Here is a 55789-nt window from a genome sequence, read left to right as displayed (position 1 = left end):
TCGGCGTCCCCCCACCCGAGCTTAGACCGGATCGTGTCGGTCATCCCCGGGTCGGGGTCGACGTGCGCGACGCCGTCCCTGACCGTGCTGACCATGCCGATCTCGGTGCCGCTGGCGTTCACGACGCGCTTCCCCTCATCGTCGTCCGTGACTGTCGTTCGTTCCATCGCGTCCGGACACACGACCCGTCTCGGCTTTGTTATCGAGTTCGTATCCGAGGCGCACAATTCACAAGACTGCGTTACCTTCGAGTACGTTCGGCCAACCGGGTTCGACGAGTCGCCGTTCGGGCCCGCCGACCGCGAGTCCGCCGACCAGGACTCGATCCGTCCGGTCGATCGACGGTCGACGCCAGCGGGGAAAAAAGCGGAGTGACCGAACGGAGCGGCCGCGGTCGTCCCGGTTCGACCGCGTCGCCGATCGCGTTAGGAACTGGTGTTAGTGCCGTTGTCGTCCGTGCCGTTGCCGTCGGGGACGTCCGTTCCGTTATCCTCGGGAACGTCCGTGCCGTTGTCTTCGGGCATGTCTGTCCCGTTGTCGTCGGGCATGTCCGTGCCGTTGTCGTCGGGCGTGTCCGTCCCGTTACCGTCGGGCGAGTCCATGCCGTCGTCGGGCGCTTCGCCCTCGGGCGCCTCCATGCCGACGACGAAGGGAGCGATGAGCGCCTCGACCTCCGAGCGCGACCGGGCCTCGTCGACCGCGTTCGGGAACCCGGAGTCCCCGTTGAGCGTCCGCAGGAACGAGGCGTGGCGGGCCTCGACACTGTGGATCCCGAGCGCCGGGGCGACCAGGGCCTCGTTCTCGATGTAGGGCGCGGCGCCGGCGTACGCGGACACGCCGACGTCCTCCAGCTGCGCCGCCGTCGCGAGGAACGCCACCGGGTACTGTACCGCGAGCCCGAAGTCGAACTCGGGCTCCTCGACGGGCTCGCCGCCGAGCTCCTCGACCGCCGCGCCGAGGGCCTCCACGTGGGCCTCCTCGTGCGCCAGGACCGTCTGGAGCTCCTCGTAGACCTGCTCGCGGCGCGGGTCGTCCTCCTCGCCAAAAAGCTGACAGTTACAGAGGTCCTCCTCGCCGATGTTCTCTAACCCCTGTGCGTAGAAGCTCGCTTCGAGGAACTCCAGCGTGCGGGCGAAGTTGAGGATGTCGACGTCGTCCTCGAACTCGTTTTCGACCGGCTCTTCGCCGTCTCCGCCGTCTTCCCCGTCCTCGCCGTCCTCGCCGTCCTCGTCGTCGGTCTGTGCGACCGCCGACCCCACGAGCGATCCCCCGAGCGCGGCGCCGCCGAGCGCGCCGGCCGATCCGGCCACGAACTGGCGTCGCGTGTTTGTGCCCCCGTCATCCGTCGACCGTTCGCCGTCGTCTGTGTTCGAATTCACCACACCCACCGTACCGCGGCCGGGTAGTTTGTTATATATCTGGTATAAATGACTTCGCTCAGCTTATTGAGCGGCGGCCGCCGCGGCGGCGCGGCGGCGGACGTGCCGATCGCGGCGACGCCGTCGCCCGGTATGGCCGGCCCGCAGCGAGTAACTCAGCCGTACACAGCTCTCGGGCCCGGACGGCTGTCGGAACGCGACGTCGCCGCGCTCCGGAGGCGACACGGCCTCGCTCCGGGGCGACCCAGCCTCGCTCCGGGGCGACCCAGCCTCGCTCCGGGGCGACAGGGCTGCGATCTGGGGCCGACACGGAGCGCTCCTGAGGGCGGCACGGCGGACGACCGAGAACTCGCTCCAGCGCGTCGTCGGACACCCTCGTGACCTCGATTAGGACGTCTATTACAATACGCGAACGGGTCTCATCCGCGGTTAGCGATGAGATCGACCAAGGACCGAAGCGGTCGCGAAGCGCGGATCAAAGCCACGTTCGCGCGGTACGAGGACCGTCCAGACGAGTGTACGCTCCACCCGGTCCACCCCGACGAGGAGCGGCGGACGACGGAGTGGATGACGGCGAAGCGCGGGGCGTACGTCGCGCTCGGGATGTGGCGGTGAGGGACGGTCGGACCGCGCCCGGACGTCCGAACGGTCGCCGTTTCGAACGCGTCGATGACCGGCCTCCGCCGAGTCGTCCGGCGGCTCGGAACGGCTCGATCACCCTCCCCGAACGAACCGCCACCCACGCGGGACGGTAACGAGCTCCTTCCGAAGAGAACCGCCGTGAGACCGTCGTTTTCGTCGAAACTCTTCTCGGAGTAGTACCATCGTACCAAGGCCCGCCGCGGAGTCGTCGTTGGTTACCGCTCCATAACAAAGGGAATCTCGGCCCGTTGACGCGTATGCGACACAGCAACTCGCAGCGCGGCACGGGAACCGATCACCCCGCGGACGGCCCGTGGGCTCGCTTCTTCGACTCGGCGCGGAACGACGCCCAGCCCTCGGTGAGCGACTGATGTGCGGCATCAGCGCCCGTATCGGCGAGGAGGGCTCGCTCGGACCGCTGTTGACCAGCATCAAAAACCTCGAGTACCGCGGGTACGACTCCGCGGGCGTCGCGATCCGTAACGGGGACGGCGTCGAGATCAAGAAGTGCGGCGGCGAGGTCGCACAGCTGGAGTCGGCCGTTTCGGCGGGTATGACGGACGGTTCGATCGGTATCGGGCACACGCGCTGGAGCACGCACGGGCCGCCGACCGACGAGAACGCCCACCCGCACACGGACTGCCACGGGCGGGTCGCGGTCGTCCACAACGGGATCATCGAGAACCACGCCGCGCTCCGCGAGGGACTGCGGGGGCGCGGCCACGAGTTCACGAGCGACACCGACACCGAGGTGATCCCGCACCTGATCGAAGAGCGGCTCGAAGACGGCCACGACCCGGAGACCGCCTTCCGGAGCGCGGTCGACCAGCTCGAGGGGAGCTACGCGGTCGCGATGGTCCTCGGAGACGAGCCGGCAATCTACGCCGCCCGGAGCGGGTCGCCGCTGGTCGTCGGCGTCGGCGACTCGGAACACTTCCTCGCCAGCGACGTGCCGGCGTTCCTCGAGTTCACCGACCGCGTGGTCTACCTAGAGGACGACGACGTCGTCGTCCTCACGACCGACGGCTACCGGGTGACGGACGGCGCCGGCGACCCGGTCGTCCGCCCGGTCGAGACGGTCGACTGGACCCCCGAGGACGCCAAGAAGGGGAGCTACGACCACTTCATGCTGAAGGAGATCCACGAGCAGCCGATGGCGCTCCGGCAAACGCTCCACGGGCGGATCGACGGCGACGACGTCGTCTTAGAGGACTTCCCGCCGGGCTCTTTCGAGGGGATCTCCCGCGTCCAACTCGTCGCGTGTGGAACGTCGTACCACGCCGGCGCGTACGGGGAGTGGCTCCTCTCGAACGACGGCATTGACGCCAACACGTTCATCGCGAGCGAGTACGCCGCCTACCCCGCGCCGGTCGACGAGGAGACGCTGGTGATCGGCGTCACGCAGAGCGGCGAGACCGCGGACACGCTGGAGGCGCTACAGAGCGCCCGCGACCGCGGCGCGCGCACGCTCGCGCTGACGAACGTCATCGGCTCCACCGCCGCACGGACCTGTGACGACGCGCTCTTCATCCGCGCCGGCCCCGAGATCGGCGTGGCGGCCACCAAGACGTTCTCCTCGCAGGTCGCGACGCTGACCCTGCTCGCGGAGCGGCTCGTCCGCGACGTCACCGGCGAGCCGACCGCCGACCACGAGGCGCGCTTAGACGCGCTGGCCGACCTCCCCGAACACGTCGAGGCCGTGACGACGGACACCCGAGCGGAGGCGATCGCCCAGCAGCGCCTCGGCGACGACGGGCACTTCTTCGTCGGCCGCGGGAACGCCTTCTCGGTCGCGCTTGAGGGGGCGCTGAAGTTCAAGGAGATCACCTACGAGCACGCTGAGGGGTTCGCCGCCGGCGAGCTGAAACACGGCCCGCTCGCCCTCGTCACGTCCGACACGCCCGTCTTCGCGATCGGGACCGGCCAACACGGGAACCGGCTGGAGAGCAACATCAACGAGGTCCGCGCGCGCGGCGCCCCCGTCGTCGCCGTCGCCCCGCGGACCGCCACCGACCTGATGGACGCCGCCGACGAGTTCCTCCCGGTCCCGGCGACCCACCCGGACCTCGTGGCAGTCCTCGCGAACGTCCAGCTCCAGCTGATCGCGTACCACGCAGCCGACGCGATGGACCGGTCCATCGACAAGCCGCGCAACCTCGCGAAGAGCGTCACTGTCGAGTAGCGCGCTCCCCGTCGGGCTCGGCGACGACGACCGCGGCTCGAACGCTATTTAATAAGCCGGGAGCGGCGGCGACGTACATTTATAAATGAATGCGGTGGCGTCGCCGGCGGCTCTGCCGCCGGCTGCAAGAGGCGCGTCGCGCCTCCCTGCGTGCCTGCGAGCGGCCGCCATCGGCGGCCGCGAGTCAGCACGCGCGAGGGAGTCGGGCGCGACGAGGGCGACCGGAGGGAGCCCGAAGACGCGCCCGACGAGGCTGGGGAGGCGTGAGGCTGCGGTTGCTGTGCGGGGCGGGACTCAAAGGGGCAGCCGCGAGGACGGCGCAGGCGTTCACGAGAGCGGAGCTCTCGTGAGCCAATCAGAACGCTTCGCGTTCTGATGACGACGTAAGCACTGGAAGGAGCGAGCGAAGCGAGCGACTGAAGCGCGTGGTTCGAGAGAGCAAAGCTCTCTCGTCATCGCCAGAAATCAGAGATTTCTGGCTAGCAGTCAGAATCCAAAGGATTCTGACGACATCCCGAAAATCTCCGATTTTCGGGCGACAACGAGCGTGCGCCGTCCTCGCGGCTGGGGCTTTGGAGGTGTTCTGCGCCGAGACGCAGTCAATTATTTATAAGTGAGCGGCTGGGGCTTTGGCGGTGTTCACCGCCGAGACGCAGGCAACTATTTATAAGCGAGCGGCTGGGGCTTTGGAGGTGTTCACCGCTGATCCGTCGTCGATTGTTTATAAACGAGCGGCTGGGGCTTTGGCGGTGTTCGTCGTCGATCCGGCGTTGTCTATTTATAAAAGAGCGGCTGCGGCGAAAACGTCCACCGGAGCCGATCCGTAGGTCCCCGGCTAGCGTGGACCGCGGTCCCGCAGGAAGGGACTCGGTGCCTGCCGCCCCAACCGTTATTACTCAATACACGAATTATGTATTGTATGTCGAAGGCCACAGCGGGCCCCGAGCGAGCGGTCAGTGGTCTCCTGTCGGTCGCCCGGCTTCTCGAGGAGCCACGGCTGGCGCGACTGTACTCGTTCGTGCTTCGGGAAGGCGAAGTGACGATCGACGAGATCACCGACGAGTTGGAGATACCACGGACGACCGCGTACTCGGATACGGGCACGCTCGTCGAACTCAGCGTCCTGGCCCGGGACGACGACCAGAAGACGCACACCTACTCGGCGGTCCCGATCACGCTCACGGCGACGCTCGACGGTGACGAGTACACGGTCACCCCGACGCTCGTCGACGCGTTCGGTCGCTCCCCTCACGACCGAGATCTCGATCTCCTTGTCGAGAAGTACGGGCTCGGCAAACTCGCTGCCGCGCTCACCTACGCGGTTCCATACGCGAACGGGAACATGTCGGAGCGCGTTGCCGCTCGTGAACTGGACCTTCAGTACGCGTTCGGCGTCGCCGTACTACAGGCGCTCCGGGACGTAGTTCACGAGATGGAGTCGGTGGACCCGCACTTCGAGGACATTCGGGACGCCCGCGAGTACCCTCCAGCGACAGAGGACTGATGGATGGCCGACGAGGACCTGCCGTTCGACGACGCCGACGGTGCCGTAACGTGGATCGCGGATTCCGGGCTGTTCATCGCGTGCGGCCGCCAACAGAACAACAAGTACACCGCTCTCGAACGATTCGCCCGCGGGAACGACATCACGTTCGTGATCCCACGGCGCGTCTACGACGAACTTGGCGGCGCACCTGACCGCAGTACGCCCGGTCAGACGCCGATCAGGAGCGCGATCGACGCCGGATGGGTGGCGGTTGCCGACGAACCAGATTACACGGACGGCACGGTGTCACGGGTCATGGACGGTGTCCGCTCGTACATCGCTGCCTCCTCGAACCGCGACGAGGACCGAATCGAGAAAGCAGATACCGCGCTCGGGGCCGTCGCCGTTGAACGTCTGAGCGACGGTGACGTGGAGTTCATCGCCGTCGTGACGACGGATACAGATGCGGGGGAGGGCGTCGTCACTGCGCTCACAGCGAACGGCTTCGAAGACCGCGTCCAATTTAAAGACGGATTCGAGCTACTCGACGAGATCGTCTGACTGGTCGAGCGGCCTCGGGACGCTACTCGTTAGACGGGGAGGCATAGCACAGTTCCCAAGGTGGGTGATTTCAGGAACAACCGGACGAGATTTCGGCGGCGGTCACCGCATCGTCGCGGACGCCTGAGACGACGATGTTCGAGCCGGACTTACAGCCCCTCCCGCCTCACTCGTCGCGCTCGTCGACGACGTCGATCCACAGCTGGAGCACCTGGTCCGCGTCCTCGGGGTCGACCTCGGCGTCCGCCGTGTCGCTCCCGTTGGCCGCCGAGCTCCCTTCGCCGTCGGCTCCGTCCGCCCCGTCGGTATAAATCAGGAAGCGCAGGCGGACGCCCTCCCCGGTCGTCTCCGGCGCGATCTGTCGCTCGACGAGTTCGCGCTCGCCGTGGTCCGTGTCGACGTCGAACTCGTCGATCTGCCGCTGCGCCGTTACGGAGCCGTCCGCGTCGACGTCCTGTGCGAGGACGACCACCTCGTAGGTGACCGGCCGGTGTTCGTTGTTCTCGATCGCGACCGTCAGGGGGTGTCCCTCGCCCGCGACGAACGTCGTCGGGTAGTCGGTCGCGACGAGGTCGCCGCTCTCGTTCTCGGCGAGCAGGGTCGCCTCGGTGAACCCCTCGCCCTGCGGCGGGACCGCGCCGGCGACCGCAACGGTCACGACCAAGAGGGCCGCGGCGACGACAAGCGCGACGGTCTGCCGCTTCGTCGCGGCCGACCCGCCGCCGGTCCCGCGAGTGAAGGGACCGCCGCTCGGTCCGCCGGCGGGTCCGCTGCCGCCCTCCCGCACCGTCGCGACGCCTCCGGTCATCGCCCCGACGGGCGCCGCCCGGTCTTCTGGCGCGACGAGGAGGCGACGGCCCGCGGCGACGCCGAGCCCCGCGAGCGTGACGAGGAGGAGGCCGACGACGACGGGGCCGGTGCGGACGGCGGCCACCCGGTTCGCCGCGATCACGACCAGCGCGACCACGACGCCGCTCGACGCGAGCGAGAGCGCGGCCCGTGCCGTCCACCCCGGATTCGCGAGCGCCGCCGCGCGGGACGCGGTCTCCGAATACGTTCCCCCCGAATTTCTCCCCCCGAAATGCGTCCCAGAGGCCGCGGTGCTCTCCTCACTCGGCCGCTCGGGATACAGCGCGGAGACCACCGCGTACCCCGGCCAAACGAGGAGGAACGGGACGCCGAACCCCCACCGGAGCGGCGGCGGTGGAGCCGCGGAGAGGAGGACGGCGGCCGCGGCCACCGTCAGGACCGCCGCGACCGCGAGGTCGCCCCACCCCCCGACGACGCCGGCGGACTCGCCTCGGGAGCCGCGTTTCGGGGGCGTCACGCGTCCGCCCCCGGTCCCGCGGCGGCGGCCGTACACAGCGTGACGTCGCCGTTTGCGTACACGTGGTTCCGGGCGCCGGAACAGACGTGGTCGGCGCCGAACGTCCGGCTCCGGACCGTCCCGGCCGGTTCGGCCGTGGTCTCGAACGTCGCCGGACCGGTCGTCTGGTACTCGCGGAAGACGAACGGCTGGGCGGAATCAGCCCCGGACTCGTCGACCGCGATCCGGTCGCCGCTGTAACCGCCGTACCGTTCGAGGAGGGTGTAGTACGGGTGGTCGCTCCGGATGTCGGCCCGGTCCTCTCCGGGCGGGTACGCCGCGCTGATCGACTCGACCGCGGCGATCTCGGACTCCGTGTACGAGAAGCGCGGGTACTCGTCGTCGAACGCCGGGCTGTCGAGCGTCGCCTTCTCGGCGACGACCATCGTCGCGGGGTAGCCGAGCGCGACCACGACGAACACGACGAGTATCACGCGCCGCGACGCGTGCTGCGAGAGGTGGAACAGCCCGAGCGCGGCGACGATCGCGAACGGCGCGTACATGAACGCGATCCACCGGCCGGGCATGATCGTCCGGACGCCGAAGATCGAGAAGCCGAACACGACGACGAACATCGCGGCCGCGCTCGCGAGGTAGCTGAGCGTGACCGCGGGCGGCGTCTCGGAGCGCGCCATCGCCAGCCCGCCGACGATCGCCGCCCCGAGCAGCACGGCGAAGCCGAACCACTCGACGTACGGCACGACGCCGGCGAGCGGTCCCGCCGCCTCCGCGGCGCCGGCACCGCCCCCGGACCCGCCGGCGAGGTTGAGGAAGCCGGCCTCGCCGACCAGCGTCGCGGCGAGCGTGTCGAGGATCTGCCAGAGGAACGGGTCGTCGCCGTACCACGGCGTGTTCACCCACGAGACGACGGTCACGACGAGCGTGGCGAGGAAGGTCCCGACGACCGTCACCGCGGTCGCGGCCGGGGGACCGTCGAGCGGCCCGCCGAACACCCGAATCGCGAGGACCGACGCGGCCGCGGCGCCGAGCAGCACGAGGACGACCGCCGTCGACACCTGGTGGGTGAACACGGTCGCGAGGCTGAACGCGGCGAGGAGCCCGCCGGCCCGGAGGTCGTCGGTGACGAGCAGCGCCGTGAGCGCGTACAGCGCCCCGAGGAAGAAGACGAGGCCGAGGCTCGTCGGGATGACGTGGAGCCCCCACCTGACGAACTGGTCCGCGAACGCGTACAGCGCGGTCGCGGCCAGCGCCCACCGGACCGGGAGGATCAGGCTCCCGGCGGCGTAGACGAACAGCGCCGACAGCGGCACGAGCAGCCCGACTGTGAGGTACGTCCCCACGCGCGCCGACCCGAGGACGAGCGCCCCGGCGGCGCCGATCGCGTGGTAGAACGGCGCCATGCTGTACTTGCTCTCGGCGATGGCGGACAGCGACTCTGCCTCGACGATGCCCGCGACGAAGTCCGGGACGTGCGTCCAGACGTCGACGCCGATGAACCCGGGTGTCGCGAAAAGCACCGAGAACCGGATCACGACGGCGGCGACGACGATCTGCGTCACCACCAGGCCGGGCGCCAGCTCGTCGTCGGGCGTGAACAGCGCCTGCCCGAGGACGGCCGCCCCGATTGCCCCCGTCAGGAGGTATATCGGGAGCGTGCGGGTCCCCGAGAGGCGGAGCAACACGACGAGGCCAGCCAGCCCCGCGAACACGCCCGCGGGTAGGTAGCCGGCCGCGCTCCGGGGGATCGTCGGGTACTCGAAGGCGGCGGACCGCCGGCGCCGAGCGCCGAGGTAGAGGAGGCAGCCGGCGCCGCCGGCGACCGGGATGATCACGAGCAGCGGCTGTGACGTCAGCAGCCGGAGCCCGAGCAGGAGCAGGCAGGCGACGACGCCGAGCCGCGCGACGGCCACGTCCGGGCGGTCGAGCGAGAGCAAGCCCCTGAAGGCGTGTTCTCCGCTCATCTGTCCCGCCCCGCCGGTCTCGCGCCGGCCGGAGGGCGGTCGAGCGAGGGGCGGTCGGATCGGAGGCGATACACTGCGGCTCGACTGGAGCGTCGTTCGTTCATGGTTCGTCGCAGCGCGTTGTGCTTGCCTCGAGTAGCAACGAACTCGGTATTGTTATGGCCGCCCTAACGGGTCGAACCGGCCGAGAGCTTCTGGCCGGCAGAACTCCCTCGATTCGGTGCCTCACGGGGTCGAAACGCTTCAGATAACCGACTCGTACACGTCACGAATCCGCTCGCCCATACGCTCGAGTCCGAGCGACTCGACGGCGGCCCGGCCGGTCGAGGGCTCGCCGCGTTCGAGGACGTCAATCAGGCCGTCGCGGAGTTCCTCGTCGCTCCGGCAGACGTGCGACGCGTCGACCCCGGCCAGCCGCTCCGCGACGTCGCCGACGTCGGTGGCGACCACCGGGAGGTTACAGGCCATCGCCTCCTTGACCGAGTTCGGCGACCCCTCACTCTTCGAGGTCAGGAGGAGGGCGTCGGCCGCGTTCAGGTACAGCGGCATCCGGGCGTGGGGCACGCCGTGGAGCGTCCGGAGCGCCACCGGCTCGTCGGTCCGGGCGCGGACGGCCTCGACGACGCGCTCCGCCCGCGGGTAGTCCTTCATCTCCCGCTTCGCCGCGTACGGGAACAGCACCTGCCTGCCGTCCCGCTCCCAGCCGACCGCCTCGCGGGCGTCCCGCCGCGGAATCGGCCGGAACAGGTCGAGGTCCACGCCGTGCGGGATCACGTGGCAGTCGGTCCCGACCTCGTCCGCCATCGCTCGGCTCATCACGATGACGGCGTCCGCGCGGCGCGCGCACCACCGGCTGAGTCGCCCGACGTTCCCGAGCAGGTCGGACCCCCAAAAGGAGAGGACGACCGGCCGTCGCGGCTGCGCGAGCGCCATCGGCGCCGTCAGCCCGTAGTTGGCGTGGACGAGGTCGTACGACTCGGTCGCGCGCCGGAGGACGCGCGCGTAGAACCGGCCGTAGTCGAGGACGGATCGGCCGCTCGTCTCCTCGTCGGTGGTGCGGCGGTCGCCGGCGACCGCGACGGTCGTCGTCGACACGCCCCTGTCACATACGGCGGCGACCTGCTGCTCGAAGAACGGGGCCTGCGAGTTCGTGACGAGGTTCAGGACGTGCATGGATGCGGGGCGAAGCGCTCGACCGAGCGAGCGCTCGACGCGTCTGGAGCGACCGGGGCGGCCGGCGGGGTTTGTTATCTCGTCCCTACCGCCGGAATCGGCTCGGAGCCGCGACGCGGAGCGGGGCGGGCGACGCGGGGCTGCGGCGTCGAGCGCGGGTTGGCTCCGCGTAACAAACCGTTCGACGCGCCGACATCGTGACAACAATGTCACAGCCCACGACGAACGCCGAGCGCGCTCGGGCGCCGCCGTTCGGCGGCCGCCTCGCAAGGACTCCCGGCGTCGACCGACTCCCAACGATCGCCGGCGCGCCTCGCTCGGAACCGACCGTCGAGGACACCGATGTCGACTGACTCCCGGAACCTCGTCCTCGTGTCGATCGACAGCCTCCGCGGCGACCACTGCGGGTTCCTCGGGGGCGACCGCGACCTCACGCCCACGCTCGACTCGCTCGCGTCGGAGGGCGTCGCGTACCGGAACGCGATCGCGCCCGGCCCGCAGACGTTCTCGTCGATGCCGGCGGTGTTCACCGGCCGGCGGCGGCGGCCGACCTCGCTCGACGAGTACCCGCAGCGGACCCACTGGGAGCGACGGCTCGCGGCGATAAACGAGCACATGCGGCGGCACGCGTCGCTCGCCGAGCGCCTCAGGGAACGGGGGTACGACACCGGCGCGGTCACGCCGAACCCGTGGACGTCGAGCGCGTCCGGATTCGACCGCGGCTTCGACGAGTTCGTCGACGTCTCGGAGACCGACTCCGGCGGGTGGGTCTCCTCGGTCGCGGACCGGATCCCCGGCGTTGACGCCGGCGCGCGGCCGGTGGAACTCGTCTCGAACCTGGTCTCCGGCAGCGAGTTCTTCGCGCGCTGGGAGTCGCTGTACGACGACATCGAGCGCGTCCGCGAGTCGCTCTCGGAGCCCTACTTCCTGTGGGTGTTCGTCCTCGACACCCACTTCCCGTTCATTCCGGCCCGGAGGCACCGCGAGGAGCAGAGCCTGTTCGGCACGTACTACAGCGCCTACCGCTCGTCGGACCCGATGCGGGGGAAAGGCGGCGAGCTGTCGCCCCGCGTCCGCGAGTCGGTGCTGCGGAGCTACCGCGACACGGTCCGGTCGGCCGACGCCTTCGTCGATACGCTTCGCTCCGACCTCGCCCGCGACGACCCCGCTCTCCTCGTCCACTCCGACCACGGCGAGTCGTTCGGCGACCACGGGAACTACGGCCACCATCACCGGGAGGTGTACGAGGAGAACATCCGCGTCCCGTACCTCGTCCACAACGCCGGTGTGAGCGCGGACGTGACGGAGCCGACCTCGCTGGCGTCCGTCCACGACACCGCGCTCGAAATCGCGCGGACCGGAACGTTTGACCCCGAGGCCGCCACGGCCCCCTACGTCGTCGCGTCCAGCGAGTGCGGGAGCAACCGCGCGATGCGGGGCGTCCCGTTCAAGCGCGTGGAGTTGGGCGACGACGCCAGCCTGTTCGACCTCGCCGTCGATCCCGGCGAACGGAACGACGTCTCCGCGGCGCGGCCGGGCGTGATGACCGAACTCGGTCGCCGGCTCGGTCGGATCGACGCCGACGCGGCCGAGACGGAGCGGATCCACGCGGCGGCGCGGCGGGTCGTCGACCGGAACAGCGTCTGACTCGGCGGGACCTACTCGGCTGTGTCTGACTCGGTGAAACCTAACGCGGCAGTGTCGACGCGACACGGACCCAGCAAAAATAGCAAAACGTCGATTCTCCTCGCCGCCTAGCTCGTGTCGGCCTCGGCGAACGTCAGCAGCCAGTCGTCCGGGTCGGTGAGGGCCGACTCCTCCGTGGCCCGGTCTGCGGGAAGCGCCCGCACGACGTGCGACGTCGGCGACGCGACCCGCGAGAGCGGCGGGACCGAGTCGGCGTGGAATCCGAACGCCCGCAGCACGCCCGCCGGGATCCCCTGCGGCGGCGCCACGAACACATCCGTCGCCGCGTGGTCTGCCACAATCTGCCCGACTGCGGCCGCGAGCGCGTCCTCCGGGGCGCCTTCGAGCGGCGCGACGTCGAGGATCCGTGTCGTCGTCACTCCCGAATCGGTCGCCGTGCCGGCGACGACGGCCGCCGCCGGGTCGCCCTCCCGCTCGGCGACGTAGGCGGTGTACTCCCAGTCGGGGTTCCCGAGCCGCCACCGGTAAAACTCCTCGTCGCGGGCGGCGTGGATCCGGTCCGGCGGCGGGGACGCCGCCAGCTCGGCGAGCGTCGCGGCGGGATCGGACGCCGTCTCGACCACGATTTCGGGCGGATCTGGTGCGGTTCGGTCCCGGATCCCGTAGTACGCGCGGGCGACCGGCGTCGCGGCCGCGCTCGCGAGCCGGACCGCCGCCCCGCCGCCGCGCGAGCGCCCGAGGGCCCGGGGGTTCGAGATCCGGTAGTAGCTCTCGCGCTCCGAGACGACCGCCCAGCCCAGCTTGCGGTACCCGGCGCGGGACCGCTCGTTCGGGAAGTTGAAGAAGAACGGGCGGTCACCGTAGCGCTCCATCGCTCGCTCCGTCATCCGCGTGAACAGCCCCTGCCGCCGGTGGTCCGGGTGGACCATCGTGTCCGCCGGCTGGAGCGCGACCTCGCGCTCGCCGTCGACGCGCATCGGGAGCGCGAGCAGCGGCCTCGCCGCGACGAGCGTTTCGTCGCGCACCGCGACCATCCCCGGGACCTCCTCCGCGTAGGGGTTCTCGGCGTACTTCCACGCGAACCACTCTTGTCCCTTCCGCTCGCCCATTACCGTCGCGTACAGCGAGCGGAACCCGTCGGCGTCGCCGGGCTCGAACGGGCGGATCTCGTAGTCGCTCATCGGGCGCCCTCCGCCGCGGCGACGCCGGAGACGGTGTCGACGCCGATCCCGTACTCGTCGCGGTACGAGGCGATCGTCGACACAATCCGAGCCAGTCGCTCGCGGTCGCGAGCGGTCACGACGTTGTTCGGATGGAGCCAGAGGTGGAAGACGCCCCGGTTCCGATCGCGGAGCCGTTCGAGCCCGAGCCGGACCTGTCGGCCGACGGGGTCCTCGGAGAGGGCCTCGATCGCGTCTCGCGCGGCGCCGTCGAACGCGTACAGGTACAGCGACGCCGGGACGTTCACCAGCCCGTACTCGTCGACGGTCGGTTCGACGATCGGCGGCCCGGCGGCCCCGAGCGCGTACGTCGCGAGCTTTCCGGGCCGCCTCAGCGGTCGCCCGTCGTACCACCGGTTCGGCGCGCGTCCCCGGTAGCAGGAGAACCCGTGATCGCGAAGCAGGGCTCGGTGACCGACCCTGTTCCGCGGGAAGACGATCGATTCGAGCTCGACGCCGCGTTCGGCCGCGGCGGCGACGCTCCGCCGAAGCTCCGCCGCGGCGACCTCCCTCGACGTGTCAGACTTCCCGAACTCGACGTGCGAGAACGTGTGAGACGCGATTTCGTGGTCGACGTCGCCGCCGCGGATCGCGTCGATCAGGTCGCGACCGAACCAGTGCGACCGCGAGTCGGGTTCCCCATTCGGGTCGACCGTCCCGCCCGCGTCGTATCGCGCGCCCGGGTCGCGGGCGAACCACTCCGGGCCGGCCGGGTGGTCTGCGTGGACGCCGTCGCACTCGGCGAGGAAGAGGTGACCGACGACCGCCCAGGTCGCCGGGATCTCGTGTTCCTCGAACAGGTCGACGAGGAAGCGCCACGCGCCGCGGGCCCCGGCGACCCGCTCGGTCGGGAGCGATTCGTGGTCGTGGAACCCCCACCCGAGCTCGGCGTCCAGCGAGATGACGACGGTTCCGCGGCTCATAGGTATCCGAGCGACTCCAGGCGGTCCTGAACGGCCTCGCCGTCGACCGAGTCGTCGCCGACGTCGGCGGGCGCGTCTCCGTCCCGCGGGTCGCCATCGTCGCGCTCGTCGATCTCCCGCAACACCGCCGTCAGGACGAACGCCGCGTACTCGTCGACCGAGTCGAACTCCGTCTCGCCGAGCCGGGACTCGATCTTCTGTCGGAGACCGACGGGGACGCGGACCTGCGCGTTGGTCGGGAGCGCGCCGCCCGCCCCCCCGTCGGCCGCGTCGGGGTCTCGCTCGGTCATGACGGCACCGCCCCTTCGAGGATCACGTCGACCAGCCGCTCGGTGACGTTCGGCTGCTCGTCGACGAGCCGGTCGCGCCGCCGGTGCCACTCGCGCTCGTCGATGCCGGCCTCGACGAGCCGCCGCACCTCGGCGATCGCCTTGTCCTCGTCCGCGAACGAGGAGAGCAGCCCGTATCGGTGCTCCAGCTCGCGGAAGACGTTCTCGTCGTCGTCGCCGACGAGCGTGTTCGTCCGCACCGCCGGCGTGCCGAGGAGCGCCGCCTCCGTCGACATCGTCCCGGAGTCGCCCACGTAGAGGTCGGCGTAGTAGAGTACGTCGTGGACGTACTCGGGCGGCGCCGGAAGGCGGTGCTCGCGGAGGTCGGCGGGGAGCTCCGCCTCCGCCGAGAGGTACACGCTCCCGTGGTCCGAGAGGAACGAGACGAGTTCGCGCACGGCGTCCGGCGAGAGCCCGGTGTGCCCCACGTCGTGGTAGGCGTCCCACCCGGCGAGCCGGACGAAGAAGTACGGCTCCCCGGGGTCGACGCCGGCCTCGGCGAGCCCGACCGGGTCCGGGCGGAAGTACTCCGGGTGGAGGTACGCCAGCTCCTGGAAGTCGAGCGCGCGGCGCTTCCCCTTCGGAACCGGGAGGTCGAAGTCGGCCGGCGCACAGACCGTGTCGACGAACGGCAGCGTCAGTCGCTGGCTGAGCAGCCGCATCACCGGCGAGTCGATGTGCGTGTCGCTGACGACGACGTTCCGGCAGCCGACGAGCCGCGAGACGTGCGCCGCCGCCGGGCTGAGCCGGCTGGCGACCACGTCGGGCTCGAACCGCCGCGCGACGGACAGCAGGCGCCGCTCCCGGCAGGCGAGCTCCCACAGCAGCGCCGGGAAGGAGTCGCCCCGCTTCGTCAGCGGCAGGTGGGCGATTCCGTAGGCGTCGAGGAGGTCGACCGTGACTTCCTTCTCTCGGGAGGCGACGAACGTCTCGTGGCCCGCGCGTTCGAGCACGTCGATCGCGTTCCGGAACAGGTGGACCTGGGCCGGGTGGCCCACGTCGAACAGCACGCGCAGCCCGGTGTCCGACTCGGTCGGCGCCGGTACCTCGCGCCCCGGTCGGTCCGCCGCGGACCTGACGGCGGCGTTCAGGGACATCTCAGGGCCACCGCCCGCCGATGAGGTACACCGGCGCCTCGGTCGACGCGGCGTCGATCGCCCCGCGGCCGTCGAGCACCGGGGCGTCGAACGCCGCCCAGTCGGCGCCCGCGAACTCGTCGTGCGGCGTCACGAGGACGACGGCGTCGGCGGCCGCGTCGTACATGTCGTCGACGGCGCACCGCTCGATACCGGCAAGCTCGTGGTCGGGGGGCGCGTCGCTCCAGTCGTCGAGCATCGGGTCGACCCCGACGACGCTCGCGCCGGCCTCCCGGAGGAACCGCGCGACGGGGAGCGCGGGCGTGTTCCGGAGCTCCTCGATGTTCGCCTTGTACGTCAGCCCGAGGAGGAGGATCCGCAGGTCCGGGCGGTCGACGCCGTGGGCCGAGAGGATCCGTTCGAGCAGCGTCACCGTGTACTCGGCCATCCCGTCGTTGACCTCGCGGGCCGTCGTGAGCAGGGGGTCGTCGACGTCGAACGCGCCGGTAAGGAAGTACGGGTACACCGGGATACAGTGGCCGCCGACGCCCGGCCCGGGGTCGTGGATGTCGCAGAACGGCTGAGTGTTGGCCACGTCGATGGCCTCGGTGACGTCGGCGTCGAGCGCCTCGGCGTATTTCGCGAGCTGGTTCGCGAGCGCGATGTTGACATCCCGGTAGACGCCCTCGAACACCTTCACGGCCTCCGCGACCGTCGCGTCCGACGTCTCGATCACCTCGTTGTCGCTGATCTCGTCGTATATCAGCGCGGCGGCGCGCGCGCTCTCGTCGTCGACGCCGCCGACGACCTTCGGGTGCGTGCCGCGGATGTCCGCGAGCGCCTCGCCGCTCACGGTGCGTTCCGGACACGCCGCCACGCCGAACGCCTCCGGGGGCAGCCCGGACTCCGCGACGAGCAGCGGGACTACTTCGTCCGTCGTCGTCCGTGGCGGGACGGTGGACTCGACGACGACGAGGTCGCCTGGCGAGAGCCCGGCGGCCACGTCGCGGACGGCCGAAAGCAGCACGGAGAGGTCCGGCTCCTCGGCCTCCGTCAGCAGCGTGGGGACCATGAGGACGTGGACCGCGGCCGAGGCGGCGGCCGCCCGCGAGTCCGTCGTCGCGCGGAGCGACCCGTCGGCGACTGTCTGCGCGACGAGCGACCGGAGGCCCGGCTCGCGTTTGACGTGGCACTCGCCGGCGGACACCGTCTCGACGACCGACTCGTCGACGTCGACGCCGACGGTGTTCCCCGAGACGTCGGCGTACACCGCCGCTAGGGGGAGCCCCATCTTCCCGAGGCCGTAGACGGCGACGGGGACCTCGCCGCCGGTGAACGCGGCCCGCTGTGCCGCCTCGTCGTCGGTGGCGCCGTAGAGGGCCGCGCGGCCCGTTGCCTGCTCGCTCATTGCGACCCCGCGACGAGCTTCTTCGGCAGCGCCAGCCGCTCGATCCGCTCCGCGACCTCCAGCACCCGGAGCGCGTCCTCTGCGGTGACGACCGGTTCCGTCCCGTCGCGCGCGGCCGTCACGAACGCCTCGAGCTCGGCTTTCAGTGGCTCGCCGTTCTCGACTATCGGGCGCTCGATCACGCTCTCGTGTCGGTAGCGGATGTCGCCGTTCGACTCGACGTACTCCGGGACCGAGTGGCGGTGGATCTCGACCGTCTGCGAGATGAAGTCGACGTTCACCCGACAGGAGATGGCGGTGACCGAGAGCTGCCGGACCTTCTGTTGGGTCAGCCGGCTGGCGGTCAGCGCCGCGATGCTCTCGTTGTCGAAGCGGAACTGGACCGTGGCGTGCCCCTCGTCGCGGGCGATCGCCGACAGCGACTCGATCTCCGCGTCGACGAGCGACAGCAGGATGTCGATGTCGTGGATCATCAGGTCCATCACGACGCTGTCCTCGCCCTGGCGGTCGACGGGCGGGCCGAGCCGGTCGACGTCGATCGCGACCACGTCGAGGTCGGGAACGATGTCCGCGAGCACGCGCGTCGCCGGGTTGAACCGCTCGATGAACCCGACCTGGAGCGTGACTCCCGCGGCCTCGGCCCGCTCGGCCAACTCCCGGCCCTTCTCGCGGTCGTCCACGAACGGCTTCTCGACGAGGACGTCGACGCCGCGGTCGATACATTCTAGCACGGTCTCGTAGTGGTACGCCGTCGGGACCGCCACGGAGACGACGTCGGCGGCCGCGAGCAGGTCCGCGCGGTCGACGGCGCGGGTTCCGTGTTCAGCGGCGACCTCCTCGGCCTGCTCCGCGTCCACGTCCGTGACGCCGACCAGCTCCGCGCCCGGCAGCTCGCTGTACACCCGCGCGTGGTGTTTCCCCATCGACCCGACGCCGATGACGCCCGCCGCGAGCGGGCCGCCGTCTGCGTTCCGGTCGGCGTCAGTCGTCCCGCTCATGCGGCGATCCGCGCTCCGGTCCCGCCCTCGTTCGACCGCATTTCGTTCGCGTAAGCCGCCGTTACCCCCGTCGATTCGCGCCGACGGCGGGGGATTCGGCCGTGGTATCCGTCTTCTCGATGGTACACAAGACTTCGTCTTGGCGGCGGCCGTATTGTTATGGCATGCTTGCCGGAGATAGGCCGCGTATACGGCTCACGGCAGTTCCTCCGGGTTCCGAGGGGCGGGGTCGCGGGGCGGGCGAACGCGCTCCCTTCCGGGCTGACTCACTGCCCTCGTCGCGTCCGGCCGCCGGCGGTCACGACCGATCCCGCTCGGCCACGCGCCGGATCGTCCGCGCGATCCGACGGCGGTCGGCGGCGTCGACGTAGGGGTGCGTCGGGAGCGTGAGTATCTCCCGCTGGAGGCGCGCGGCGCCGGGGAACCGCTCGGGCTCGATCGGCGGCCAGTCGTACAGCGGGGAGGCCTCGACGCCGAGCTCGTCAAGGGCCGCCGCGACCTCGTCTCGGACGGCCGGGTCGTCGACCAACAGCGGGTAGCGGACGTGCTGGTGGTCGCTCAGGCCGGCGACGGGGCGCACCCGGTCGACGTGCGGGCAGTTGGCCAGCTCGGCGGCGTACGCGGTCGCGGTCCGATCCCGGTGGCGCCTGTCGTCTCCGAGGCGCCCGAAGACGCGGCGGCCGATCGCCCCCTGGAAGTCAGACATCGTCGCGAACGGCGGGGCGTAGGGGACGTCGAACTTCGACTCGGGGTGGGTGCTGTGTCTCGTCGCCGACCCGCCGTGCCGGTCGAGCAGCGACGTGACCCGCGAGTAGCAGTAGTAGGGGCGGGGGCGGCCGAGCGCGGCGTACCCGGACAGGGCCGCGACGTTCGGCGCCACGGGCTCGCGCCCCTCGTCGGCGAACTCGACGTCCGGGTCGCGGGACGCGACCATCCCGCCGCCGACCGGGATCGGCTTCCCCTGCTGGAAGTTCAGCACCGAGCAGTCGCCGAAGGTACCGAGCCGGTCGCCGTCGTACGACGCGCCGACGGCGTAGCCGAGCGCCTCCACGAGGAAGGCGCCCACCGACTCGCAGTGCGAGGCGATCCGGTCCAGCTCCGAGCCGTAGCCCAGCACGTTCACCGAGACCAGCGCGAGGGTATCCGCGTCGAGCTTCGCGGCGGCCGCCTCCGGGTCGAGCGCCAGCGACGCCGGGTCGACGTCGTAGCGAACTGCGTTCAGCCCGGCGCCGTCTATCGCCTCGGGGAAGTCGGAGCTACAGAACGCCGGGACGAGCACGTTGGTCCGGTCCTCGTCGTCAGCCGCCGAGAGGGCGAGGAGGCACGCGCAGAGCGCGCGGCGGAACGAGGTGTACGTCCCCGTCGAAGTCGCGTCGAGGAACCCGGCGATCTCGGCCCGGAACTCGTCGCGGCCGGTGCCCGCTCGCTGGCCGGCAAGCCCGGCGAGGAGGTCCCCGGCGCTGAGCGGCGTGACGGCGGGAGGGAGCCGTCTGAAACGCCGCGTCCTGGCCGTCCATCGGGCGGGTTCGCCCAGGCCTGCCTCTCGACCGTCCTCGTCGGTTCGATCGTTTCCGCCGGCTCGATTGTCTCCGTCGGTTCGATCGTCTCCGTCGGCTCGATCGTCTCTGTCGGCTCGATCCTCCCCCTCGCAGTCCGCGCCCTGCGGCGCGCGCTCACTGGTCATTCCCTGAGGCGTGCGCCGGGAGTCCGAAAGGAATGCGTCGCTTACCGGCCCGCGCGCGACATTCGGCGGGGTCGCAGTCGGGAGGGCGTACCGTCGCTCTGTGGCCGGTTAGGAGCGCCTTACCTCTCGAAACCGCTTCCTAACCGCCTCGGGTCGAGTCGTCGTGATCCGGTGCGCACGTGGTCTCGAACCGGTCAGTAGTCGTCGGTATCCGCGCCCGCTTCGGGGGCGTCCCGGCTACCATCTGAACGCATTGCTGCGAAAACCGATTTATAAGTAAGTGGGTCATACCCGCCCATGCCAAACAGGCATGATGCGCCTACCGACGACGAACCGCCCGAGAACGCCGTTAGCGACAGTCTACTCAGCCGGCGACGGCTGGTACAGATCGGCGGAGCCGGTCTCGCACTGTCGGCGCTCGGCGCCGCCGGAGCGAGCGCCGGTGAGGACGAACTCGCGAACACGATCGTGGTCGACGGCTCCGAATCCGACGGAGGCGCGGCCTACGAGTTCCTGGTGACGGACGAGGCCGCCGTCCATCCCGACCTGGGATCGAACGAGAGCGGCGATCGGATAAACGGGGGTCACGTGGCCGGCGACCTCGGCTCGGAAGTCCACGCCTACCTGTTCGGCGGCACCCTCTCGCACCTCGACGTCGACGGCACCGCGGCGGTAAGCCTCTACTACGGTGGCGGCCCGTCTCCGGCGACCGACCGGCTCGAAGTGGTCTCGACCGCCGACGGCGAGGTCGACTACCGTATCGAGAGCGCCGACGCGGTGACGAAGGTGCTCGCGGAGACGGAGCGCCCGGCGGACGCCGAGGACACGGTGACGGAGGCCGACGACGGGACGTGGCTCGTCGACGGCGCGACGCGGAACGGCGGCGGCGACACCTACGACTTCTCCGGGTCGATCGATCGGTTCGAGCCCGTGACCGGCGACTTCACGCTCTTCTTCAACGGCGAGGAGACGACGGTCACCGAGTTGACCGGACAGGAGCCACCCGAGGAGGAGGAAGAGCCCGCCGACCCGAACCCCGACCGCGAGCACTGGTACTCGTTCGAGGCGACGGGTGACGAGTACGCCGACTACTACATCGAGGTCGAGGACGGCGGCAACATGGTCCCCTCCACGGTCGACGACGCGACGATCGTCGACGGCGCCCACTGGGTCAACGACGACGGGACGAAGGCCGCCGGTCGAGTCCAGCCGGGCGAGACGCACGCGTACGCGTTCGACACCCTCGTCGCCGACGTGACGATCGAGGGCGACGCCCACCCGACCGTCAACGGCAACGACTCCGGGCTCGACTACTACCCGCGCGACTCCGCCTCCGGCGACCACTGGAAGGGGTACTTCCCGTGGCAGATCGCCGGCGAGGAGCGGACCCACTGGTACTCGTTCGAGGCGACGGGCGACGAGTACGCCGACTACTACATCGAGGTCGAGGACGGGGGCGACCTGATCCCCTCGACGGTCGACGACGCGACGGTCGACTACGAGTTCTTCTGGATCGGCGACGGCGGAACGAAGGCCGCCGGTCGAGTCCAGCCGGGCGAGACGCACGCGTACGCGTTCGACAGCCTCGTCGCCGACGTGACGATCGAGGGCGACGCGCACCCGACCGTCAACGGGGTCGACTCCGGGCTCGACTACTACCCGCGCGACTCCGCATCCGGCGACGCCTGGAAGACCGGGTTCCCGTGGCAGGATGGCGACCACACCGCGACGGAGCCCGCGCCCGACGGGGTCGCGCTGGGCGGCGGGTCCGGGTACGACCGGATCGTGACCCGCGCGGACGCCGATGCCGTGGTCGACAACGCAAGCGACCTAGCGAGCGCGCTCTCAGGGGCGTCGGCGGGCGACGTGGTGTTCGTCGCCGGCGGCGCCACGATCGACACCGGCGGGCGCTCGATGGACGTGCCCGACGGCGTCACCCTCGCCTCGAACCGCGGCGAGGACGGCGCGCCCGGCGCGCTGCTTTACACCGACGAGACGCCCCAGATCATGCTGCGCCCGCAGGCCGACGCGCGGGTGACCGGGTTGCGGCTCCGCGGGCACTCGCCCGGGAGGACCGTGACCCATCGGGACGGCATCTCCTTCGACACGCCGACGTACGCGCTGAGCCTGGAGGGCCGTGACGTCGAGGTCGACAACTGCGAGGTGTGGGGCTGGCCCGACCGCGCGATCGCCGTCAAGCGCTCCCGCGGACACGTCCACCACAACTACATCTACGACAACAACGGTCAGGGGCTCGGCTACGGCGTGGCCGCGAACAAGGAGTGTCTCATCGAGTACAACTACTTCCACAACAACCGCCACTCGGTGACCTGCGCCTACGATGCGCCGGGCTACACCGCGCGGTACAACCACTTCTCGCCGGTCTCGGTGATGCACATCTGCGACATCCACGACCCGTTCCAGGGCGACACGACCATCGAGTCGAACATCGTCGAGAACGGCGAGTCGCGGACGTGGGACAACCCCGCCGCGGAGGGCGTCGCGGGCTACTCCGGCGGCTTCAACGGGGGATCGCTCGCGGTGGCGGACAACTGGTTCTTCGACGAGGGGTCCGCGTACTTCGACAACTTCTCCGAGGTCAGCGACGGCGGGAACGTCTACGGCGACGAGGGGGCACACAACCCCGCGGACGTCATCGAGAACCACCCGGGGATGGCCGACCGGCCGTGGCTCTGAGCGCGCCTCAGCGGTAGCCAAGGTCGCGTAACTGCTCGTCGACGTCGCGCTCGGCCGGGTCGCTCGCGACCGATTCGCTCGCGGCCGACTCGCTCGCAGCCGGCGTCGGACTCCGCGTGCCGCGGTCCGTCGCCGTCGTCTCGACCCACGGGACGCGCTTGACGGCGGGCAGCGGGCAGCCGACCGGGTGTTCGTAGAACCCCCATTCGCCGAACGCCTCGCCGTGGTCGGCGGTGATGACGACCCGCTCGGCGTCGACGTTCTCCAACAGGCTCTCCACCTCGTCGAGCGCCAGCCGCAGGTTGTCGAGGTAACTGTCCCACATCTCTTCCCGGTCGACCTCGCCGCGGCGGAGCGCCTCGAACGGCTCGGCACACGCCTCGGAGAGGGGGTCCTCGCCGTCGACGACGCCGGCGATGTACGGCGCGTGCGGCTGCATGTAGTGGACGACGAGGCGGTCGAGGTCGGCCTCGCGCCCCGCCGCGATCGCGCGGTCGGTGACCGTCGCCGGCGGGACGACGCCCAGCCGGTCGTCGCGCGCGTCCGCCCACACCTCGTCGAGCAGGCCGACCTCATCGGGTGCGACCGGGTCCCAATCCGGCCAGGTGGCCGGGGCCGGGACGTACTGCGGCGGCAGCAGCCGGTCCCGGAGGACCGCGTTCGAGTGCGGGTTGGCCGTCACGTACGCGGTCCGGGAAATCTCGTCCGCGTACGCGCGGTCGAACGTGTGCGCGACCCACTCGCCGGAGGTGCTGCCCGGCGACCGGACGGAGTCGCGGTCGTCGAGGAAGTCGTACTCGTCGGCGACGGCCGCCAGCGCGTCGGTCCGGCAGGTGTCCAGCACGACCAGCAGGTCCCACTCGCGCTCGAACGCCGGGGTCGCAAACCGCACACGCGTGCTGAGGGTCAGCCAGAGGCCGACGTAGAGGTAGTACGCGCCGAGTTTGAGCCCGCCGGCGACGTCGTCGTCGTCCATCACCGCCCGAGCCTTCGCGAGCCACTCCCGCACCTCGATGGTCATGGGTGGACGTCCCGACCCGGGAGAGAAAAGTAGGACCCGGCTACCGGCGGTTCGTCGCGGCTCCCCGCCGGTCTGACCGCTCCGAGCCGGTCGGACCCGCCGGCCGAAATCGCCGCAGTCGCCGGATAAGACGCCCATTACAAATGGCTCTCGCGGCCTGCTCCCCGGAAGATGGAACGCAGAGAGCTGCTGAAGCGGGCCGGCGTCGGCGGCGCCGTGGGAGTGACGGGGATCGTCGCGTACGACCGGCTCCGGGACGACGGCGAGCCCGCCGGCGCGGGCGAATCGGCGCCGAATGACAGCGACCCGCCGGCCGAGGACGACGAGGAGCCGCCGCCGCGGTACGCCGACGAGTTCGGAACGGTCGCCGACGTCGTTCGCGCCGGCGCGGACCCGTCGGGCAGCGAGCCTATCGGCGACGTTCTCACCGACCTCGCCGGCGACGACACGTTGCTGTCGTTTCCCGCCGGGACCTACCGGTTCCCGCGGGTCGAGCTCTCCGGGTTCGACCACCTCGGAATCGCGGCCGCCGGCGACGAGCGCCCGACCTTCCGCGCGCCGGCCGGGAGCTGCGGCGACATGGGACGCCACGCGCGGTTCCTCGACGTCACCGACTTCCTGCTTGACGGGATCGACTTCGAATTCGGGGCGGAGGGCGCGGGCGGCTCGGTCGCCGTCATCGCGGCGGGCGACGCCGTGGTCCGCGACGTCACCGTCGAGGGGAGCTGCCGGAATCAGACCTCGATGTTCCGGATGGAGATCCGGAACCCCGACGGGACGGGCGTCGCGGAGAACGTCCGGGTGCGCGACGACCAGGACAGCACCTGGATGACCGGCGCGTACGTCGGCGAGGAGCACTCGGGGGAGATCACCTTCCGTGGCTGCGAGTTCAGCGAGTTCACGGACAACGGCCTCTACGGGTCGGCGCCGGGAGTCGAGGGCGGGGGCGACGGCGCCGTCCACACCGTCGACGGCCGGTTCGAGAACAACAACATTTCGAACATCCGCCTCGGGTCAACCGGATCCACCGCCCGCGGGGACAGCGTCGTCGTCGAGTCCGCGCCCGACGCCGAGCGGGTGAACCTCCGCGGGATCCGGTTCCGACGCGGCTCCGAACAGACGGTCGAGGACTGCGAGGTGCGGTTCGGCTCGGCGGTCAGGGAGAGCTTCGGCGCGATCGTCTACCACGCCGACAACCGGGGCGCGCGCGTGATCGACTCACATGTCACGGTCGATAGCGACGGCGTCCCCGCGGTCAGGGCGTTCTACGCGACCGACGAGGCGGGTGGGGCGCCCGTCCTCGAGGGCCTCACAATCGACGGCGAGGCCAGGCGCGGGTTCGCCGTCGACGTGGAGGGGAGAAACGGGACGAGCATCAGGAACTGCGCCATCGAGCAGTCCGGCGGCAACAGAGACGGGATCCGGCTCGCGTACTCCGAGGACTGCGAGCTGGTCGACTCGCGGGTCGACGTCACCGGGTACCCGCTCATCCTCAGGGACGCCAGCGTGGCGATCCGGAACACCACGTTCGTCACCCCGGACGGCGAGCGACACGTCGACCGGATGGACGCCGGACCGGGTGACTTCCGACCGGAGGCGTGGGCGTCGTGAACGGGGGAGACGAGCCCGAACCGACCGGCGCAAGGTTCCCCCGAATCGGCCCGCCTGTCGCGACCGGGGGTGCGTGACCGTGCGCGACCGTCGCGGGCCGCTCCCCGCGTTGGCCGCCGAGAAACTCCGCCGGGAGGGCGCGCTCGCGCTGCTCCGCGAGGCGCCGGTGTGGCTCTGCGTCACCGGCCTCACGGAGCTGGGGCTCCGCGCGCGGCGGCGGGTGCGACGCGCTCGCTACCGCCGCGCTGGGATGGTCGCGGTCCCCGACCCAACGGCGACCATCGACGTCGACCCCGCGTCGGTCGAACGGCACGTCGCGCTCTCGCGCTTCGACGAGGCGTCCCCGCGCGCCCTGTTGGGCGTCGTTCGCGGCGGCGACTGGGACCGCGGCCTCCCGCGGGTGGAGGCGCAGCCGAAGTACCGCGCCTGCGCGGCCCGCGTCGAGGGCGAATCGTGGGCCGAGACGGGCATTATCGACCGGCTCGCTGCGGAGTTGGCCGCGAGCGACGCGGAGACGATCGAACACGGCTGCGGCTCGCGTGCGGACATCGTGCGACGCTACGAGACGGAGCGGGAGGACCTCTACCGGACGCTGCGCGACGAGGGGTACGACCGCTCGCTGTCGCCCGTCTGCTGTCGCGTCCACGTCGGCCGGGACGGCGACCTACTGTTCGGGAGCGGCGGCCGCCACCGCTTCTACCTGAGCCGACTGGTCGGGATCGACACGGTCCCGGTCGAGGTGCTGATCCGTCACGCCGAGTGGCAGTCGGTCCGCGACGCCGTCGCCGCGGCGGCGACCGTCGACGACCTCTCCCCAGCCGTCCGGCGACACCTCGGCCACCCCGACCTCCGCGAGTTTAACCTTGGCGGCGCCGACCTCCGACATCTCTCTCACGGCCGCCCCCGACCTGGCGGTCGCGGGCGGTGGGTCTAAAACGGACGCGTCGCCCGCCGACGGCGGCGCCGGTCACGGCTCGATGCGGGCCGTCGCGCTCGCGACCGCGTCCGCGTACCGCCCCGGGAGCCGTTCGACGACCGGGTCCAAGTCCTCTCCGTCGAGCGCGCCGGTGGCGACGGCGGCGACAAGGAAGACGACGCCGCCGACCGGCGGCACGACCGCGAAGGCGAAGACGTCGGGGGCGAGGAGGCGGTTGAGTCCGACCACCGGGACGGCGGTGACCCCGGCCGTGACCGCGATCCGGACCGGTCGGAGGTCGGAGAGCGGGTGGAACCCGATCCGGCGTGCGGCGACCACCGTGAACGCGAACATCGACCCGTACCCCACGCTCGTGGCGACCGCCGCGCCGGTCATCCCGTATCGCGGGATCAGCAGCGCGTTCAGCGCGACGTTGAGCCCCGCGGCCGCGCCCATGGCGACCGCCAGCTCGCGGAGGCGCCCGGAGCCCTGCGCGATCGCCTTCAGCGGTCGCGCGACGGAGAAGGCGATGGTGCCCGGCAGCAGGATTAGGAGCGCCGTCGTCGCAACGACGAACTCGGGGCCGTAGTACAGCCGCATCACGCGGTTCGCCATGGGGGCCAGCCCGACGCTCAACAGGAGGACGAAGAGGAGTATCTGTCGGGTCACCCGCCCCGAGAGCGCCGTCACCGCCTCGACGCGGTCGTCCGCCCAGAGGTCGGACGTCGAGTGGAGGAGGAGCCGCTGGACGACGATCGGCACGAACCAGAGGTACTCGGCGATCGCCAGCGCCCCCTTGTAGAACCCGGTCGTCTCCCCGTCGGTCAGCGCCCGTAGCATGATCACGTCGACGTGGTACAGAGACATCGACAGCAGCACCAGCCCGACGTTCATCACGTTGAACGACAAAAGCGACCGGTACGGGATAGTCGGCGGGTCGAACACGCGCCGCAGGGAGAGCCGGCGCACGACGACGACGCCGGCCAGCACCGCCACAACCACGTTCGCGGCGATATGGCCGGCGAGCATCCCGGTCACGCCGTAGCCGCCAGCCACGAGCAGGATGCCGATCGAGACGGTCCCGAACTTGTTCACCACGGAGAGCGGCCCGTCGATGCGTTCGAGGCCGAGCCCCAACACCGTGTGCGACCCGAGCGCGCGGAACTGCGAGGCGATCACGAACGCGACGAGGAACAGGAAGTACCGGTCGAACCCGTCGCCGAAGAAGCGCGACGGCAGCCCCGCGAGGGTCGCGACCAGCAGGAGGAGCGCGCCGACGGACAGCACCGCGACGGCGACGACCCCGTAGAATCCGACGACCGCCTCGGTCCACCCCGGATCGTCGCGGTCCTCGCCCACGAACTTCTGGACCCCCTCGGTCACCATCGCGCTGATGGGGATCATGTACAGCGAGAAGACCGAGAGGAGCACGGCGTAGTCGCCGTACCCGGTCGGGCCGAGCAGGCGGACGATTATCGGGGTCGAGAGGACGGCGAGGACGGTGGTGGCCACCTTCGCGCTCGCCAGCGAGAGGAACCGGTCGAGGAGGTTCGCCGTGCCGCTCATCGGCTCTCGGCCCCGATCTGCCGGCGGCCGTCACGGCGGCCCGGTCGCCGACCGCTCGGGTCCCGCGGCGGCCGCGCCGCTACCATCGACACCCGGCGGCGGGTCGACGGCGGTCTCCGCCCTGTCGGCTCGGCCTCCGGACCCCCGCGACGGCGGGCCCGAGGTCATCGTACATGGGTCGGCCCTCCGCCCGTCGTCACGTTAGTATGAAGGACATAACGGCCCCTCGGGAGGACCGAACCCGGCCGTGAGGTCTCGGTCCCGGCGTAGCCGGGGGATAACAATACGCGTCGTCCGCCTGCCGTCGAACTAGTGTCTCCCCCACGTCCGTCCGTTCAGCGGGACCGACCGCGGCCCGAGCACGCCGCTCGAACGGAGTCCCGACCGGCGATGCCACCCGGAGGAGGGCGGCCGGCGTGACGTCGTTGGCGGTCGATCCGACGACGCGCTCGACGAAGGGGCGAGTGCTGCTGTCGGTGGTGATTATCGCCGAAAACGAGGAGGACCGGATCCGGGAGTGCATCGAGTCGGTGTTCGCGGCCTGTCGCGGCGTCGCCGCGTACGAGGTGATCCTCGTCGACTCCGCCTCCACCGACCGCACGGTCGAGCGCGCGTCGGAGTACCCGATCACGATTCTCCGGATCCCTGAGGAACACGCCATCTCCTGCGGGGCGGGGCGGTACGTCGGCGACCAGGTGGCGAGCGGCGAGCTCGTCTGCCACGTCGACGGCGACATGACTCTGACCGAGACGTGGCTCCCGCGGGCCATCGAATACCTCGACGAGCACGCGGACGCCGCCGCGGTGGAGGGGTGTCTCGATCAGTCGACGCAGACGGAGATCCGCGAGGTGAACAAGGTGGGCGGCGTCATGCTGTATGACGCGCGCGCGCTCGCCGAGGTCGGCGGCTTCGACCCCTACCTCCTCGGCTACGAGGACGTCGACGTCGGGTTCCAGCTGAAGAGCGCGGGCTACCGGCTCGTCCGGCTCCCGGAGGTGTCCGCCCAACACCACGACGAAGGCGGGACGATCGTCGAACCGATCCGGCGCTGGCGACAGGGGTACGCCGTCGCGCCGGGGCAGGCGATCCGGAAGCGCGCCGGCTCCCCGAGCGTGCTCCGGCTACTGATCGGTCGCCAGCGCTACAAGCTGGGGCTGCTGGCGTGGCTCCTCGCCGGGATCGCCGCGGCCCCCTCGCGTCTCCGCCGGCGGGGCTGGCTCCTCCTCTCGGTCGCCGCGTTCGCCGCGGTCGCCGCCCGTCTCGGCGTCGCGGACGCGGTCAACTTCGTCGCCGCGAAGGCGATCGGACTCCTCGGCATCGCCGTCGGACTTGGGCGGCCGACGCGGGACCCGGAGACGTACCCGGTGGCTTCGGTCGAGGTCGTCGCCCCGGGCGAGACGTTCCACGGGGAGCCGTAGCGCGCGACCCGCCCCCGAGACCGCCTGGAGCGACCCGTGAACGGCGTCGTTTCTCAACGCTGATATGCGATCACTTTTACTTATGCTCTCCTGAGCCACGCTCGATGGCTCGAAGTGGCACGTCGAACGTTCACGGCGGCGCGGCCGAACCGGTCGTCACCGCGAGACACGACCCCGACGACGGGAGCGAACTCAGCACGAGCGTCCTCATGGCCCTCGACGAGGTCCCGGGGTACGACATCGAGGAGGCCGACGGCGTGGTCTTCGAGCAGATCGATCTGGGAGCGCTCGACAACCTTTTCCGACCGATCGAGGGGGTGGAGCGCGAGGGGCGCGTCACGTTCCCGATCGACGGGTACGGGGTGACCGTGACCGCCGCCGGCGAGATCACGATCACCGACGGCCCGGCGGCGGGCGCCTGAATCGACCCGGTACGGACGCCGGGGCGTCTCGACGACAAGGTGGTAACAACCCGGACAGAACGGCTATACCCCGTAAGGCTCTCCTACCGTTCATGCAGCCAGACGCCGACCCAGTAGGGAGAGCCAAACGACGCGGAGACACCCCGGAATCGGGGGCGATCGGCGACGGCCGGCGGTCGGTCCGCCGGCGGTTCGCCGAACCCCGAACCGCGGGGGCGTCGTCGTGACCTCCTCCATCGACGACGCGTGGGCGGCGGCGGCGCCGGACCCGGACCCCCACGACGACCTCGGCTACGAGACGCGGCCGCTGACGGTGGTCAAACTCGACGAGAACTGCGGCGGGCAGTACATGATACTCCCGAAAGATGAGGCGAGACTCCGCGACGAGGAGTTCCTCGTCGCCGACCCGGGCAGCATCTGTCGCCTCGACGAGTGCCGGTGAGCGCGGGGCGGGCCCACCGAGGCGCTCTGGGGTCGTCACCCCTCGTGTTTGAGCAGTTCGTCCGGGATCTCTTGGCGTCGTTTCCGGTGTCGCCAGTACTGTAGCGCGGCCAGCGTGGCGAACCCGACCATGAGCGCGAGCCCGAGGCCGGCCGTCGGGATCGACGCGACGACCGGGACGCCGATCACGGAGAGGACGAACAGCAGCCCGCCGACGAGCGAGAGCCAGACGTACGGCAGCTGCCACCGACGCGCGGGCTCCGACGCGGGCGTGAGATACGTGTCGATCTCGTCCGCGCTGTCGGTGAGCCGGACGATCCCCTCGTCGTCATCGTACTCGATGAGGCCCGCCTCCTCCAGCTTCGGGAGGTGAGTCTGGTACAGCGAGACGTACACCCGCTTGCGCTGCTGGCGCGTCAGGTCTTCGACGGCGACGTCGTTCTGGAGCGCCGCGACCTCCCCCACGAGCTCCTGGACGCTCACCGACCCGCCGTACCATCGCAGGTAGTACAGGACCATGCGCCTGCGCGTGTTGCTCAGTATCTCGAAGACGAGGTCAGGCGACAGCTCGTCCGACGGGTTCGCCTCGGGGCTCATCGTCGGCAGATCACGCGTCCCCGCGCGAGACCGCCGTGCGGTGTCGACGCAGTCATGTCCGGTCGAACAGGTCGTACCCGCTTTGTTACGGCCTCAATAACCGGCGTACAACGAGCTTACTCCGCGGATAGCGGTCTCGTCGGAAGCCGGACGAGCGCCGCGCTCGCGGCGTGTTCTTGGCGCGCCCACGTTGTGACGACGGGAGTGCGGTGCGGCTACCCGGTCGGTTCGGTCGGCGTCGGTAGCGGGTCGCTGTCGGAGACGTCCGGAGGCCGAGCCGACCCGGTGGGGCAGGCGCGGTCGAGCGATCGGCGCGAACCGCCGCCGGGGACGTCACGGTCGACGCTTCGTCGCGGCCGTCGCCGAAGAGCCCGACGGGAATGGGGCCATTACCGTGCCCGTTCGAACGGGCCGAGAGCCGCGTCACGACGGCGGTCGATCCGGCCGTTTCGACCCTCCACGAACGGTATCGTATAAATGAATTTACACACCATGCCATATGATTATCCGGTGGCTGTCGGATCCAATGAACGACGATGGGACAATGCCGAGGGCTGCGACGACGGCTGTGACGGAATATTTCGCTGTCCCTTACAGTATAAATACCCTCCCCAGAACCCGGAGACAACGCCGATGTGAACGACGTACCACAGAAAATGACACGAAAGGCAAACGACACCGACACGGAAGACACGGCCGGCACAGCGTCGACGACCGAGGCAGCGGCGCGGCCAGCCGCCGCGGAGTCAGCGGCCGACGCTCGCGCGCGGGACTCGTCGACTGACGCAGCCGCCGGGGAGCGCTCCGAGGCGGAGTCCAGGCAGCGAGAGCGCTCCGAAGCGGAGTTCAGGCAAGGAGAGCGCTCCGAAGCGGAGTCCAGGCAGGGAGAGCCCTCCGAGGCGGACACCGGGCCAGGGGAGACGACGGGCGAAGACGAGGCGGGCTCGGGCGTGGAGCCGCTCTCGCTCGACCACGTGTTCGGGATTCTGAAGAACAAGCGTCGCCGCCGAGTCCTGCGGTTCCTCAAGGAGACGGAGGGGACGGTCTCGCTGAGCGAGACCGCCGAGCAGATCGCGGCCCAAGAGAACGACAAGGACGTCGCGCAGATCTCCTCCGCGGAGCGGAAGCGGGTGTACGTGGGGCTCTACCAGTGTCACCTCCCGAAGATGGACTCGATGGATATCGTCTCGTTCAACAAGCCGCGCGGCACCATCGACCTCGACGACCACGCCGAGGAGGTGTTCGAGTACCTCGACGAGGACGATGAGGAGCCGGAGCGGCCGCGGCACGCCTACTCCGCGACGCTGTCGGCCCTCGGATTGGTGGTGCTGGTTGCCGCGATGGCCGTCCAACCGGCGACGGCCCTTCCGGTCGTTGAGGGCGCCGTCGCGCTGATCCTCCTCTCGTTTCTGGCGTACGCGCTGCTCGGCCTCCGCTCGGCGCGAGCGGCCGACACCGACGGGACCGGCCGCTAGCGAGCGGGGACGTTCACCTTCCGACGACGCCGCCGACCCGGAGCCGCGGCGCCCGGGCCCCGCGGGAAGGCGACGAATAACAATACCCGTTTCGGCGGTAGGCTGGCCCGACGGCGGGCGCCGCGCCCCCCGAACCGATCCACAGATGACGCCACCAACACCGTTCACGACCGGGCAGAGCGACGAACGAACCGCGGACGCGGTGGCCGGATGACGCCGCCGGAGTCCGAGTCGACCGCCGGGTCGGAGCCGGACGGCGATCCGGCGTCGACCGCCGAATCCGCCTCGGCCGCCGATCGCGACCCGGCCGTCGAGCTAGGGGCGAACGCCAGCGTCGACGCGGACGCGACGGTGGGGTACGGGCACGCGCCCGGCGAACCGCCGACCGTCCTGGGTGACGACGCGCTCGTGCGGGCGGGCACGACCATCTACGCCGACGTTGTGATCGGCCGCGGCTTCGCCACGGGGCACGACGCGCTCGTACGAGCCGGCACCGCGATCGGCGACGGCGTCACCCTCGGCACCAAGTCGGTCCTCGACGGGGACGTGACCGTCGGCGACGACGTCAGCGTCCAGACCGGCGTCTACGTCCCACCGGAGACGGAGATCGGCGACCGAGTCTTCCTCGGGCCGAACGCGGTGCTGACCAACGACCCCTACCCGCTCCGCGTCGACGCCGACCTCGACGGGCCGACCCTCGGCGACGACGTCTCGATCGGCGCGAACGCGACGGTCCTCCCCGGAGTCACCGTGGGCGAGGGAGCGTTCGTCGCCGCCGGCGCCGTCGTCGTCGACGACGTCCCGCCGGAGACGCTCGCCGTCGGCGTCCCCGCCGACCACCGACCGCTCCCCGACGAGCTCGCGGGCGGGAACGGGGAGCGATGATCTCGCTCGCCGACCCCCAGTTCGGGGACGAGGAGATCGCCGCCGTCCGCCGGGTGCTCGAAGACGGGATGGTCGCCGACGGCCCCGAGGTCCGCCAGTTCGAGTCGGCGTTCGCCGACTACGCCGGCGCGGACAACGGCGTCGCGGTCGCCAACGGGACCGTCGCGCTCCACGCCGCGTTCGAGGCGCTCGGGATCGGCGACGGCGACCGCGTCGTCACGACGCCGCTGTCGTTCGTCGCCAGCGCGAACGCGATCCGCCTCGCCGGCGCGGAGCCGGTGTTCGCCGACATCGACCCGGTGACGTACAACCTCGACCCGGGGGCGGCCCGGCGAGCGGTCCGCGAGACCGACGCCGACGCGGTCCTCGTCGTCCACCTCTACGGGCTGCCGGCGGAGATGGACGCCTTCCGGGACCTGGCCGCCGACGAGGACGTCAGGCTGATCGAGGACGCCGCGCAGGCGCACGGCGCCGCCTACCGCGGTCAACCGGTCGGCTCGTTCGGCGACGCCGCGGCCTTCTCGTTTTACCCGACGAAGAACATGACCACCGGCGAGGGCGGGATGGTCCTGACCGACGACGCCGCCGTCGCCGACCGCGCCGCGAGCTACGTCAATCACGGGCGCTCCGCGGCCGGCGGCTACGCGCACGAGCGTCTGGGGAGCAACTACCGCATGACGAGCCTCGCGGCCGCGATGGGGCGCGTCCAGCTGGAGCGGCTCCCCGAGTGGGTGCGGACGCGTCGGTCGAACGCGGCCCGGCTGAGCGAGGCCCTCGACGAGGTTCCGGGCGTCAAACCCCCGGTCGCGCCCGACGGCGCCGAGCACGCCTACCACCAGTACACGGTGCGGTGCGCGGACCGCGACGCCCTCGCCGACCACCTCGCGGACGCCGGCGTCGACACCGGCGTCTACTACCCGACGCCGATCCCGCGGCTCGGCGCGTACGACGGCTACGACGCCGACGTCCCGGTCGCCGACCGCGCGGCCGAGGAGGTGCTCTCGCTCCCCGTCCACCCCGGGCTGACCGACGAGGAGCTCGACCGGATCGCCGCCGCAATTCGGGCGGTCCCCCGGACGATCGCGGCGTGACGGGACCGCCTTCTGGCGGCCGCCGCGGCCCGCGAGGCCGCTGATGTGGCCGTGGGAGCACGCGGCGGTCGGGTACCTGGTCTACTCGCTCGGACTCCGGGCGCTCGCCCGGGACCCGCCGGGGGACCGCGAGGCCGTCGCGCTGCTGGTCGCCACGCAGATCCCCGACCTCGTCGACAAGCCGCTCTCGTGGGTGTTCGGCGTCTTCCCCACCGGGTACGCGCTCGGCCACTCCGCGTTCGTCGCCCTCCCCGTCGGAGCGGCGGTCCTCGCGGCGGGCCGCGCCCGCGACCGGTTCCGGCTCGGGGCCGCGGTCGTCGCGGGCTACTGGGCGCACCTCGCCGCCGACGCGTTGAACCCGATCCGCGCCGGCGGCGCGCCGCTCTTCGGGCGCGTCCTGTGGCCCGCGGTGACCGGGACGCCCTACGAGGAGGATCTCGGCGCGGGCCGCGGGCTCGCGTACTTCACCGAGTTCGTGGGCTCAATCGCCGCGCTGGACCCGGTCACGCTCCTCGTCGGATACCTGCTGCTCCCGCTGTTCACGCTCGCCGTCTGGATCCGCGACGGGACCCCGGGTCTCGGTCCGGTCCGAGACGCCGTCGGGCGGTGGCGACGGGCCCGCGACTGAGAGCCGACGCCGTCGGGCGGTTGCGGCGGGCCCGCGACTGCGGGCCGACGCCGTCTGGCAGTCAATTCTCGAACCGGGCGCGAGTAGTCCTCGCTTGTCGGCGGGTATGTGACCAATTACTACCGGTGTTTGCCGCCTCCTCCGAGTCAGAATGGCCGAACACGCCGACCAATCCGCACAGATCGACCGCTCGACCGACGGGGTCGAGTTCACGTACGACTGGTACCGTCGGTTCCTCCGGCGGCTCACCGCCGCAGGCTACGAGTTCTGCTCGTTCGGCGATCCGCTCGGCGACCGCGACGTCGTCCTCCGGCACGACGTCGACCTGTCGCTCGAGGCCGCGGTCGCGATGGCGCGGATCGAGGCCGACCTCGGCGTCGAGTCTACCTACTGCGTCCTGCTCTCGTCGCCGCTGTACAACCCGCTGGAAGGGGAGCACCGTCGGTCGCTCGCGGAGATCGAGTCGCTGGGCCACGACGTTATCCCCCACGTCAGCACGCACGCGTACTGGACCGAGGGGGAGGTCCCGGACGCGGCCGCGATCGAGCAGCGTGTCGACGAGGAGCGCACCGTGTTAGAGACCGTTGTCTCGCCGAGCGACGCGGTGTCGTTCCACCGCCCGCCGCCGTGGGTGCTGGACCGCGAGTTCGATGGCTTCCGGAACGCGTACGCCCCGAAGTTCTTCAGCGAGATCGGCTACGTCGCCGACTCGAACCAGCGCTGGCGCGACGACCCGTCGTTCGTCGACGACCTGCCGGAGACGCTCCAGCTGCTGACCCACCCGGGGCTGTGGGGCGAGCGCGACGCCGGGTTCTCCGGGCGGGTCGAGCGGGCCATCTCGGACGCCTGTACCCGGGCCGGACGCGCGACCCGCGCCGAGTTCCTCGACGGGGGGTCGGTCAGATGACCGCCGCCGCGTCGCCGCGACAGCCCGCCGGAGGGGCCGATGTATAGAGACCACACCGTCGCCGTGGTGGTGCCCGCGTACAACGAGGCGGGGTTCGTCGGCGCCGTCATCGATGACCTGCCGGCGTTCGTCGACCGCGCGTACCTCGTCGACGACGGCTCGACTGACGGCACGTGGGCGGAGATCCGCGAGCACGCCGAGCGCCGGAACGCGGCCCACGACGGGGAGTTCGACGACCTCGTGGTCCCGATCCGCCACGACGAGAACCGCGGCGTCGGCGGCGCCATCAAGACAGGGTACAAGCGCGCCCGGGCGGAGGGGATCGACGTCACCGCCGTCCTCGGCGGCGACGACCAGATGGACCCGCGGGTGCTCACCGGCTACCTCGACCCGATCGTCGAGGGCGTCGCGGGGTATGCGAAGGGGAACCGCTTCGCGCGCGCCGAGGACTGGGCGGAGATGCCGCGGTTCCGCCTCCTCGGCAACGTGATCCTCTCGTACCTCACGAAGGTCGCGAGCGGCTACTGGGAGACGATGGACTCCCAGAACGGCTACACCGCCGTCTCGCTCGACGCGTTAGAGCGGACTGACATCGAGGGGATGTACGAGTACTACGGCTACTGCAACGACCTCCTCGTCCGGCTGAACGCGGCCGACGTGGTCGTCGCCGACGTCCCGCGCTCGTCGGAGTACGCCTACAGCGAGGGGTGGAAGAGCCACATCGACTACACGGAGTACATTCCGAAGGTGTCGCTGATGCTGGCCCGCGCCTTCTGGTGGCGGCTTCGCCGGAAGTACCTCATGACCGGCTACAGTCCGATCGCGCCGCTGTACCTCCTCGGCGCGGTCGCCTCCGGCGTCGGCGCCGCGGGGGTGGCCCGCTCCGTCTTCGACCGCGACGCGGACGGCGGCTCGTGGATGACTGCGACGCTGGTCGGCGCCCTGACGCTCCTGTACGCGACGATCCGCGATCAGGAGGCGAACGCCCACCTCGAACACCGGGTCGGCGACGACGACGGCCCCGCGCAGGCCGCGGCGTCGCTCGACGAGGCCGGAAACGGCGCCGACCCCGAGCCCCACGCGAACGGCGACTTCGCGTCGGTCGTCGACGACGCCCCGGGCGACGGCGCGGACGGACCAACCGCGGTCGGCGGCGGGCCGACCGACGCGACCGAGTCCGACGAGGCGTCGAGCGAGGCCTCGCCGGCGGAGGGATCATGAGCGCAGACCCGCCCGCGGGCGCGGACGCCGAGTCGGACCTCACGGTGTTGATGACGGGCGCGGGCGCGCCGGGCGCGTCCGGAATCGTCAGGAGCCTCCGGGCGACCGACGAGCGGGAGATCGAGATCGTCGGCGTCGACATGGACGAGGAGGCGTACGGCTTCGCGCTGGTCGACGAGTCGTACACCGTGCCGGCCGGGGGCGCCGACGGCTACGTCGACCGGCTGCTCGACGTCGCCGAGCGGGAGTCGGTCGACGTGGTCCTCCCGCTCACGACCGCCGAGATAGAGCCCCTGGCCGCCGCGCGCGAGGCGTTCGACGCCGCGGTGATGGTCTCGGACCCCGGTCCGCTCGCCGTCGCCAACGACAAGGGACAGCTGTACGAGTACCTCGCCGAGGAGGGGTTCTCGTCGGCGCCCGCGTACCGCCGCGTGGACACCCGCGAGGCGTTCGTCGAGGCGGTCGAGGCGCTCGGCTACCCCGACGCGCCGGTCTGTTTCAAGCCGCCAGTCGCGAGCGGGATGCGCGGGTTCCGCGTGCTAGACGAGCGCACGGACCGCCTGACGCGCCTGCTGGAGGAGAAGCCCGACACGGCGGTCACCACGCTCTCGGAGGTGTTGCCGGTGCTCTCCTCGGCCGAGTCGTTCCCGGAGCTGGCGGTGATGGAGTACCTGCCGGGCGAGGAGTACAGCGTCGACGTACTCGCGATGGGCGACGAGGTCGGGCCAGTGATCCCCCGGTCCCGCGCCCGGACGCGGGCGGGTATCTCCTTCGAGGGTACCGTCGAGCGGCGCGCGGACCTCATCGACGAGGCGGCCGCGATCTGCCGCGGGCTCGGGTTAGAGTACAACGTTAACGTCCAGTTCAAGTACGACGCCGACGGGACGGCGAAGGTGATCGAGATCAACCCCCGCGTCGCGGGGACGATCGTTATGTGCGTCGGCGCGGGCGCCAACCTCCCGTACCTCGGCGTGAAACACGCGCTCGGCGAGCCGATCCCGCCAGTCGACGTCGAGTGGGGCACGCGGATGGTCCGGTACTGGCAGGAGCTGTTCCGGTCGCCCGACGGCCGGGAGTACCACGTCGGCGAGGAGTCGACCGACCGACCGCTCTCGGTGACGGGGCCGCAGTCGCGATGACCGACCGCGTCGAAGCGGTCTGTTTCGATCTCGACGACACGCTCTACGACTACGAGCGCTACGCCCGGGCGGGGCTCAACGCCGCCGCCGACCGGCTGGCGTCGCTGACCGGCCGGCGCTACCACGAGGCGCTGCGCCGGATCTACTTCGACGAGGGCGTCACCGACGGCACCTTCGACGTGTGTCTCGACCGCTACGACGTCCGCGAGCGCCACGACCTCGGCGACGATGTCGTCGGCGAGCTGGTCGCGGCGTACCACGGCGCCGAGACGCCGCTCGAACCGTACCCGGAGACGGAGGCGGTGCTGTCGGCGCTCGACGGCCGGTTCGCGCTCGGACTGATAACCGACGGTCGCGGCGGGCACGCAAAGCTCCGCCGGCTCGGGCTCGCGGACCGGTTCGACGAGGTGCTCGTCACGCCGACGGTCGGGCGCTCGAAGCGCGAGCGCGCCGTCTTCGACCACGTCCTGTTCCGGCTGTCGACGCCGCCGGAGGCCGCCGTCTACGTCGGCGACGACCCGCGGATCGACTTCCGCGTGCCGAACGCCATGTCGATGACGACGGTCCGGCTCCGGCGGGGGCGCTACGCCGACCTCGAGCCGGAGAGCGACGCGGCCGCGCCGGACCACGAGATCGCGTCGCTCGACGAGCTGCCGGCGCTTCTCGCCGGGCGGCCGCCGATGGCCGCGCGCCAGCGGCGGGCAGACGGGGGCGACGATGACGGATAACTGGGACGAGGTCAGCTACGTGATCAGCTCCTCGTACCGGGTGGCGGTGTTACAGCGGCTCGCCGACTCGCCGGCGACCCCGTCCTCGATCGCGGCCGACACCGGGCGACCGATCACCCACGTCTCGCGGGCGCTCCAGGGGCTCCGCGACCACGGCCTGGTCGACCTCCTGGTCTCCGAGGAGCGACAGAAGGGACGCGTCTACGGGATCACCGACAGCGGAACTACGGTCTGGGAGACCATCGAGGCGCAGAACCTCGCGTAGCCCCCTCCCGGGGCGACGAGAGCGCCGAGGCGACCACTGAGGTTTATTATTCCGGCAGCCGTAGTCATTACATGGCCATTCCGGACGACGCGGCCGTCATCGCCCGGTACAGCATCGGCGACGACGAGAGCTTGGCCGGTGCCATCACCGCCGCGTTCCGGCGGGCGGACGTGGACCCATACGAGCGCGACACGACGCTCGACGACTGGGTCGACTGCGACTCGCTCAGCGAACTCAGCTGGGATTCGAACGAGGCGCTGTGCGTCTCGACGGAGGTGTGGGACCACCCGACGGCGATCACCGCCGACGCAGTTACGGTGTACGCGCCGACGGACCGGTGACCGCGGGGGAGTCCGTCTGGTTCTTGAAAAGGGGCAGCTAGGAACGGAACGAGACGAGACGAGAGCCGCCGCAGGCACGCGGTTCGCCCCCCCGACGCGGAGGTCGCTCCCGGGGCGCCGTCAGTCCTCTTCGGTCGGTATCAGCATCTCCGGTTCGCGCTCGTGTTGGGGCGTGGCGATGAATTTCGCGATCCGGTCTCGGTCGCCTTCGGACAGGAAGCTCGGCATACAGGCGAAGGAGCCGTCGCGATCCCATAGTAATATCGCGCCTACGGCGGACGCTTGGTAATCAGTCCCATTATTCCGGTATCGAGTTTGTACTTTTTGCCGGATCCGGGCGTCAATCGCGATATCCCCTCCGTACCACCGCCGAAAGTGCCGAACTGCCGCGGGCCGGTCCGGGTAGCCGCCGAGTACCGGGCGCCTCGGCCGGCGGGAACGCGTGTTTGCCACAGCGTAACAAAGTGTCGACCCGCGGAACGGGCGGGCATGCTATCCGGGTACCCCCGCGCCGATCAGACGGCGACCTCCCCCAGTACCTCAACCGAACGGCCCGACCGCGTCCGGCGTTCGGTAGGGCGATGACCGCCCGCACCGAGATCCGACACGCGCGAGTGGTGACGCCGAGCGGGGTCGTCGACGACGGTCACGTCGTCGTCGCGGGCGACCGCATCGCCCGCGTGGGACCGACGCCGAGCCGCCCCGTGTCGGGGGCCGAGACCGTCGACGCCGACGGTCGCGTCCTCATGCCCGGGCTCGTCGATCTCCACGGCGACGACATCGAACACCACCGCTCGCCGCGGTCGGGCGCGCGGACGGACCTCCGGACAGCGGTCACGACCGCCGACCGCGCGAACCTGCTCTGCGGCGTGACGACGAAGTACCACGCGGTGGCGTTCGAGGACGCCCCCGACGACGGGCGGTCGCTCGACGAGGCGACCGCGCTCGCCGACGAACTCGCGACCGAGGGGTACACGCTCGGTGACAACCGCCTCCACGCGCGGTGCGAGCTGACCGCCGGGAGCGTGGAGACCGTCGACCGCGTCGCCGCGGAGGCCGGAGTCGACCTCCTCTCGGTGATGCACCACGCGCCGGGCGACGGCCAGTACGACGACGGCGAGTTCGAGCGGCACTACGTCGAGGACCGGAACTGGCCCGCCGAGGCGATAGACGAGGTCGCGGCGCGGCGCGACTCGCTCGACGGTGCGACGCGGAGCGAACGGATCGACCGAGTCCTCGAGATCGCGCGCCGGGCGGGCGTCCCGGTCGCGTCGCACGACGACGACTCCGCGGCGTCGGTCGAGGAGATGGCGGAGCGCGGGGTCACCGTCAGCGAGTACCCGCTCACCCTCGACGCCGCGGTCCGTGCGCACGACCTCGGACTCGCGACGGCCGTGGGGGCGCCGAACCTCGTGCGCGGCGGGAGCCTCTGGGACAACCTCGCCGCGAGCGAAGCGATCGACCGCGGCGTCGTCGACGTCCTCTGTGCCGACTACCACCCGCCGTCGCTTTTGGCGGCGCCGTTCGTCGAGACCGGCGAGTCGCTCGCGACCCGGGTGAACCGCGTGACGCGGAACCCGGCCGACGTAGTCGGCCTCAGCGACCGCGGCCGGATCGCTGTCGACGCCCGCGCGGACCTCGTCCTCGTCGACCCGGGCGCGACCCCGACGGCCGACCGCGTCTTCGTCGGCGGGACGGAAGTCGTTCGGACCGGCCCCGAGTCGGCGGAGTCGCGACAGCCGATCCCTCCCGTGGGATCGTAGACTCGCGCCCCTCGTCTCTTTCCACCGTCCAGATCACGAACGGGTGTCCCTCTCTTCCGTCGCGCTCGCGAACCGTCGGTAAGAGAGGCCAACCGGCGCCGATCGCGGCGCGGGATCTCGTAGTTCGCGTATACTCAAATCCGGTCCGCTCGTGTCGCGACCATGTCCGAACGCGAGAGCATGACAGACGTCAACAGGCGATGTACGAGATGTGGCGGAGCGGTCACCAGGCAGTTCGTGCGGGTGTTCGGGGCGTCGAACCGCGTTCACGGCTGCTTAGACTGCCTTACGAGGCAGCGGTTGGCGGACGGCGAAGCCGCCGAGCGCGCCGCCGCCGACCGGGCGGGCAGCGACTGGCGGTAGCTCCGAGTCGCGAGCGGAGGCGCCGGGGCGGCGTCTCACCGGTCGCGGGTCACGTTCTCGCCCGGTTCGGTCCGCGCCCCGGCCGAGAGGGTGACGCCCGCGTCGATGCCCGTCTGGATCCCGGTCTTCACGTCCGGCCCGAGGACGGTCCCGAACTTGCGCCGTCCCGTGGAGGTCCGCTCGCCCTTCACGTCGAGCGACACGGCCTCGCCGTCGTGCCGGAGGTTCGCCACGTTGGTCCCCGCGCCGAGGTTCACGTCGCGGCCGAGGACGCTGTCGCCGACGTACGAGAGGTGGCCGACGGTCGCGCCGGCCAGCAGGACGCTGTTTTTGATCTCGACCGCGTGGCCGACGTGCGCGCCCTCGCCCACGAGGGTCGCACCGCGGAGGTAGGCGTTCGGCCCCACGGTCGCGCCCGAGCGCACGCGGACGGGGCCGTCGATCACGACGCCGGGGCCCACCGACGAGCCGGCCTCGACTACCACGTCGCCGCGGAGCGTCGCGTCCGGGTGGACGCGCGGCGACGCCGGGTCGGCGGGACCGGACTCTCCCTCCGCCGACCGCACGCCGCCGTCCGGCGCGGCCCCGGCGGCGCTCTCGTCCGCGCGCCCGGGCAGCCGACGCTCGTTCGCTTCCAGCAGCTCCCACGGACGCCCCACGTCCAGCCACTCGTCGAAGCGGACGACCTCGAGCTCGTCGCGCTCCACGACGCGGTCCAACACGTCCGTCAGCTCGCGCTCGCCGCGCTCGCTCTCCGGCACGTCGAGGAGGTCGACGGCGTCCGCGGGGAAGCTGTACGCGCCGGCGTTGATGAGGTTCGAGGGCGGGTCCGCCGGCTTCTCTCGCACCTCGGTGACGACGTCGCCGTCGGTGACCAACACCCCATACGCGGACGGGTTCGACACCTCGACCGCGCCCACCCGCGGCGCCGCCGCGAACAGCCGCCGCAGGTCGGCCGCCTCGTACAGCGAGTCGCCGTTCAACACGGCGAAGTCGACGTCGATCAGGTCTGCCGCGACGGCCAGCGCGTCGGCCGTGCCGAGCTGGGCGGGCTGTTCGGCGTACCGCACCGGCACGCCGGCGCGCTCGTCGCCGAAGTACTCGCGCACCCGGTCGCCGCCGTAGCCGACGGTGAGGATCAGTTCGTCGGCGCCGGCCGCGACCGCCGCGTCCGCGACGTGCGCGGCGAGCGGTCTGTCGGCGACGGGCAACAGCGGCTTCGGCGTGGTCTCCGTGAGCGGCCCCATACGCGTCCCCCGCCCCGCGGCGAGAATGACTGCTTGCATACCCGACTCCGTCGCAGACGTCCGGACTTTAGTATAGAGCCGTTACTCGGGTCCCGCCGGGCGCTCGCCCGCTACTGGTCCGCGTCCGAGTCCGCCCGCTTTTCGACCTCCGTGACGACGACGTCCCAGTCGGGCTTCCCGTCGCCGTTCCGGCACTCCCAGCCGCCCTTGACGTCGACGCCCGATTCGTGCGCGCGGCGCAGCAGCGCCCGCAGTTCGGATCGGAACGAGGCGTCGTCGGAGAGCGTGTCGTCTTTGGCACTCATACGGAAGCGGACTCACCGCCCCGACCGTCGTTCCCTGCGTCCGGCGACCGGTGGACCGCGGTCACCTCGTCGGCGGTCACCGTTATCTCGTGGCCCTCGTAGGAGAACGTCACGCAGACGTCGTTGCCGGTCTCCTCGTCGTCGAACAGATCGTCGAGCGCGTCCGCGTCGACGGCGTAGTGGAGCTGGTCTATCTCGACGGGGTCGCGACCGAGCGCCTTCGAGACGACCGCGACGACGGCCATGCTGGCTCGGGTCCGCGTCCGATCGTACCGCGCCAGATACGTCTTCGAGCCCGACTCGGAGCAGGAGGAAAACGAGTCGAGGGTAATTCCGGCTTCTGTTGCGTGCATGTGTTCAGGTAGCCGTCTGCCTCGGTTGAATTATCCCACTGATAGTACAGAGGGTATTTATGTCGACGGTGGGCCGCCGACACCGACTCGGGCACGCGTGGTCACTCCGACGCGAGCGTCCGCTCTATCAGCCGGCGGTTGCCCCGCTTGAGCCGCGAAGAGAGCGACTGCTGTGAGATGCCGAGCTCCGCCGCCACCTCCTCCAAGGACACCGCTCGCGGGGAGTCGTAGTAGCCCATCTCGTAGGCCAACACCAGCGCCTCCCGCTGGGTGTCGGTCAGCTCGTACCCGTCCCCTTGGGCCGGCAGCAGCGAGTGGACCGCGGTGATCTCGATCGGGATGTCGTGGGCCTGGCAGTCGCTGCGGAACTCGCCGATCCGCTCGCGGGTCTCGCCGCGGACCTCGAACTTCCACCCCTCCTTGGTTCCGATCCCCGAGAGGACGACGATGCTGGCGTGCGCGAGCGCGCTCAGGAGGCCGTAGTACTCGTCGTTCCACTCTGCGCTCATGAGGTACTCCTCGTCGACGTCGTCGATGAGCCGAACGCTCTCGAAGCCGCGGTGCGCCTCGAAGGCGGCCTCGATGTCCTTCGCTTCCGCCCCGCGGACCCAGAAGTACGGGATGATCAGCGACTCGTCCGGGATGAGCCGCTCTAACTCCACCGTCACCTCCGGGAGGTTCTCGAACACGGTCCCCAGCGGGAACTCGTCGACCGGGCTCGCGAACTCCATGACGGTTGCCATACCGGCCGTTCGGTCCGGACCAATATAGTCGCCGAGGGTGATGTGTCATGCCGCCCGGCCGCTTTCGGATTTCGCCGCACGCACTCACACCGCTCCGATTCGGCCGGAGCCTGATATACCAAGGTGCGATTCTTTATGTGGGGATCGATAACGGACAAATCAGAGTCAACTGATGAGTGTCATCGTGGAGTTCCGCGTTTCGGCCGGCAACTTCGAACTCGGCCAGATCCTCTCGGTCGAGGGGAACTCCACCGTCGAACTCGAACGCCTCGTCCCGCTCGGCGAGGCCACCGTCCCTCTCTTCTGGGTCCACAACTCCTCGCGCGACTCGTTCGTCGAGGGCGTTCAGGGACACCCGAGCGTCGACGAGGCGCACGTGGTCGACGTGTTCGACGACCGGACGCTGTTCACACTGAAGTGGGACGCGAAGCAGGACCGCCTCATCGACGCGCTGCGGGCGAACGAGGGACAGGTGACGAGCGCCGTCGGCACGTCCGCGTCGTGGAAGCTTGAGGTCCGGTTCCCCTCCCACGAGACGCTGAGCGCGTTTTCGACGACCGCGGCGGAGGAGGGGATCGGCCTCGAGGTGATCCGGGTGTACAACCCCGCGGAGCCGGACGTCCAGCCCTGGTACGGCCTCACCGAACCCCAGTTCGAGGCACTCACGCTCGCGATTAGACGGGGGTACTACGATATCCCTCGCGGCTGTACGACGAAGGAACTCGCCGACGAGCTCGGCATCTCCGGACAGGCCGTCACAGAGCGGCTCCGGCGCGCGATCGTGGCGCTCGTGTCCTACACGCTCCCGGTCGACGACGAATAGGCGAGCGGCCATGGTGTGTCATGGCGAACCGATAGGCGGCGCCGCGCAGTGGAACGCATATGGTCACTTTCTTGCGAGCGACGCCCGCGAACCACGGAGGACGCGGCTCGTGATCGAGCACTCGGCGGACGACGCCGCGAGCGGCGACCCCGAACGCGGCCTCGACGGGGTCTTCGCGGCGGTCGCCCACGAGCGTCGCAGAACGGTTCTCGACGCGCTCCGCGCGACCGGGGGGGACGCCGCCGACCTCGACGCGCTGGTCGAGGCCGTCTGCGACGACGCGGACGGTCCGAGCCCGGCCGTCGACGAAGACCGGCGACGGGTCCGAGCCGCGCTGCGACATATCCACCTCCCGAAGCTGGCCGCGGCGGGGCTCGTCACGTACGACAACGAGACGGAGCAGGTTCGGAGCCGGGAGGGAGCGGTCGAGCGCCGGCTCCGCGCCGCCACCGAGGCGTACGCGGCGGCGGCCGCGGGCGAGTAATCCCGGATCGGGACCGGGGGACCGGTCGGCCGGCGGGCGTTTCGAACCGAAATCCCTTTTAAATAGCTGGGCGCCGATCCGGTGTGAGCCACGCGACTGACGGGGCGAGCCGAACGCAGTTCTGGGCGCTCTACCTCACCCGCTTCGCGGAGGGGTTCGGCTTCATCACCCTGTTGACGCTACTGCCGACGTACATCAACACGCTGGACCCGCAGGCGACGACAGTGCTTGGCGTCACGGTCTCGGCCGGGTTCATCATCGGGATGTACACGACCGGCTTCACGCTCGCGCAGACGGTTGCCGTGATCCCGCTCGCGTGGGCGGGCGACCGCTTCGACAAGCGCCTCGTGCTGCTCGCCGTGCTCGGCGCCGGGGCGGGAGTCTACGCGCTGTTTCCGCTCGTCGACTCCTCGGCGACGTTCGTCGTCGTCCGCGCATTTCAGGGGCTCGTCGTCACCGGCGCGGGGCTGATGACGCTCTCGCTCGTCGGGCAGATCGCCGCCGCCGGGACGCGGGCGGACAAGATCGGCAAGGCGAACGCCGCGTCGTTCGCGGCCTCCATCCTCGGGTCGCTCGGCGCTGGCGCCGTCTACGACGCGGTCGGCTTCGGGCCGGTGTTCGCGCTCATCACGGCGCTGATGATCGCGGCCTGGCTCGTCACGTGGGGGTTCCTCGACGACGACCCGACCCGGGTCGAGGGGTTCCCGTTCAGCGACCTCGCGGTCAACCGCAAGATCCTGACGATCTCGACGTTCCGCGCGCAGTACGCCTTCGCGGTGACGATGGTTCGGACGTGGGTCCCGATCTACGCCGGGACCGAACTGGCCGCAGGCGGGCTCGCGGTCGGCGCGACCGCGGTCGCGGTGACGGTCACCGCCGAGAAGGCGACGAACATGGTCGGCCAGCTGTTCACCGGCCGGCTCTCCGACGCGTACGGCCGGTCGCTTTTCGTCTTCGCCGGCGGCGGCGCGTACGGCGCGATCGCGATGGCGATCCCCTTCTCGGCTGCGATCGGCGCCGCGCTCGGGACCGGCGTCACGGTCCCGATACTGGGGCAGCTCCCCGCGGCGTACCTCCCGCTCGTCGCGCTCTCCGGGCTGCTCGGCGCGGCGGACTCCTTCCGTGAGCCCGCGAGCATGGCGCTGTTCGCCGACGAGGGGACGGACGACGGCGGCGTCGCCTCCAGCTTCGGCATCCGCGAACTCGTCTGGCGGCCGGGCTCGGTGGCGGGCCCCCTCATCGCCGGCTGGCTGATGGTCGAGGTGAGCATGGCGTCCGTCTTCTACGTCGGCGGCGCGTTCGCGGTCACCGGGGTCCTCGCGTTCCTCGCGGTCCTCGCGCACGACCACGGCCGCGCGGCCCTGACCGCGTGGTAGGGGGCGTGCGCGGTCGGATTCGCCGTCCGCCGCGCGTAGCGATCGCCTACCGCTTCCGGAGCGCGGCCCGGTAGTGAGGGCCGTCCCCGGAGCCCGCGCGATCGATCGCCGACACCTCCCAGCCGGTCCCGACGGCCGCCTCCCGGAGTCGGTCGGGCGAGAACAGTCTGAAGTAGAGCGTCGGGTCCGTCTCGCCGTCGTACGCGAACCACAGTACGCGGTGCGCGAGCCCCGGCATCGGATCCTCGCGGTACCCGAGGAGGTCCGCCGCCTCCGGGTGGTCCGGGTCGTAGCAGTCGATCACGGCGGTCGCGTCGGGCGCCGTCACGAACGCGAGGTCGGCGAGGAAGGCGGAGAGCCCCCGCATCGACCCCGCGAGGCCGACCTGCGTCCCGATCGCGAGCGCCGACGCGAACCGGTCGCGCCCGAACGAGTCGCGGAGCGCAAACATGTCGCCTTCGCGGGCGTCCGCGACGCCGCGGTCGCGCATCGTCTCGACGAGCGCCGGACTGCTCTCGACGGCCACCGTCTCGAACCGCTCTTGGAACCGCAGCGCGTGACGTCCCGCGCCGGCGCCGAGGTCGACGAGGGGACCGGCCAGCCGCGACGCCAGCCACGATCCCGCGTCGCTCTCGGGGTCGAACTCGGTGAAGTAGAACTCCTCGATCGGATGCTCACGCGTCTCTTCCCCGTCGCCCTGAAGGAGGGGCTCGGTCCGGTCGCCGCGGTGGTGATCGCGGATCGCGCGTCCGAAGGCGTCGGCCATGCGCCGGACCTGTCCGTCGCGCGTCAAAAGCGGTCCGTGAGATCGCCTCGCAGTGACACACCGGGACCGGTGGCCGTTCCCGATCCGGTCGGGTGTCGTCGGGTTCGCCGTTACATGGACCGATTGGCCGTCGCCGGGTCGGCCGGAGTCGTCGGGGCCGTCGAGGTCGTCGCCGCGATTTATTTGTCAGTCGTCGCTCTCGGCCGCCGACCCGGTCGGCGAGTCGGCGACGCGCTTCGTCTCGCTATCCACGCTGATCCCCTCCCAGTCGTCGTCGGTGTGGAACCCCTCGCGCTCCTTCGCGCCGGGCGCGACGCGGATGAACTCCGCCTTCTCGCGGGCGCCCTCGATCGCGTGCCCGCCACAGTACGAGAGCCCGGAGCGGATCCCCTGACAGAACTCCTCGGCGACGGTCGCGACCGGCCCCTTGTACGGCGTCAGCGCCTCGACGCCCTCGTCGGCGCCCACGTCCGCGCCCTTGTCGTCGCGGGCCTCCGCGGCGGCGGTCGTCGCCATGCCGCGCGACCGCTTGTACCGCGTCCCGTCGACCTCAACGACCGCGCCCGGCGCCTCCTCCGTCCCGGCGAAGAGGCTGCCGAGCATCACCGTGTCGGCGCCCGCCATGAGCGCCTTCACCGCGTCGCCGGAGGTCCGGATCCCGCCGTCGGCGCAGATCGTCACGTCCAGCTCCTCGGCCGCGGCCGCGCAGTCGTCGACCGCGGTCAGCTGCGGGACGCCAGCGCCGGCGACCTTCCGCGTGGTACAGTGCGACCCCGGCCCGATGCCGACCTTCACGCAGTCGGCGCCGGCGGCCGCGAGGTCCTCGACGCCCGCGGGCGTGGCGACGTTGCCGGCGACGAGGTCCGTCTCCGGGACCGCCTCGGCGATCTCCTCGACGGCCGCCACCGTCCGGTCGAGATGGCCGTGCGCGACGTCGACGACGACGGCGTCCACGCCGGCCTCGACCAGCGCTCCGCTCCGGGCGAGGTAGTCCTCGTTGATGCCGACCGCGGCGGCGACCCGCTCGCCGGCGGCGGCGACCCGCTCGACCTGTGCGGCCTGCTCGTCCACGGTGAGGAAGCGGTGGAGGACGCCGATCCCGCCGGCCCGCGAGAGCTCGATCGCCAGTTCGGCCTCGGTGACGGTGTCCATCGCCGCCGAGACGAGCGGCGTCTCCAGTTCGACGCTCGGCGTGAGCCGCGTCGAGAGGTCCACGTCGCTCCGGCTGTCGACGGGCGACCGCTGCGGGACGAGCAGCACGTCCCCGTAGCTCAGACCGGTTCGTAGATCGTTCATACCCTTACCGAGGGGAGAGACGGACACGCAAAAACCCCTCGATGGTCGGGACCCCCGCAAACGCGCCGTCCCAGGCGGTCAGAAGCCCTGCTCGGCCAGCGCGTCCTCCAGCGCGGCGAGGACGTACTCGACGTTCTTCGGGCGGGCGGAGTAGCCCATACAGCCGATCCGCCAGATGTCGCCTTCGAGGTCGCCGAGGCCCGAGGCGATCTCGAGGTCGTACTCGTCGAGGAGGTACTCGATGACGGCCCCGTCGTCGACGCCGTCGGGCACCCGCACCGCGTTCAGGCTCGGCAGCCAGTACTCGTCGGGCGCGTTCATCTCAAGCCCCAGGTCTCGGAGCCCCGCCTTCAGGTCGCCGGCGACGTCGCGGTGACGGGCCCACCGCGCTTCGATCCCCTCCTCGGCGACGAGCCGGAGCGCCTCGCGCAGCGCGTACACGTTCGTGATCGGCGCGGTGTGGTGATACGAGCGGTCGTCGCCCCAGTACCCCTCTAAGAGGGAGAGGTCGAGGTACCACGACCGAGGCTGTTCCTCGCGGTCGAGCACCTTGTCCATCGCGCGGTCGTTGAGGGTGAGCGGGCTCGCGCCGGGCGGACACGAGAGGCACTTCTGCGGGCCGGAGTAGGCGGCGTCGATCCCCCACTCGTCGACGCGCATCTCGACGCCGCCGAGGGAGGTGACGCAGTCGGCGATCACGAACGCGTCGTGATCGTGCGCGATGTCGGTCAGCTCGGGGACGTCCGGCTGGCGGACGCCCGTCGACGTCTCCGCGTGAACGAACCCGAACACGTCGGGCTGGTGTGCGTCGAACGCGCGCTCGACGTCGACGGGGTCGAGCGGCTCGCCCCACGGGGCGTCGACCTCGACGACCTCGCCGCCCGCGCGCTCGGCCATCGACCGCATCCGTCCGCCGAAGTAGCCGTTCGTCGGCACCAGCATCGTGTCGCCCGGCTCGACGAGGTTACCGATGGCGGCCTCCATCGAAGCGGACCCCGTCCCCGACACCGGGATCGTCCACTGGTTGTCCGTCCGGAACGTGTAGCGCAGCAGCTCCTGGACCTCGTCCATGATCTCGACGAACGAGGGGTCGAGGTGACCGACGAGCGGCGTGCTCATCGCCTTGAGCACGCGCGGGTGGACGTCGCTGGGGCCGGGGCCCATCAGCGTGCGGTCCGGCGGCGTCAGCTCTCCGACCTCGGGCGGTCGCTCGTCGGCGCCGAGTTCCGCGTGGGAGTTCGACATACCTCGGATCCGGACGAGCGACGTGAAAAACCCGACGGAACCGGGGACGATCGGCGCCGAAACGGTCCTGTGGCCCGAGCGCCACCGGAGGGTGTATCGATTCGAAACGCCGTCCGTGAGGGCGCTCCGACCGCTGATCCCCGGCACATAAACCGTCGGGACGTGTTCCTACTCGTATGCCCGACCCGGCGCGTGAATCGGACTCGGACCAAGACCTCCGAACTGTCCTCGATCGGATGGCGGACGGCTTCTTCGCCCTCGACACGGACTGGACGGTCACCTACGCCAACGAGGAGGGGCGCCGGATCCTCCGGTCGGCGATGAGCAACAATGCGGTCGGAGCGGACGGGTCGGTCGAGGGGCGCCATCTGTGGGACTCGATCCCCGGCTCCGCCGAGACCGAGTTCTACGACGAGTACCACCGCGCCATGGAGACCCAGACCGCAGTCTCGTTCGACTCGTTCTACGAGCCGCTGGACACCTGGTTCGAGGTCCGCGCGTTCCCCTCCGACAGCGGCCTCTCCGTCTACCTGCGAGACGTCACCGACCAGCGGGAGCTGGAGCGGCGACAGCGGGAGAGCCTCCACGCCATCCAGCGGCTCTACGCGGTCTCCTCGGACCACGAGCGCACGTTCGCGGAGAAGGTCGAGGCCATCCTGACGCTCGGCTGCGAATACCTCGACGTGCCGAACGGGTTCCTCACCCGCATCGAGGACGGGACCCAACACGTCGAGGTCTCCCACGCCGACCACCCGCTCTTACAGCCCGGCGAGGCCTGTCCACTCGACGAGGCGTACTGTAAGCGCACTGTCGAGCGCGACACGCTCTTGACGGTCGTCGACGCGACCGAGGAGGGGTGGGCCGGCGACCCCGCACACGAGACGTTCGGGCTCGAAACGTACATCGGCGGGCGAGTCGAGATCGACGGCGAGCGGTACGGCACGCTCTGTTTCGCCGACACGGCCCCGCGCGGCGAGCCGTTCGCCGACACGCAGCGGACGTTCGTCGAGCTGTTGACGCGGTGGGTGAGCTACGAGCTAGAACGGCAGCGCGCGGCGGAACGGCTGGAGCGCGAGCGCGACCGGCTCGACGAGTTCGCGAGCGTCGTGAGCCACGACCTCCGGAATCCCCTCACGGCCGCGAGGGGTCGGGCCGACCTCCTCGCTGAAGAGTGCGACAGCGAGCACGTCGAGGCCGTCGAGCGGTCGCTCTCGCGGATGGAGACGCTCATCGACGACCTGCTCGCGCTGGCGCGCGAGGGGGACGCCGTCGACGACCCGGAACCGGTCAGCTTCGTTGCGCTCGCGACCGACGCCTGGAAGACGACGGACAGCGGGAGCGGAACGCTCCAGAGGGCGGTCGACGAGTTCGAGATCTTGGCCGACGAGGCGCGGCTCCGACAGCTGCTGGAGAACCTGTTCCGCAACGCGGTGGAGCACAACTCCGCGAGCAGTCGGGCGAAGCCCGACGACGCCGGCGAGCGCGGCGGCGACAGCGAGCGCGGCGGCGACGGCGAGTACGGCGGCGACGGCGTGACCGTCACCGTTGGGGCCCTCGCGGACGGCGACGGGTTCTACGTAGCCGACGACGGGAGGGGAATCCCCGAAGAGGAGCGCGAACAGGTGTTCGAGACGGGGTACACCACGTCGGCCGACGGAACCGGGTTCGGCCTGAACATCGTCGCCGAGATCGCGGACGCGCACGGCTGGGACGTCCGGGTAGTCGAGTCCGAAACGGGCGGTGCGCGGTTCGAGGTCAGCGGCGTCGAGCCGGCCTGACCTCGATCACTCGGCGTCGACGAAGTCGGGCTCCGTCCGCTTCTCCTCGCGTTCCTCGACGAGGTGGTCGACGAAGTCGTCGAGGTCGACGTCGCCGCGCTGGTTCTCGAAGCGGTCGCGGACCGAGACGGTGCCCGCCTCCTGCTCGTCGTCGCCGACGATGACCATGTACGGGAGGCGGTCGTCGTGGCCCGCGCGGATCTTGCGGCCGACGGTCCAGTCGCGGTCCTCGACCTCGACGCGGAAGCCGGCATCCTCCAGCTCGTTTTTCACGCGGTGGGCGTAGCCGAGCGTCTCGTCCGAGACGGGGAGGATCCGGACCTGCTCCGGGGCGAGCCACAGCGGGAAGTTGCCGTCGAAGTGCTCGATGAGGACCATAAAGAAGCGCTCGTAGCTGCCGTACAGCGCCCGGTGGATCATCACGGGCTGATGGTCCTCGTTGTCCTCGCCCGTGTAGGTCAGATCGAACCGGTCGGGCATGTTGAAGTCCAACTGGACCGTCGGGCCGTCCCAGACGCGGCCGAGCGCGTCCTCGAAGCCGAAGTCGATCTTCGGGCCGTAGAAGGCGCCGTCGCCGGGCTCGATGTCGTAGTCGTAGCCGCCGGACTCGAGCACGTCGCGCAGCTGTTCCTCCGCGGACTCCCAGATCTCGTCGCCGCCGACGGACTTGTCGGGGCGGGTCGCTAAGGCGACCTCGACCTCCAGATCGAGCGTCTCGACGACCTCGAATATCATCTCGATCACCGACTCGATCTCCTGGCGGATCTGGTCGGGGCGGACGAACAGGTGGCCGTCGTCGATGGTGAACGACCAGACGCGGGAGAGCCCAGACAGCTCGCCGCGCTGCTCTTTCCGGTACACCTTCCCGTTCTCGAAGTAGCGCTGCGGGAGGTCGCGGTACGACCACGACTGCTGGTCGAAGATGGTCGCGTGGCCCGGGCAGTTCATCGGCTTCAGGCCGTACTCCTCGTCGTTGACGTCGAGGAGGAACATATCGTCCTTGTAGTTCTCGTAGTGGCCGGACTGCTTCCACAGCTCCGTCCGGAACACGTGCGGCGTCTCGACCTCTTCGTAGCCGTGGTCGCGGTTGAGCTCGTTCGCGAAGTCCGACAGCTCGCGCAGCACGGTCTTCCCCGGGGGGTGGTACAGCGGGAGGCCCGGACCCGTCACCGTCGGGATCGAAAAGAGGTTCATCTCCTGCCCGATCTTCCGGTGGTCGCGCTCTAACGCCTCCTCGCGCAGCTCCAAGTGCTCCTCGAGGTCGGACTCGCTGGCGAAGGCGGTGCCGTACACGCGCGTCAGCGTGTCGTTCTCCTCGTCGCCGCGCCAGTAGGCGGCCGAAACCTCGAGGAGGGTCGCGGCGCCGATCTCGCCGGTCGACTCGACGTGCGGGCCCTGACAGAGGTCCCGCCAGCCGTCCTGAACGTAGAAGGTGACCTCCTCGCCGTCGGCCTCCTCGTCTAAGATCTGTCGCTTGTACTCGTTGTCGGCGTAGACCTCCTTCGCCTCCTCGCGCGAGCGGACCTCACGCTCGATGTCGTAGTCGGCGGCGATGATCTCGTCCATCTCCGCCTCGATGGCGGCCAGATCGTCCTCGTCGACGTCGACGTCGGTCACGTCGTAGTAGAAGCCGTCGTCGGTCGGGGGGCCGATCGTCAGGGTCGCCTCCGGGTGGACCCGCTGGAGCGCCTGCGCGAACACGTGGGCCGCGGAGTGGCGCAACACCGTGAGGTACTCGTCCGACTGGTCGGTGACGATCTCGATCCGCGCGCCGTCGTGGACCTCGGCGTGCTTTTCGACGAGTTCGCCGTCGATCTTCCCCGCGACGGTGTCGCGACCGAGCCCGGGGCCGATCTCGAAGGCGACGTCCTCGACTGTCGACCCCGCCGGAACGGCTAGCTCTGATCCGTCCGGCAGGACGACCGTCACCTCGGCCTCCGCATCGGTCTCGCTCATACGGTATCGGAGCCGGACGACCGGCATAAGTGTGTTCGATCCGTGGCGCGGGCTCGCACGCTCGGCGAACCCCCTTCCGGCGCAGCGACGTGCGGAGCCGGGTGCCGGACTCCGGCAAGTCACGCCGCAGTTCGGGAGCCCCGGATCCGGCGGAAGGGATGGCAACACACAAATCCCGCGGCAACGTTTGCCGGCCTATGACCGGTCATCGGGAACCCCTGTCGTCGGTGTTGGAGGCGATCGGGGAGACGCCGCTCGTCGAGGTCCACGACGCGCCGGACGCGGTGCCGGTGTACGCCAAGCTGGAGTCGTTCAACCCCGGCGCGAGCATCAAGGACCGTATCGGGAAGTACATGCTCGAACGCATGTTAGAGCGCGGCGACCTCGGCGAGGGCGGCACCGTGATCGAGCCGACCGCCGGCAACACCGGGATCGGGCTCGCCGTCGCGGCCAAGCAGCTGGGGTTAGAGGCGATCTTCGTCGTCCCCGAGCGGTTCTCGGTGGAGAAACAGCAGCTCATGCGCGCGCTCGGCGCGGAGGTCGTGAACACGCCCAGCGAGGACGGGATGGGGCTCGCGATCGACCGCGCGCACGGGATCGCCGAGGAGCTGGACGACGCGGTCGTCCCTCAGCAGTTCTCGAACCCCCTCAACGCGGAGGCGCACTACGAGACGACCGCGCCCGAGATCGACGCGGCGCTCGACGGCGAGGTCGGCGCGGTCGTCGCCGGCTGCGGCACCGGCGGGACGCTGATGGGGATGGCCCGCTACTTCCGTGAGGCCGACCCTGACACCCACGTCGTCGCGGTCGAGCCCGCCGGCTCCGCGTACCGCGAGTTCCTCGGCCAGGAGGTCGACCACGAGGAGTACAAGACCGAGGGGATCGGCACGCACGACATCGACACAAACGAGCTGTTCGACCCGGACCTCGTCGACGAGATCGACGCGATCGACGACCGCGACGTCCACGAGGAGATGGCTCGGCTCGCGGCCGAGGAGGGCCACCTCGTCGCCTCCTCGTCGGCCGCGAACGCGATCGCGGCGAAGCGGGTCGCCCGCGAGATCCGCGACGGCGAGATCGACGCCCCGCACGACGCGGTCGTCACCGTCTTCCCCGACTCCTCCGAGCGCTACCTCTCGAAGGGCGTCTACCGGTCGTTCGAGGAGTGGGAAGGGTGATCCGTGCGAGAGCGGGCGCCGTGATCGGCAGCGGTGCGATATTTAAATAGGATCTGAGCGACCGCGACGATCAGTTATACGGTGAGCGGTGGCGCGTGCCGACGAGCGCCCGGAGGGCGCGAGTCGCACGCGCGAGGGAGTCGGTCGCCGAGCGAAGCGACGGCGACCGACGAGGCTGGGGAGGCGTGAGGCTGCGGTTGCGGTGCTGGGCGGGACTCAAAGGGGCAGCCGTGAGGCGGGCGCAGGTGACGTAAGCACCGCAGCGAGTGAGCGGAGCGAACGAGCGAGGAGCGCAACGAGCGTGCGCCCGCCTCACGGCTGGGGCTTTGGAGTCGTTCACCGCCAATCGACTGGCACCCAGTTATAAACGAGCGGCTGAGAGGTTAGAGCCGTTCGCCGCCGAACCACAATCAATCATTTATAAGCGAAAGGCTAGGTCTTTGCGCGGTGTTAAGTTAAGAATGAGGCGGGACGAGGATTCAGTGCCTATGCCGAAAACCGCCCGCCTCACCGAGTCTACCGAGTGGATCGACTTGGGGTTTGTGGAGCGAGAACGGACACCCCGCGAGATCATTGAAAAGGGTATTCGCCACCATCTCGCTGGACTATCACTTTCGAATACAGTTATTCTTCTTGAGGAGTTGGGTGTCGATCGAAGTCGTGTTGCTGTTCACAATTGGGTACAGAAAGCCGATCTACAGCCAGCTGACGGTGAGAGCCCGGATCGCGTTGCGGTCGATCAGAAAGC

Annotated in this window: 53 protein-coding genes and 1 pseudogene (1 of these 54 cut by a window edge); 31 read left to right on the top strand and 23 right to left on the bottom strand. The window is 70.5% G+C overall.

From position 1 onward, the window contains the following. Together F3H13_RS04835 and F3H13_RS04830 are read right to left on the bottom strand one after the other, a co-directional pair. Positions 1-167, bottom strand: the 5' portion of a protein-coding gene (locus F3H13_RS04835) for a PRC-barrel domain containing protein (RefSeq protein WP_149797926.1). Its footprint begins 79 nt before the window's first position; the window shows 167 of its 246 coding nt (coding positions 1-167); it begins with the start codon at positions 165-167; its stop codon lies off the left edge, out of view. A 258-nt stretch (positions 168-425) separates the two neighbouring features. Continuing rightward, positions 426-1379 carry a ferritin-like domain-containing protein gene (locus tag F3H13_RS04830; protein ID WP_149797925.1) on the bottom strand — a complete coding sequence of 318 codons (954 nt, stop codon included), beginning with the start codon at positions 1377-1379 and terminating at the stop codon, positions 426-428. Between the two features lie 435 nt (positions 1380-1814). Between F3H13_RS04830 and F3H13_RS04825 the strand changes: the two genes are divergently transcribed. The 5 genes from F3H13_RS04825 to F3H13_RS04805 all read left to right on the top strand — a co-directional run bounded on the left by F3H13_RS04825 (position 1815) and on the right by F3H13_RS04805 (position 6250). Beyond that, positions 1815-1994 carry a DUF7511 domain-containing protein gene (locus tag F3H13_RS04825; RefSeq protein WP_149797924.1) on the top strand — a complete coding sequence of 60 codons (180 nt, stop codon included), beginning with the start codon at positions 1815-1817 and terminating at the stop codon, positions 1992-1994. A gap of 397 nt (positions 1995-2391) precedes the next feature. After that, a complete protein-coding gene (glmS, locus tag F3H13_RS04820; RefSeq protein WP_149797923.1) occupies positions 2392-4203 on the top strand; it encodes a glutamine--fructose-6-phosphate transaminase (isomerizing) in 1812 nt (603 codons plus the stop codon). A gap of 635 nt (positions 4204-4838) precedes the next feature. Then, the gene (locus tag F3H13_RS04815; protein WP_223174374.1) at positions 4839-5030 is read left to right on the top strand and encodes a hypothetical protein; all 192 of its coding nucleotides are present in this window, start codon (positions 4839-4841) and stop codon (positions 5028-5030) included. Between the two features lie 92 nt (positions 5031-5122). Next, on the top strand, positions 5123-5707 hold the full coding sequence (locus tag F3H13_RS04810) for a DUF7437 domain-containing protein (RefSeq protein WP_188128002.1): 585 nt from the start codon (positions 5123-5125) through the stop codon (positions 5705-5707). A 3-nt stretch (positions 5708-5710) separates the two neighbouring features. Beyond that, positions 5711-6250 carry a hypothetical protein gene (locus F3H13_RS04805; RefSeq protein WP_149797921.1) on the top strand — a complete coding sequence of 180 codons (540 nt, stop codon included), beginning with the start codon at positions 5711-5713 and terminating at the stop codon, positions 6248-6250. 166 nt (positions 6251-6416) lie between these two features. On the opposite strand, the gene F3H13_RS04800 is transcribed toward F3H13_RS04805, so the two are convergent. The 3 genes from F3H13_RS04800 to F3H13_RS04790 form a co-directional block, all read right to left on the bottom strand. Further along, positions 6417-7577, bottom strand: coding sequence for a DUF1616 domain-containing protein (locus tag F3H13_RS04800; RefSeq protein ID WP_188128001.1), 1161 nt, complete (start codon positions 7575-7577; stop codon positions 6417-6419). After that, complete coding sequence (locus F3H13_RS04795) at positions 7574-9538, bottom strand: glycosyltransferase family 39 protein (protein ID WP_149797919.1); 1965 nt, start codon at positions 9536-9538, stop codon at positions 7574-7576. Before F3H13_RS04795 ends, F3H13_RS04800 begins: the two co-directional genes overlap by 4 nt. Positions 9539-9781: 243 nt before the next feature. Beyond that, positions 9782-10711 (bottom strand): glycosyltransferase, encoded by a 930-nt coding sequence (locus F3H13_RS04790; protein WP_149797918.1) that lies wholly within the window; start codon positions 10709-10711, stop codon positions 9782-9784. Between the two features lie 206 nt (positions 10712-10917). Between F3H13_RS04790 and F3H13_RS16115 the strand changes: the two genes are divergently transcribed. Together F3H13_RS16115 and F3H13_RS04785 are read left to right on the top strand one after the other, a co-directional pair. Continuing rightward, positions 10918-11064 carry a cupredoxin domain-containing protein gene (locus F3H13_RS16115; protein WP_188128000.1) on the top strand — a complete coding sequence of 49 codons (147 nt, stop codon included), beginning with the start codon at positions 10918-10920 and terminating at the stop codon, positions 11062-11064. Further along, complete coding sequence (locus tag F3H13_RS04785; protein ID WP_149797917.1) at positions 11054-12358, top strand: sulfatase-like hydrolase/transferase; 1305 nt, start codon at positions 11054-11056, stop codon at positions 12356-12358. The genes F3H13_RS16115 and F3H13_RS04785 overlap by 11 nt, the downstream gene beginning before the upstream one ends. 107 nt (positions 12359-12465) lie before the next feature. Here the strand turns inward: F3H13_RS04785 and F3H13_RS04780 are convergent, their stop codons facing one another. From F3H13_RS04780 to F3H13_RS04750, 7 genes are all read right to left on the bottom strand, one after another. Then, positions 12466-13539, bottom strand: a complete 1074-nt coding sequence (locus F3H13_RS04780; RefSeq protein ID WP_149797916.1) for a GNAT family N-acetyltransferase — start codon at positions 13537-13539, stop codon at positions 12466-12468. Further along, a complete protein-coding gene (locus tag F3H13_RS04775) occupies positions 13536-14501 on the bottom strand; it encodes a polysaccharide deacetylase family protein (RefSeq protein ID WP_149797915.1) in 966 nt (321 codons plus the stop codon). Before F3H13_RS04775 ends, F3H13_RS04780 begins: the two co-directional genes overlap by 4 nt. Beyond that, entirely contained in the window at positions 14498-14791 is a 294-nt protein-coding gene (locus F3H13_RS04770) for a hypothetical protein (RefSeq protein WP_149797914.1), read from the bottom strand. Before F3H13_RS04770 ends, F3H13_RS04775 begins: the two co-directional genes overlap by 4 nt. Continuing rightward, positions 14788-15927, bottom strand: coding sequence for a DUF354 domain-containing protein (locus F3H13_RS04765; RefSeq protein WP_149797913.1), 1140 nt, complete (start codon positions 15925-15927; stop codon positions 14788-14790). The genes F3H13_RS04770 and F3H13_RS04765 overlap by 4 nt, the downstream gene beginning before the upstream one ends. Position 15928: 1 nt before the next feature. Further along, positions 15929-17314 (bottom strand): nucleotide sugar dehydrogenase, encoded by a 1386-nt coding sequence (locus tag F3H13_RS04760; RefSeq protein WP_149797912.1) that lies wholly within the window; start codon positions 17312-17314, stop codon positions 15929-15931. Continuing rightward, complete coding sequence (locus F3H13_RS04755; protein WP_149797911.1) at positions 17311-18312, bottom strand: Gfo/Idh/MocA family protein; 1002 nt, start codon at positions 18310-18312, stop codon at positions 17311-17313. The genes F3H13_RS04760 and F3H13_RS04755 overlap by 4 nt, the downstream gene beginning before the upstream one ends. A gap of 298 nt (positions 18313-18610) precedes the next feature. Continuing rightward, positions 18611-19996 carry a DegT/DnrJ/EryC1/StrS family aminotransferase gene (locus tag F3H13_RS04750; RefSeq protein ID WP_149797910.1) on the bottom strand — a complete coding sequence of 462 codons (1386 nt, stop codon included), beginning with the start codon at positions 19994-19996 and terminating at the stop codon, positions 18611-18613. 297 nt (positions 19997-20293) lie between these two features. Here F3H13_RS04750 and F3H13_RS04745 point away from each other — a divergent pair, with 297 nt between their 5' ends. Further along, a complete protein-coding gene (locus tag F3H13_RS04745) occupies positions 20294-22693 on the top strand; it encodes a right-handed parallel beta-helix repeat-containing protein (protein WP_149797909.1) in 2400 nt (799 codons plus the stop codon). Positions 22694-22700: 7 nt separating this feature from the next. Here F3H13_RS04745 and F3H13_RS04740 read toward each other — a convergent pair whose 3' ends face one another. Then, complete coding sequence (locus F3H13_RS04740) at positions 22701-23714, bottom strand: alkaline phosphatase family protein (protein ID WP_149797908.1); 1014 nt, start codon at positions 23712-23714, stop codon at positions 22701-22703. A gap of 171 nt (positions 23715-23885) precedes the next feature. Here F3H13_RS04740 and F3H13_RS04735 point away from each other — a divergent pair, with 171 nt between their 5' ends. Together F3H13_RS04735 and F3H13_RS04730 are read left to right on the top strand one after the other, a co-directional pair. Then, complete coding sequence (locus tag F3H13_RS04735) at positions 23886-25325, top strand: right-handed parallel beta-helix repeat-containing protein (RefSeq protein WP_149797907.1); 1440 nt, start codon at positions 23886-23888, stop codon at positions 25323-25325. Positions 25326-25404: 79 nt separating this feature from the next. Continuing rightward, complete coding sequence (locus tag F3H13_RS04730) at positions 25405-26259, top strand: hypothetical protein (protein WP_149797906.1); 855 nt, start codon at positions 25405-25407, stop codon at positions 26257-26259. A 33-nt stretch (positions 26260-26292) separates the two neighbouring features. Here F3H13_RS04730 and F3H13_RS04725 read toward each other — a convergent pair whose 3' ends face one another. Next, on the bottom strand, positions 26293-27807 hold the full coding sequence (locus F3H13_RS04725) for a lipopolysaccharide biosynthesis protein (RefSeq protein ID WP_149797905.1): 1515 nt from the start codon (positions 27805-27807) through the stop codon (positions 26293-26295). Between the two features lie 416 nt (positions 27808-28223). Here F3H13_RS04725 and F3H13_RS04720 point away from each other — a divergent pair, with 416 nt between their 5' ends. The 3 genes from F3H13_RS04720 to F3H13_RS04710 all read left to right on the top strand — a co-directional run bounded on the left by F3H13_RS04720 (position 28224) and on the right by F3H13_RS04710 (position 30089). Then, on the top strand, positions 28224-29225 hold the full coding sequence (locus F3H13_RS04720; RefSeq protein ID WP_149797904.1) for a glycosyltransferase: 1002 nt from the start codon (positions 28224-28226) through the stop codon (positions 29223-29225). 104 nt (positions 29226-29329) lie between these two features. Further along, positions 29330-29647 (top strand): HalOD1 output domain-containing protein, encoded by a 318-nt coding sequence (locus F3H13_RS04715; RefSeq protein ID WP_149797903.1) that lies wholly within the window; start codon positions 29330-29332, stop codon positions 29645-29647. Between the two features lie 223 nt (positions 29648-29870). Further along, positions 29871-30089 (top strand): hypothetical protein, encoded by a 219-nt coding sequence (locus F3H13_RS04710; protein ID WP_223174373.1) that lies wholly within the window; start codon positions 29871-29873, stop codon positions 30087-30089. A gap of 35 nt (positions 30090-30124) precedes the next feature. Here F3H13_RS04710 and F3H13_RS04705 read toward each other — a convergent pair whose 3' ends face one another. Then, positions 30125-30685: a DUF7344 domain-containing protein gene (locus F3H13_RS04705; protein WP_149797902.1), complete on the bottom strand. Its 561-nt coding sequence runs from the start codon at positions 30683-30685 to the stop codon at positions 30125-30127. Between the two features lie 656 nt (positions 30686-31341). Here F3H13_RS04705 and F3H13_RS04700 point away from each other — a divergent pair. The 12 genes from F3H13_RS04700 (at position 31342) to F3H13_RS04645 (ending at position 41491) form a co-directional block, all read left to right on the top strand. Continuing rightward, positions 31342-32160, top strand: coding sequence for a DUF7344 domain-containing protein (locus F3H13_RS04700; RefSeq protein ID WP_149797901.1), 819 nt, complete (start codon positions 31342-31344; stop codon positions 32158-32160). Positions 32161-32370: 210 nt separating this feature from the next. Continuing rightward, positions 32371-33045, top strand: coding sequence for an acyltransferase (locus tag F3H13_RS04695; protein ID WP_149797900.1), 675 nt, complete (start codon positions 32371-32373; stop codon positions 33043-33045). Then, a complete protein-coding gene (locus F3H13_RS04690) occupies positions 33042-34136 on the top strand; it encodes a DegT/DnrJ/EryC1/StrS family aminotransferase (protein WP_149797899.1) in 1095 nt (364 codons plus the stop codon). Before F3H13_RS04695 ends, F3H13_RS04690 begins: the two co-directional genes overlap by 4 nt. Positions 34137-34179: 43 nt before the next feature. Then, entirely contained in the window at positions 34180-34764 is a 585-nt protein-coding gene (locus tag F3H13_RS04685; protein WP_149797898.1) for a metal-dependent hydrolase, read from the top strand. A 151-nt stretch (positions 34765-34915) separates the two neighbouring features. Beyond that, positions 34916-35671 (top strand): hypothetical protein, encoded by a 756-nt coding sequence (locus tag F3H13_RS04680; RefSeq protein ID WP_149797897.1) that lies wholly within the window; start codon positions 34916-34918, stop codon positions 35669-35671. A 39-nt stretch (positions 35672-35710) separates the two neighbouring features. Beyond that, positions 35711-36892: a glycosyltransferase family 2 protein gene (locus F3H13_RS04675; RefSeq protein ID WP_223174372.1), complete on the top strand. Its 1182-nt coding sequence runs from the start codon at positions 35711-35713 to the stop codon at positions 36890-36892. After that, entirely contained in the window at positions 36889-38031 is a 1143-nt protein-coding gene (locus F3H13_RS04670) for an ATP-grasp domain-containing protein (RefSeq protein WP_149797896.1), read from the top strand. Before F3H13_RS04675 ends, F3H13_RS04670 begins: the two co-directional genes overlap by 4 nt. Continuing rightward, complete coding sequence (locus F3H13_RS04665; RefSeq protein WP_149797895.1) at positions 38028-38759, top strand: HAD family hydrolase; 732 nt, start codon at positions 38028-38030, stop codon at positions 38757-38759. The genes F3H13_RS04670 and F3H13_RS04665 overlap by 4 nt, the downstream gene beginning before the upstream one ends. Next, entirely contained in the window at positions 38749-39024 is a 276-nt protein-coding gene (locus F3H13_RS04660; protein WP_149797894.1) for a winged helix-turn-helix domain-containing protein, read from the top strand. Before F3H13_RS04665 ends, F3H13_RS04660 begins: the two co-directional genes overlap by 11 nt. A 71-nt stretch (positions 39025-39095) precedes the next feature. Further along, complete coding sequence (locus F3H13_RS04655; RefSeq protein ID WP_149797893.1) at positions 39096-39365, top strand: hypothetical protein; 270 nt, start codon at positions 39096-39098, stop codon at positions 39363-39365. Between the two features lie 581 nt (positions 39366-39946). Then, positions 39947-41128, top strand: a complete 1182-nt coding sequence (locus tag F3H13_RS04650; protein WP_149797892.1) for an alpha-D-ribose 1-methylphosphonate 5-triphosphate diphosphatase — start codon at positions 39947-39949, stop codon at positions 41126-41128. 162 nt (positions 41129-41290) lie between these two features. Next, complete coding sequence (locus tag F3H13_RS04645) at positions 41291-41491, top strand: DUF7563 family protein (protein ID WP_149797891.1); 201 nt, start codon at positions 41291-41293, stop codon at positions 41489-41491. Between the two features lie 35 nt (positions 41492-41526). Here the strand turns inward: F3H13_RS04645 and F3H13_RS04640 are convergent, their stop codons facing one another. The 4 genes from F3H13_RS04640 to F3H13_RS04625 all read right to left on the bottom strand — a co-directional run bounded on the left by F3H13_RS04640 (position 41527) and on the right by F3H13_RS04625 (position 44139). Next, positions 41527-42777 (bottom strand): sugar phosphate nucleotidyltransferase, encoded by a 1251-nt coding sequence (locus tag F3H13_RS04640; protein WP_149797890.1) that lies wholly within the window; start codon positions 42775-42777, stop codon positions 41527-41529. Between the two features lie 71 nt (positions 42778-42848). Continuing rightward, a complete protein-coding gene (locus F3H13_RS04635) occupies positions 42849-43043 on the bottom strand; it encodes a hypothetical protein (RefSeq protein ID WP_149797889.1) in 195 nt (64 codons plus the stop codon). Then, positions 43040-43396: a HalOD1 output domain-containing protein gene (locus F3H13_RS04630; RefSeq protein WP_149797888.1), complete on the bottom strand. Its 357-nt coding sequence runs from the start codon at positions 43394-43396 to the stop codon at positions 43040-43042. Before F3H13_RS04630 ends, F3H13_RS04635 begins: the two co-directional genes overlap by 4 nt. Positions 43397-43497: 101 nt before the next feature. Then, the gene (locus F3H13_RS04625) at positions 43498-44139 is read right to left on the bottom strand and encodes a helix-turn-helix domain-containing protein (protein ID WP_149797887.1); all 642 of its coding nucleotides are present in this window, start codon (positions 44137-44139) and stop codon (positions 43498-43500) included. Between the two features lie 172 nt (positions 44140-44311). Here F3H13_RS04625 and F3H13_RS04620 point away from each other — a divergent pair, with 172 nt between their 5' ends. The 3 genes from F3H13_RS04620 to F3H13_RS04610 all read left to right on the top strand — a co-directional run bounded on the left by F3H13_RS04620 (position 44312) and on the right by F3H13_RS04610 (position 46822). Next, a complete protein-coding gene (locus tag F3H13_RS04620; RefSeq protein ID WP_149797886.1) occupies positions 44312-44962 on the top strand; it encodes a helix-turn-helix domain-containing protein in 651 nt (216 codons plus the stop codon). A 109-nt stretch (positions 44963-45071) separates the two neighbouring features. Continuing rightward, positions 45072-45446 (top strand): DUF7344 domain-containing protein, encoded by a 375-nt coding sequence (locus F3H13_RS04615; RefSeq protein WP_149797885.1) that lies wholly within the window; start codon positions 45072-45074, stop codon positions 45444-45446. An 83-nt stretch (positions 45447-45529) separates the two neighbouring features. After that, positions 45530-46822 (top strand): MFS transporter, encoded by a 1293-nt coding sequence (locus F3H13_RS04610; protein WP_149797884.1) that lies wholly within the window; start codon positions 45530-45532, stop codon positions 46820-46822. Between the two features lie 46 nt (positions 46823-46868). Here F3H13_RS04610 and F3H13_RS04605 read toward each other — a convergent pair whose 3' ends face one another. The 3 genes from F3H13_RS04605 to F3H13_RS04595 form a co-directional block, all read right to left on the bottom strand. Continuing rightward, complete coding sequence (locus tag F3H13_RS04605; RefSeq protein ID WP_149797883.1) at positions 46869-47588, bottom strand: class I SAM-dependent methyltransferase; 720 nt, start codon at positions 47586-47588, stop codon at positions 46869-46871. A 186-nt stretch (positions 47589-47774) separates the two neighbouring features. Then, positions 47775-48884: a guanosine monophosphate reductase gene (locus F3H13_RS04600; protein ID WP_149797882.1), complete on the bottom strand. Its 1110-nt coding sequence runs from the start codon at positions 48882-48884 to the stop codon at positions 47775-47777. Between the two features lie 78 nt (positions 48885-48962). Beyond that, positions 48963-50129 (bottom strand): pyridoxal-phosphate-dependent aminotransferase family protein, encoded by a 1167-nt coding sequence (locus F3H13_RS04595; RefSeq protein WP_149797881.1) that lies wholly within the window; start codon positions 50127-50129, stop codon positions 48963-48965. Positions 50130-50305: 176 nt separating this feature from the next. Between F3H13_RS04595 and F3H13_RS04590 the strand changes: the two genes are divergently transcribed. After that, positions 50306-51907 (top strand): PAS domain-containing sensor histidine kinase, encoded by a 1602-nt coding sequence (locus F3H13_RS04590; protein ID WP_149797880.1) that lies wholly within the window; start codon positions 50306-50308, stop codon positions 51905-51907. 6 nt (positions 51908-51913) lie between these two features. Here F3H13_RS04590 and thrS read toward each other — a convergent pair whose 3' ends face one another. Then, positions 51914-53890 carry a threonine--tRNA ligase gene (gene thrS, locus F3H13_RS04585; RefSeq protein ID WP_188127999.1) on the bottom strand — a complete coding sequence of 659 codons (1977 nt, stop codon included), beginning with the start codon at positions 53888-53890 and terminating at the stop codon, positions 51914-51916. 170 nt (positions 53891-54060) lie between these two features. Here thrS and F3H13_RS04580 point away from each other — a divergent pair, with 170 nt between their 5' ends. Both F3H13_RS04580 and F3H13_RS16345 read left to right on the top strand, forming a co-directional pair. After that, positions 54061-55041 carry a PLP-dependent cysteine synthase family protein gene (locus F3H13_RS04580; RefSeq protein WP_149797878.1) on the top strand — a complete coding sequence of 327 codons (981 nt, stop codon included), beginning with the start codon at positions 54061-54063 and terminating at the stop codon, positions 55039-55041. Positions 55042-55529: 488 nt separating this feature from the next. Next, positions 55530-55789, top strand: a pseudogene (locus F3H13_RS16345) (IS6 family transposase); the annotation flags it as partial.

It is taken from the genome of Halorubrum xinjiangense, from assembly GCF_900102375.1.
Taxonomy (GTDB): Archaea; Halobacteriota; Halobacteria; order Halobacteriales; family Haloferacaceae; genus Halorubrum; species Halorubrum xinjiangense.
This window is presented reverse-complemented; position numbering and strand designations above follow the sequence as displayed.

What these genes read in the sequence shown, in the direction of transcription:
- F3H13_RS04775 (WP_149797915.1), bottom strand. Translation starts at nt 14,501, where the DNA reads ATGAGCCGCGGAACCGTCGTCATCTCGCTGGACGCCGAGCTCGGGTGG.
- F3H13_RS04805 (WP_149797921.1), top strand. Translation starts at nt 5,711, where the DNA reads ATGGCCGACGAGGACCTGCCGTTCGACGACGCCGACGGTGCCGTAACG.
- F3H13_RS04745 (WP_149797909.1), top strand. Translation starts at nt 20,294, where the DNA reads ATGCCAAACAGGCATGATGCGCCTACCGACGACGAACCGCCCGAGAAC.
- thrS (WP_188127999.1), bottom strand. Translation starts at nt 53,890, where the DNA reads ATGCCGGTCGTCCGGCTCCGATACCGTATGAGCGAGACCGATGCGGAG.
- F3H13_RS04595 (WP_149797881.1), bottom strand. Translation starts at nt 50,129, where the DNA reads ATGTCGAACTCCCACGCGGAACTCGGCGCCGACGAGCGACCGCCCGAG.
- F3H13_RS04695 (WP_149797900.1), top strand. Translation starts at nt 32,371, where the DNA reads ATGACGCCGCCGGAGTCCGAGTCGACCGCCGGGTCGGAGCCGGACGGC.
- F3H13_RS04715 (WP_149797903.1), top strand. Translation starts at nt 29,330, where the DNA reads ATGGCTCGAAGTGGCACGTCGAACGTTCACGGCGGCGCGGCCGAACCG.
- F3H13_RS04655 (WP_149797893.1), top strand. Translation starts at nt 39,096, where the DNA reads ATGGCCATTCCGGACGACGCGGCCGTCATCGCCCGGTACAGCATCGGC.
- F3H13_RS04810 (WP_188128002.1), top strand. Translation starts at nt 5,123, where the DNA reads ATGTCGAAGGCCACAGCGGGCCCCGAGCGAGCGGTCAGTGGTCTCCTG.
- F3H13_RS04600 (WP_149797882.1), bottom strand. Translation starts at nt 48,884, where the DNA reads ATGAACGATCTACGAACCGGTCTGAGCTACGGGGACGTGCTGCTCGTC.
- F3H13_RS04795 (WP_149797919.1), bottom strand. Translation starts at nt 9,538, where the DNA reads ATGAGCGGAGAACACGCCTTCAGGGGCTTGCTCTCGCTCGACCGCCCG.
- F3H13_RS04785 (WP_149797917.1), top strand. Translation starts at nt 11,054, where the DNA reads ATGTCGACTGACTCCCGGAACCTCGTCCTCGTGTCGATCGACAGCCTC.
- F3H13_RS04725 (WP_149797905.1), bottom strand. Translation starts at nt 27,807, where the DNA reads ATGAGCGGCACGGCGAACCTCCTCGACCGGTTCCTCTCGCTGGCGAGC.
- F3H13_RS04660 (WP_149797894.1), top strand. Translation starts at nt 38,749, where the DNA reads ATGACGGATAACTGGGACGAGGTCAGCTACGTGATCAGCTCCTCGTAC.
- F3H13_RS04735 (WP_149797907.1), top strand. Translation starts at nt 23,886, where the DNA reads ATGGAACGCAGAGAGCTGCTGAAGCGGGCCGGCGTCGGCGGCGCCGTG.
- F3H13_RS04645 (WP_149797891.1), top strand. Translation starts at nt 41,291, where the DNA reads ATGTCCGAACGCGAGAGCATGACAGACGTCAACAGGCGATGTACGAGA.
- F3H13_RS04705 (WP_149797902.1), bottom strand. Translation starts at nt 30,685, where the DNA reads ATGAGCCCCGAGGCGAACCCGTCGGACGAGCTGTCGCCTGACCTCGTC.
- F3H13_RS04675 (WP_223174372.1), top strand. Translation starts at nt 35,711, where the DNA reads ATGTATAGAGACCACACCGTCGCCGTGGTGGTGCCCGCGTACAACGAG.
- F3H13_RS04620 (WP_149797886.1), top strand. Translation starts at nt 44,312, where the DNA reads ATGAGTGTCATCGTGGAGTTCCGCGTTTCGGCCGGCAACTTCGAACTC.
- glmS (WP_149797923.1), top strand. Translation starts at nt 2,392, where the DNA reads ATGTGCGGCATCAGCGCCCGTATCGGCGAGGAGGGCTCGCTCGGACCG.
- F3H13_RS04825 (WP_149797924.1), top strand. Translation starts at nt 1,815, where the DNA reads ATGAGATCGACCAAGGACCGAAGCGGTCGCGAAGCGCGGATCAAAGCC.
- F3H13_RS16115 (WP_188128000.1), top strand. Translation starts at nt 10,918, where the DNA reads ATGTCACAGCCCACGACGAACGCCGAGCGCGCTCGGGCGCCGCCGTTC.
- F3H13_RS04690 (WP_149797899.1), top strand. Translation starts at nt 33,042, where the DNA reads ATGATCTCGCTCGCCGACCCCCAGTTCGGGGACGAGGAGATCGCCGCC.
- F3H13_RS04625 (WP_149797887.1), bottom strand. Translation starts at nt 44,139, where the DNA reads ATGGCAACCGTCATGGAGTTCGCGAGCCCGGTCGACGAGTTCCCGCTG.
- F3H13_RS04650 (WP_149797892.1), top strand. Translation starts at nt 39,947, where the DNA reads ATGACCGCCCGCACCGAGATCCGACACGCGCGAGTGGTGACGCCGAGC.
- F3H13_RS04635 (WP_149797889.1), bottom strand. Translation starts at nt 43,043, where the DNA reads ATGAGTGCCAAAGACGACACGCTCTCCGACGACGCCTCGTTCCGATCC.
- F3H13_RS04580 (WP_149797878.1), top strand. Translation starts at nt 54,061, where the DNA reads ATGACCGGTCATCGGGAACCCCTGTCGTCGGTGTTGGAGGCGATCGGG.
- F3H13_RS04630 (WP_149797888.1), bottom strand. Translation starts at nt 43,396, where the DNA reads ATGCACGCAACAGAAGCCGGAATTACCCTCGACTCGTTTTCCTCCTGC.
- F3H13_RS04665 (WP_149797895.1), top strand. Translation starts at nt 38,028, where the DNA reads ATGACCGACCGCGTCGAAGCGGTCTGTTTCGATCTCGACGACACGCTC.
- F3H13_RS04755 (WP_149797911.1), bottom strand. Translation starts at nt 18,312, where the DNA reads ATGAGCGGGACGACTGACGCCGACCGGAACGCAGACGGCGGCCCGCTC.
- F3H13_RS04750 (WP_149797910.1), bottom strand. Translation starts at nt 19,996, where the DNA reads ATGACCAGTGAGCGCGCGCCGCAGGGCGCGGACTGCGAGGGGGAGGAT.
- F3H13_RS04780 (WP_149797916.1), bottom strand. Translation starts at nt 13,539, where the DNA reads ATGAGCGACTACGAGATCCGCCCGTTCGAGCCCGGCGACGCCGACGGG.
- F3H13_RS04670 (WP_149797896.1), top strand. Translation starts at nt 36,889, where the DNA reads ATGAGCGCAGACCCGCCCGCGGGCGCGGACGCCGAGTCGGACCTCACG.
- F3H13_RS04740 (WP_149797908.1), bottom strand. Translation starts at nt 23,714, where the DNA reads ATGACCATCGAGGTGCGGGAGTGGCTCGCGAAGGCTCGGGCGGTGATG.
- F3H13_RS04590 (WP_149797880.1), top strand. Translation starts at nt 50,306, where the DNA reads ATGCCCGACCCGGCGCGTGAATCGGACTCGGACCAAGACCTCCGAACT.
- F3H13_RS04760 (WP_149797912.1), bottom strand. Translation starts at nt 17,314, where the DNA reads ATGAGCGAGCAGGCAACGGGCCGCGCGGCCCTCTACGGCGCCACCGAC.
- F3H13_RS04640 (WP_149797890.1), bottom strand. Translation starts at nt 42,777, where the DNA reads ATGCAAGCAGTCATTCTCGCCGCGGGGCGGGGGACGCGTATGGGGCCG.
- F3H13_RS04770 (WP_149797914.1), bottom strand. Translation starts at nt 14,791, where the DNA reads ATGACCGAGCGAGACCCCGACGCGGCCGACGGGGGGGCGGGCGGCGCG.
- F3H13_RS04765 (WP_149797913.1), bottom strand. Translation starts at nt 15,927, where the DNA reads ATGTCCCTGAACGCCGCCGTCAGGTCCGCGGCGGACCGACCGGGGCGC.
- F3H13_RS04680 (WP_149797897.1), top strand. Translation starts at nt 34,916, where the DNA reads ATGGCCGAACACGCCGACCAATCCGCACAGATCGACCGCTCGACCGAC.
- F3H13_RS04685 (WP_149797898.1), top strand. Translation starts at nt 34,180, where the DNA reads ATGTGGCCGTGGGAGCACGCGGCGGTCGGGTACCTGGTCTACTCGCTC.
- F3H13_RS04605 (WP_149797883.1), bottom strand. Translation starts at nt 47,588, where the DNA reads ATGGCCGACGCCTTCGGACGCGCGATCCGCGATCACCACCGCGGCGAC.
- F3H13_RS04700 (WP_149797901.1), top strand. Translation starts at nt 31,342, where the DNA reads ATGACACGAAAGGCAAACGACACCGACACGGAAGACACGGCCGGCACA.
- F3H13_RS04790 (WP_149797918.1), bottom strand. Translation starts at nt 10,711, where the DNA reads ATGCACGTCCTGAACCTCGTCACGAACTCGCAGGCCCCGTTCTTCGAG.